Source organism: Nocardia sp. NPDC004123 (assembly GCF_053603795.1).
In genome coordinates, this window is the sequence record NZ_JBSGGG010000006.1 from 170,336 (window position 1) to 227,169 (window position 56,834).

Here is a 56,834-nt window from a genome sequence, read left to right on the forward strand (position 1 = left end):
GGTCGCAAACCGTATACCGTCCTGTCCGCCGGCGACAGTGTCGTAGAGGTTTTCGACACCGGCACCTTGGACCGGCTGCGAAAGCTCAAGCAGGCCCGCGACCCACACGGCGTATTCCGCGCCAACTTCCCGATTCCCCACTGAACCTTCGGTTTCGAGCCCCTCGGGCACCTCCGCGAAGCACTGCCCCGCCGATCGTGATCGGCGGGGCAGTGCTGTGCCCGCGATCAGCTACCCCAGCCCCTGTTCGCCGATATCGAGGACCGGCTGCCGCTGGATACCTCGCGCGTCGGGATCGAGAACCTCGGGATCGAGCGACCCGACGGCAACAAGATCCCGGTCAGCGTCTACGAGTTCGAGGGCGTGACCGGGAGAGCTCGGAACATCCGATGCCGCGCTGCGGTGCCACGCGACAGGGAACGAGGAGGCACCGAGTAGTGTCCAGAACAGGGTGAAGTCAATGGCATGCCGGTCTAGGAGGTCCGTATGTCGATCGCTTTTCCGAATGAGTCGCGAGAGTATCGCGAGGCGCGTGAGGCGCTGCTTCAGCAGGAGGCCGATCTCCAGCGGCTGATGGATTCCGTTGCGGCGCAACGGAAATCACTACCGCCCGGCGGCGAGGTCCCCGAAGATTACGTGTTCGATCGAATCGGCGACGACGGCGCCGCAACAACAGTGCGTATGTCCGAGCTGTTCGGCGATGACGACACACTGATGCTTTATCACTACATGTTCCCGCGTCACCCGGGAGATGTTCGGCCCAGACCGACCAGCGGGATCTTCTCGGAACTGCCCACCGACGAAGGACCGTGTCCGTCGTGCACCGCGCTGATCGACATGTGGGACAGCACCACGCCCCACTTCGACGATTTGGGTGGCAATTTGGCGATCGTTGCCAAGGCCCCCATCGAGCGAGTAGCGGCGTTCGCGCACGACAGGGGGTGGCGGCACACCCGGGTGCTGTCGGCGGCGAACTCGAATTTCCGGAGTGACTACGGCGGCGACAGCCCTGCCGGCCACCCTGTACCGCTGCTGACCGTTTTCAAGCGCTCGCCCGACGGCACGATACGGCTGCACTGGGCAAGCGAGCTCATGTTCGTACCACCGGATGATCCGTGGCAGAACCCAGAGCATCCCGACACGGTGGAGCCGCTCTGGACACTGTTCGATCTGGGCACATCGCCCCGGTTCCGCCAATGGCGAGTTCGACACCTACCCGCGAACTGGTGACGTCGCGGTTCCTCACCCGGCGATTGTCGGCGAGCCAATCGCCCGGCTAGGTGAAGTGGGCGTCGGAGTGGAAGAGGAGTTGCCAGTATTCGCTGCGGATCGCGTCCCAGAGGTCGGCGAATTTGGTGAAACGTTCACGGGCCCAGCACAGGTCGTGACAGGTGTTGTCGTCGAAGGCGGCGGGGTCGGGGGGTCGGGCGGCATTGGTGACGGTGAGGGCCAGGATTTCGATGCTGCTGCCGATCATGCGCCATGCGGCCTGTTTTCCGCCGACGGACGTGTACCGGGTCCGTTGTGTGCGATGTGCGGGTGTTGCTGACATGTATCGCGATCCGGGTGGGGTGAACGGTGCTGTCGACTGTCCTCCTCCGGCACCGGTGCGATCAATCGGAGAGGAGTCCAACAGAACGTCCGGGGTTGCCGCATCGGATTGGAGATTCCTACGGGGGTTCAGACGAACCACGGAGAACATCGAGATTCCAGGACCACTCGTCCACCTGCGAGGAATTTATAGGACTAGACTCAGAGAAAAGTTGTTCACTTCTTGGAGCTCGACATGGGCATGCGCGAATGCGTTGGCTCGGTTCTGGCCACCACCGCGATTGCCTTGGTACCGAACATCGTTGCGCCCGGCACGGCCACAGCCGCCGATCCGCTACCGGAGGCGACTTTCGAGGAGATGGTTGCCCGGGAAGCCTGGTTCGTGGTGTCCGGGCAGGATCCCGCACAATCAGCGCCCGGCGTGAATGTGCCGTGCACACCGTCGGCGGCCCATCCGCGGCCGGTGGTGCTCGTGCACGGCTTTCCTGCCAATCAGTACAACGGTTTCGCGCATCTCGGGCCGAAGCTGGCGAATGCCGGATACTGCGTGTACTCCCTGAATTACGGCGGGACCAACGCGTTCGACGGCGGCATCGACGGGGTGTCGGTGTCCGTGCCGCAGGTATCCGCCTTCATCGACCGCGTGCGGGCCGAGACCGGCGCCGCCAAGGTCGACCTGGTCGGGCATTCCGGTGGCGCGTTCGTTGCGCTCTACCTCGCGAAGACCGACCCGGCAGCGGCTGACCGGATCGGCACGGTCGCCGTCCTGGCACCACCCACGAACGGAATCACCAGCGGACTTATCGGCGGCGCAACACAACTCGGACTACGCGGGCTGGTCGCGGGGGTATGCGGGATCTGTGAGGACGTCTCCCCCGGCTCGGCGGCGCTGACCCGGCTGCACGACGGCCCGATCGCCCGGACCGGCATTCGCTACACCACCATCGTGTCGGCGCACGACGCCATGGTGTCCCCGCCCGCCGCCGCGGCCATCGCCGAGGGTGGCGTCAGCGACCTCGTCGTCCAGGACCAGTGCCCGGACGACCCGGTCGGGCACAGCGGCTTGGCGTACGACCCGAGCGTGGACGCGATGATTCTGAACGCGCTGGATCCGGGGCGGCCGGTGCCGGTGCAGTGCGGGAGCGGGCCGCAGTTCTGACCTGCCGATCGCGGACCTGGAGGTCACCGCAATACGGCGGTGAGGAACTCGAGCTGGTCGGTCACCGCCTGCTGCTGCCACGGGCCCTGATAGATGTCGAAATGGTCGACGGGGTACTCGCGAATCCGCGCCCGCGGACCGGCTTTCGCAGCGACGCGCCGGGCCGCGCTCGGTGGCGCGACACTGTCGTTCGTGCCGACCTGCACCAGGATCGGACAGGGCACGCGCCCGGCGAACGTGGTGGGCCGGTTCAGGCCGACTTCCAGGGCGGCCCGAGCGCACACCTCGTTACGCCAGGTCGGTCCCGCGACCGGAACGACGGCCTCCACCGCGCCCGGGCTGGTCATGATGGCCGGCGATCCGGGCGGGCCGACGATCGGCACGTAGTGCGGCGGCCGCTCGGCGATGCTCCGGGCGAGGTCACGCAGCCCGTGCCCGGCCGCACGTGCGAGGTAGCCGATGCCGGCGCGGCGCATGACGTGCGCCAGCGTGGCGAGTCCGTCCATCGCGGGGGTGATCGCCACGATCGCCGTGATCCGCCGGTCCTGGGCGGCGACCGCGACGGCATGGCCGCCGGAGTAGGAGGTTCCCCAGAGCACAATGCGTTCGGGGTCGACGCCGGGCAACTGCCGAGCGACGGCGATGGCCGCGTGGTAGTCCTCGCGCTGCTGTCGGTACGAAACGTGCTGTCGTGGAGTGCCTTCGGAGTCTCCGAAGCCACGGTAGTCGAAGATCAGGACGTCGTACCCGGCCGCGGCGAATGGTTCGGCATACCCGAGCAGTCCGGTGTCGCGGGTGCCGCCGAAGCCGTGCGCCATGACCACACACGGACGCCCGGGCTCGGTGCCCGCCCCGGGAAAATGCCATGCGGCGCAACGGGTTCCGTGGCTGGTGAAGGTGATGTTCCGCATCGCGCTCACCTCGCCGCGACCACGGTCGCCGGGGCGGCGAAGGTGAACCGCAATGCGGTGTCGTGCACCGGACTCTCGCGCAGGCGCTCGGCGTCCTTCTCGTAGGCCATCTCCACTGTCCACGGGCCGCGAGTTCCCGCCTGTGGGAACCCCGCGATCCCGCGCTGGACATAGCCGGAGTGCAGGTCGTCCACGAGCGGTACCCGCTCCATGGCCGGGTCGGCCGCCGCCGGCGTGACGGTGTGAAAACCGTTGGCGTCCATATGATCGAGCAGACGGCAGAAGTGCTCGCAGACCAGATCGGCCTTGAGCGTCCAGGAGATATTGGTGTAGCCGACCACGAAGGCCAGGTTCGGCACCTCGGAGAGCATCATCGACTTGTAGACCGTTGTCCGTGGCAGGTCCACCGGTCGCCCGTCGACCTCGAACCGGATCCGGCCGAAGGGCGACAGGTTGAAACCCGTTGCCGTCACGATGATGTCGGCGCTGAGCTGCTGACCCGATTCCAGCAGGATGCCGGTCTGCGTGAAGCGCGCGATGCGGTCGGTGACGACCGAGGCGCGGCCGCTCGACAGCGCCTTGAACAGGTCACCGTCCGGCACCACACACAGCCGCTGCTCCCACGGGTTGTAGCGGGGCGTGAAATGCGTGTCGACGTCGAAATGGGCGGGCAGTTGCCGGCGGACCATGGCGATCAGCAGCCGGCGCGCCGAGCGCGGGGCGCGCTTGCAGGCCTTGTAGATTCCGCGGGTGATCATGATGTTCTTCCGCCGGATCAGGGTGGCGGCGCGTTCCGCGCCCAGCACCCGGTTGAGGGCGCCGGCGATCACGTCCACGCCGGGCAGCGACATGACGTAGCTCGGCGACCGTTGCAGCATGGTGACGTGGGCGGCGCTGCCCGCCATCGCGGGAATCAGCGTCACCGCCGTCGCGCCGCTGCCGATGACGACCACGCGTTTCCCGGCGTGGTCCAGATCCGCCGGCCAATGCTGCGGGTGCACGACGCGGCCCTCGAATTCGTCGAGGCCGGCGAAATCAGGGGTGTATCCGGCACGGTGGTCGTACATTCCGGTGCCCAGGAACAGGAATCGCGCGGTGAATCGCACCTGCTCCGCCCTGCCGGTGTGTTCGACCAGGACCGTCCAGCGCCCGGTCGCGGAGGAGAACTGGGCGTCGAGCACCCGGTGACCGAATCGAATGTGTTCGGACAGACCGTTTTCCGTGATGGTTTCACGCAGGTAATCCAGGATGAGATGCCCGTCGGCGATCGACTTGCGATGCGTCCACGGCTTGAAGCCGTAGCCGTAGGTGGGCATGTCCGAGTCCGAACGCAGACCCGGATATCGGAACAGGCTCCAGGTACCGCCGATCGAGTCGCTGGCTTCGAGCACCGCGAAGGACGTGCCGGGGCGGCGGGTCGCGAGGTGGTAGGCGGCATCGATACCGGATATTCCGGCGCCGATGACCAGAACGTCGAAATCGGTGGTGCCGTGGTGGCTGGACGGGATGGTCACGAAAGGTCTCCTGGGCCGCAGAGAGGCGGGGCTGTGATTCGGTTCACGTTAGGAGTGGGGTCGCCGTCGGGGTATGTCCGCACGGCCAGCATTTGCCCCTGAAAATGTGCGGCTGCACACTGGGTGCATGAATGGTCCCGATCCGGCACCCGAACTCGTCGACCTCGTGGGCCGAGTGGCGGAGTTGATGCTGGCCGATCTCGACCAGCTGGTCGCCGAGATGGATGCCGCCGAGATCGAGCTGACCCCCATGGTGGGCGCCGACGCGGCACTGATCGCGGACATGACGGCCAGCAATCGCGCGAATGCCGCACGGCTGCTGACCGTTCTCGCCCGCCGGGAGGCCCGCGTATCCCCGATCGATGTGCCGCCCGAAGCGCTCGATGTGGCCCGCACGGTCGCGCGGCGCGGTATGGATCTGGACGTGATCTTCCAGTCCTATCGGAGCGGGCAGAACACCGCGTGGCGGCACTACCTGGCGCACGCCACGCGGATCGCGGGGTCGGGTCCGCTGCTCGTGCCGCTGCTCGAGATCTCCGCTCAGCGCATGTTCGAGTATGTCGATCAGGTTGTCGGCCGGGTCATCTCGGTCGCTCAGCGCGAACGCGAGGAGATCCTCGGGGGCGCGCTGGCCCGGCGCGCCGAGACGATCCGGCTGATCCTCGACGGCGCGCCCATCGACAACCGCCGGGCGAGCGAGCGGCTCGGATACGACCTCGCCGGCACGCACACGGCGCTCGTGCTGTGGTCTTCGCCGACCGGTGAGGTCCAGGGCGCGCTGGAGTCCGCGGCGGCGATGCTGGCGCGGGCCGGTGGGGCACGGCCCCCGCTCACGCTGTCCGCGGGCAGCTCCACACTGTGGGCGTGGGTGGGCACCCGTTCCGCCTTCGCGGTCGAGGGCCTGCGCGGCGCGCTGGGCGCGGCCCACCCGGGCGTCCGGGTCGCGGTCGGCCCGGCGCGCTCCGGCATCGCCGGCTTCCGCCGCTCGCACGAGGCGGCGCTGGGGATGCACAACCTGCTCGCCGGGCTGCCGGACGCCGCGCGGGTCACGCTCTTCCACGACCTGGAGGTCACCGCGCTGACGGCGGAAAATCCCTCCCGCGCAGCCGAATTCGTCGCCGACACGCTGGGTCCGCTGGCGTCGGACACTCCCGCCGCCGCCCGGTTGCGTGAGACCCTGCGCGTCTTCCTGGAGGAAGCCGAGAACGCCCCGCGTACCGCGGCCCGCCTGCACACGCATCGAAACACGGTGCTGCAACGCGTTTCTCGCGCCACCGACCTACTCGGGCATCGGCCGGGCGAACGCCGGTTGGCTGTCGAGCTCGCACTCGAACTCGCCCATCGAATCGGAGCCCGCGTCCTGACTCGCACCGATGCGTAGCCGGACACGGGTGGCCCGGTTTCCGGAGAACTGACACAAGGGCATTTCGACCGCGAGCTCGCCATTCGTGTCCTTTACATGGCTGTTGACAGCGTCATGGCTGTTGACAGCGTCGCACGGCCCTCTTAAAGTCGAATTCAATTCGAGATCGGACTACCGCCCGGCCCCTCGGCCGATTGCGGTTTCAGCGCCCGTTTGTGGCGACAGGAACAGAACAACAGAAGCGGAGTGGGCCCATGCCCGAGAACCAACGCGCGAGGTCGGCCGAATGACCAGCGCACATCCTTCGTGCACCGCCGGCTCGACCGGTGGGCCCGATAGTGGGAGCTGCGGCGGGCGTTGGACGGACCTCGGAACGGAGCCGCAACGGGCACCCCGACCACCGCACGAATCCCAGCTCCGGTCCGCACAGCCCACGAGATCGCCGAGACCGCCGGGATCCAGCCATGTTCCGGCCCTGAGTGACCCGCAGCGAAAGGCGGTGCCGATGACTCCCATCGAGAGCGAGATGCTCGAATTCGCGACCGCCTGGGCGCCGTACGGCGGGAATGACGCCGAGGCGTTCGTACGTTTCGGCTTGAGCCCGAAGGAGTTTCACGCCCGTCTCATGCGGCTGCTGGCGTCCTCGGCGTCACAGGTGCTCACCGGAGCGACCGCGTCCACGCTTCGCAAACAGTGCATGGAGCGGTTGCGTCCCCTGCGGGCGGAAAGTCCCGCCCGGTAACGGACCCGGTACGACGTGCAGGCTTTCCGCCTGCACGTCGTCGTTTCCGGTGTCGACCTCATGAGCAGCGCGTAGGGCCTGCTCACCCAGTCGTGTCCCCACAGTGGGGAGTCCGCCGCGCGTCACCTGATCTGCGCGCCGGAGCCGCGAGTCTCGCTTATCGCGCAATCCCGGCGTCGGCGGCGATCAGGTCGGCGGCCTTCTCGGCGATCATGATGGTGGCCGCGTTGGTGTTGCCGCGCACGACCGTCGGCATGACCGAGGCGTCGGCCACGCGCAGGCCTTCCAGGCCCAGGACGCGCAACTGCGGGTCCACGACGGCACCGATGGCGCAGGTGGAAGTCGGATGATAGAGCGTCTGCCCGGTGCGGCGGGCGAAGTCGAGCAGGTCCGCGTCCGAATCCGAAGCCGGAACGGAGAATTCGCCGGTCGTGACCTCGCGCAGGGCGGTCTGCCCGGCGATGTCGAGCGCGATGCGCAGCCCGGCGATCACAGTCTGCTGGTCGTCCTCGGTGGCCAGGTAGTTGTGCCGGATGCGGGGCGCGGTGCCCGGTGCGGCCGACCGCAGGGTGAGCTCACCGCGGCTGCTGGGATTGACCAGGCAGGGTCCGAATCCGAAGCCGTGCTCGAGCAGCGGGCCCATGCCCTCGTCGTAGAACAGGGCGGGCGCCTGATGGAACTGCACATCGGGCCCGGCCAATCCGGGCCGGGTCGCGAAGAATCCGCCCGCCTCACCGACATTCGAGGTCAGCGGTCCGCGCGCCTCGATCTGCAGCAGCGCGAGGTGGTCCGGTGTCAACGCGGTCATCAGCGATTCCCGATCGGTGCGATAGTTCAGGAAGACCGCGAGATGGTCCTGCAGGTGCTGCCCGACCGGGAGTTCGTGCACGGTGTCGATGCCGAAGGGCTCGATGCCCGCCGCGGGGCCGACGCCCGAGAGCAGCAGCAGCTGCGGCGAGCCGTACGCGCCGGCCGCCAGCACCACCTCGCGGCGAGCGGTGATCAGTTCCGTCTCCGCGCCGCGGCCCACCAGCACGCCAATGGCCCGGTTGCCGTCGAAAAGAACCTTGTGCGTAAGGGTTTCGGTGTACACGGACAGATTCGGCCGATTCAGGGCCGGGTGCAGATACGCGACCGCCGCACTGCAGCGCATGCCGTTGCGCTGGGTCAGCTGGTAGCGGCCGACACCCAGCTGAGTGGCGCCGTTGAAATCGCCATTGCGGCGGTAGCCCGCCTGCTCAGCGGCGGCGAGGAAGGCGTTGCCGAGCGGATTGACCGAGCGACCGTCGCTGACCGAGAGCGGACCGCCGGTGCCGTGGTAGGCGTCCTTACCGCGCTCGTTGTCCTCGGCCCGCAGGAAGTAGGGCAGGACCTCGTCGTAGCTCCAGCCGGTCGCGCCCGCCGCCGCCCACCCGTCGAAGTCGGCGCGTGCGCCGCGAATGTAGATCATGGCGTTCATCGAGCTGGACCCGCCCAGCACGCGGCCGCGCGGCAGGTAGGCGCGCCGGCCGAGCAGCCCCGCCTCGGGTTCGGTGTCGAAGTCCCAGTCGAGCGGGCTCTTGAACAGGGCGGGGAAAGCGACGGGGAGATGGATTTCCTCGGCGGTGTCGCGCGGACCCGCTTCGATCAGCGCCACCTGCACATCGGGGTTCTCGGACAGCCGGGCGGCCAGCACGGATCCCGCGGAACCCGCGCCCACGACGACATAGTCGTACACGATCGGCACCTCTCTTCGCTTTCGCATCGAACTCGGGCCGATATGGCCCAGATCACTATCGATCTCGATACTGCAAGCGAAGCCCCGGTCCACACCATGTGCCCGAGTCGGCGGATCCGGGTTGCCGGCTGTGTTCCAGCACACAACACGATCTCGTCATTTTCGTACTATCGAACGCATGACAGCCCTGATCGGACCGCCCGCCAACGGGTCCGAGGCGGTTGCCCGCACCCTGCTCGCGGACGTCGACGACCTCACGAGTGAACTGGTCGGGCGCATCCGTACCGGAGACCACGCCTACGCGGAAACCGCCGCCCTGCCGGAAGCCGTGCTGCGCACCGCCGTCCACGACAATCTGGAGGCCGTGCTCGGCCAGCTCGCGGGTATCGGCGGCCGACGGCTACAGGCGGCCACCGAGGTCGGCAGGGCCAAGGCCGAACTGGGTATTCCACTCGCCGCGCTGCTGCACGCCTACCGGCTGGCGGGCCGGCTGATCTGGGAGCGGTCCCTGGCCACCGCGGACCGGTCCGGCGAAAACATCCTGCCCGCGCTGGGTTCGGAGGTCTGGCGGCTCATCGACGACTACTCGAGCGCGGCGGCCGACGCCTACTCCGGCTTCCTGACCGAGCGTGTCACCAGGGCCGACGCCGAACGGCAGGCCATGCTGCGCACCCTGTTCTACAGCGACAGCGACACCGACGCCGCGTCGCTGGCCGATATCGGCCGCATGCTGCACCTGCCGCGAGCCGGTGTGTTCGTCGTCGTGCGCGCCGAGTCCGGTGTGCCCTCCACCAATCCGGTGCCGGGCGCGGAGGGCGGGCTGCGCGCGGCCTACGTGCACTCGGTGTGGCTCACCGAATCGGATGCTCGCATCGGGCTGCTCAGCCTCGGAAATCAACGCGCACTGGATCATTCGCTGACCCGGCTCCGGCAGATCGTGAGCGGCCGGGTCGGCGTCAGCCGCATCTTCAGCACACTGTCGATGACCGGCGCGGCCGTGCGCGAGGCCGAACTCGCCGCCCGCTGCACCCACCCCGGCTCGAACGCCGTCACCGTCTACGGGCATACCCCGCTCCCGCTGGTGCTGGTCAGCGCGCCCGAGGCCGCCCGCAGCCTCGCCGACGAAATCCTCGGCCCGATCCTCGAACTCGACGACGAGGACCGCGACACCCTGCTCGACACCCTCGATCTATGGTTCGACTGCGGCGGATCGAACACCGAGGTCGCGCAGCGGCTGAACTACCACCGCAACACCATTCACTACCGTCTCCGCAGAATCGAGACCCTCACCGGGCGTCGCTGCTCGGATCCCAGATCGGCTGCCGAGCTCTACGTCGCGCTCCGCGCGGTCCGGCTCGGCTCCTGACCCTAGTCCGTGCCCGGTAGCTGCGGCGTTCCGTACAGCACGGACATCCAGATGTTGTAGAGCACGTCGACAACCCGCTTCGGATCCGCTTGCGGGGCACGACCCAACACCCGGTTCAGATAGCGTTCATCCATCCAGACCAGGGCACGGGCGGTTTCGGCCGCATCGAGATAGGCGCTGATGCGGCCGGCGGCCTGATCATCGGTGATGCGTCTGGCGGTGGCGTCGGCGAATCGTTCCATCAACCCGCTGTATGCGGCGTCGACCTTCTCATCGCCGGCGGCCGCATCCGCCAGCGCGCTCAATACCGCTCCATGCTTCAGGTAGACCTCGGCAAGTCCCTCGAACGCCGCCCGTGCGTCATTGAGCAGGTCGGTCCCCACCAGCCAACGGTCGAGCATCTCGGACACGTCCTGCCCGAGTTCGTCGGCAACCCGCAACGCGAGATCGTGACGGTCGCGGAAGTGGACGTAGAACGCCGGACGCTTGAGCCCGGTAAGGCTCATCACCGCGTCGACGGTCATCTCACGAAACGGCCGCTCGCGCAGAAACTCCTTTGCGGCGTCGATGATCTCGCGTTCCGACTCTTTGGGATCATGCTTCGGGCGTCTGCTCATCGTGTCCTCACTACTTCACGATAGAGGTGACCCCGTGCAGCCGCCGCCGGGCATGTCCGCCTATCGGCCAGGTTCCACCGTCATCTGGGCTGCCCCGGGCCGACCACGAGCTGAGGGGATTCCGTTCGCTCGTTGTGGCGGTGCAATGCGCGGTAGGCGTAGTAGTACATCATCATCTGGAATCCCCAGGTCGCGAGCGCACCGATATAGAAGAACGTGTGGTTCTCGTCATCGCCGGGAATGTGATAGAAGTCGTACGTCGCGGCGATGACGAATGCCGCCGCGGTGGCAAGAACCACCCCGATCGCCTGTCCTCGCTGATCGATATTCCAGAGCCGTCGCACGAAGTAGAGCAGGAACACGGACGTGATGACGTTCACCACGACATAGAAGGTCGCCCCGGCGACGCCTATCCGGTCGGCGAATATCGACAGGTACAGGCCCGCGACGGTGGCGAGCGCGAAGACGGCGATATCGGTTGGCAGCGAAGGCTTGTAGCGGTGGGTCACCTTCATCAAACCCAGGATGAGAATCAACGTGATTCCGACCGCCCTGGAGAACGCATCGAAGAAGAGCGCGATGTGGTACATCGGACTGGTCCGATGAGCCCCCAGCAATGCGAAGAAGAAGAAGTTGGTGCCCGAGGTCGCAACGATGATCCATTCGAGGCCGAGTAGGTAATTACGGAAATTCCTGATGAATTTCGAGCCATAGGTGAACCCGACGAAGATCATCCAGAGATCGGCGAGCAACAGCAATAAGTTCTTGATTTCCATGGTTATCTCTTGCGTTCGTAGGCCTGACGGCCGTGTTCGAGGGGCCCGACTGCTGCCGGACCCGCCGTTGATCAGTGGCGTGCCAACCGGTCGGACAGACGGTCACCCAACCAGCCGAGCTCCAGTGCCGGTCCGCTGACGAAGCTGGGCCAGAAGCCGCCGCGGCCGTGCCAGATGGTTGTCAGGTCCTCGGGCATGGGTTCGCCACAGAGCCGACCGGCCAGCATGTGGCCGACATACTGGGCTTGCGCGAAGCCGTGCCCGTTGCACGCCAGCGAATACAGCACGTTGGGCGAGGCCTCCCCCGCCACCGGCAGCCAGGAGGAGCTCATGCCGATCCAGCCGCCCCATGCCCGTTGCGGCGCGACATCATGCAGCCCGGGGAAGCGGTCGCGGAAGCCACGGACGAGGTCGTCGACGACACGCGTCGACGGGGTCCGGGCGAGCAGCGGACCGCTGGTCGTCTCCAGGCGTCGGGTACCGAACACGATCGAGTTTCGCGGGGTGACACGATAGCTCTCCAGGATCATGTGCGCGGTCACCATGGGCGCCCGACTGGTCCAGCCGATTTCGTCCAGGCGTTCCGGGGCGATCGGCTCGGTTTCCACCAGGGACGTCCATACCGGCGAGACCAGCCGGCGCGGCGCGATCGAGAGGTTCTTGCTGTAGGCGTTGGTGGTGAGCAGCGCCTGCCTGGCACGCACTTGGCCATTGGCCGTCTCGATGGTCACCGCGCTGTCGCTGTCGGTGACGTCCTGCACGCGCGTGTGCTCGAAAACCCTTGCCCCCGAAGCGAGGACGGCGTCGCGCAATCCGAGGACGTACTTGGCCGGATTCAAGGTTCCGCCGATGCCCTCCCGCATACCTCCGAGGAAGCCGTCCGGGAGACCCGCCGCTCGCCCCTCGACGAACTCGGCCGACGACCCCGCCTCGGCCATGATCTTCGCGTTTCGGCGCGCCTTGCGGAGCTGTCCCTTCGACACCGCGGCCTGCACGATTCCCACCTTCTCGAAATCGCAGTCGATGGCACGATGCTCGATGGTTTCCTGGGTGAATTCCACTGCGGCTTCGGCGAACTGGAACAGCGCCCGGACCTTGCTGCGGCTGAACAGCAATGCCAGCAACGCCGGGTCGGCCGCGATCGAGTTGGTCATGTAGCCGGCGTTGCGTGAGCTGGGGCCCCACCCGCAGGTCTCGGCTTCGAGAAGCACGACGTCGGCCCCGGACTCGGCGAGCCGCAGCGCCGCGGTCATGCCGCCGACGCCACCCCCGATGACGGCGACGTCGCAGGTGATGTCGCCGGCGAGTGCGGTCTCGCCGGTGATCGGCGGTGCGGCCCAACCGGTTTCAGTCAAGAGATCCATGCGCCGTCACCGCCCGCCCTGATCGGCCGAGGCACTCACCTTGCGCGACGTCACCGCCGAACTCGGTGCCACCAGCGCCTCGACGACCTCATGGGCCGGCGCCCCGCCGGTCTTGGCGAACGTCGAGTAGAAGAGCTCCGGCTCGGCCCAGTCCTCGGGCGCCAGGACGCCGGACAGATCGCGCAGTTCTTGGATGGCCAGCACCATGAATGCCGCGGTCGCCGAACCGGTAGCGGAGGCCATGTCGGTCCAAGCGGTGCCAGGCCCGCTGACCGGCACTCGACGCACCGAAACCACCCGTTCCCCATCACGTGTGCCGATCAGGCGCACATAGTTCGTCCCGCGGAACGCGGGATGCTTACCGGCTGCTGCCGTCGCCAGGTACTTCAGCACCTCGCGCGCACCGATCTCGCCGCGCCGAACCGTGCCCCACAGCCCCGACAACGCGTGCTTCCACACCCGGAGCGAGCCGGTCTTGTCGGTCATCACGTCGTTGACGAAATCGATCGCCTGATCCATCGAGATCTTGTTCTCCTGCACCGCCACGGCGATACCGCGCATGATGCCGTTGACCGGCGGCGGATCGAGCGCACCGAGCACCCGAATCCGGTCAGCTCCCGGCCAGCGCCGCGGCATCGTCACCGACTCGGGATGCGCACATTCGTAGAACCGGTAGCCATCGCCGAAGCTGTTGCCCAGCGCGAACACATCGGTCTCGAGGAAGGTCTGATGAGTCACCGAGCGTCCGTGCTCCCAGGTGTGACAGGGGCCGGCATAGCCGCGAATCGCGTGATCGAGCACCGCACGCCCGTACGGCACCGGCCCTTCGTCGCCGGTCACCCAGCACACATCGATGCGCTCGACCGTGTCCATATCGCGAGCCGCGTCGGCCGCCATCACATTGGTCAGTCCGGGTGACGCGCCACATCCGACGAAGATCGGCACGCCGGCCTGCCGCGCCCGGGCATCGAGTTCCATGGCGGCGAGGGTGCTTTCCTCATCGTCGTCGAGGTCGAGATAGGGCACCCGCTGCTCGAGGCACGCCTGCATCACCGGCTCCGCGGTCCGGTTGTACGGCCCCGCGCCGAGCACGACGAGTGCGGCGCCCTCGATCGCGTTGCGAAGCGCGACCCCGTCGAACAGATCGAACGAGCCGACCGTCACTTCCTTGGTCGGCAATGTCGCGACGAACGCCTCGAGCGCCTCGGGCCGGATGTCGTACAACTCCAATTTCCAGCCGCCCCCGGCCGTTTTGGCGAAGCGATCGATCGCCACGCGGCACATGTCACCTGCCGCGCCGATGAAGACAATTCTCTTTGCTGTGGTCATGGTCACAGGCTAGAGCCACACTTACGTCGTGTCAATGACGCTCTGTAAGTTTAATTTGGCCGATACATGATCGGCATTTCACCTGGTCGACACCGGTGGGGTGTGGAAGCGGTCCGGAGTTCCGACCGCGGATTCCGGCGAACCGTGCAGCGACGGCATGAGACCGTCTCGGGCCGTCGAACTTCCGCCGACGACCCGAGACGGTGGTGAAACACTGTGTGGCACAGTGCGATCAGTACCTGGTCAGAATCCGCTCACGCCCTTGGCGAAGGCCGTGCTGCCCATCACCATGAACACCACGGCGATCACCGTGTGGTTGTTCGCCTGTAGCCAGTTCTTCAAGTGGGCGAGTGCGCCGCGCAGCTGATTCGCCGCGACGGCGTAGCCACCCACGGGGACGACCACCGATGCCGCGCCCAGGAAAACGAAGACAGCGATTGCCGCGGCGGTGCCGGCCGGGTTCAGCCCCGAGGTGCCGATTGTGACGCCCGCCGTGATGCACAGGAGCAGGTTTTTCGGATTCAGTACGGAGAGCAGCATGCCGAGGCCGGCCGCCTTGGCGACTCCGAGTTCGTCGATGGCTTTCATCCAGCCCGGTATCGAATCGTCCTTGCGGCTGCCCCACTGACGGAAGGCGATGAACACCAGCAGGAGGCCCATGGCGATCTTGATCGCAGCGGCCGCAGCGGAGCGCTGGCCCGCCGAACTCATCAGCCCGGATGCGGCCGCGGCTGTCACGACCCCCGTGACCGTCACGATGCCCGTCACCCAGCCGAGCGCGAAGCCCGCACTGGCCCGGCCGGCGTTGGTGGAGAGCAGCATGAGGATGGCCGCCACCACTGGAATAGGTGACAGCGCAACGCCTATGGCCAGTGGCAGCAGGTCTCCGATCACAGGTCCCACCCCTGCGGCATCGGGCCGCCGTTTGCAGCCGGGGTCATTTCATCGCCGCGAGGTTGCGCCAGAAGCTGGCGAGGCTGTCGGTGCCGCCGAAGAGGGTGGTGAAGTTGGTGGAGTCGGCCATCACGATGTCGCCGGCGCGTTCGACGGTGGGGGGCAGCCACAGCAACGTGTTGAATTCGGTGTTGCCCGCCTCGATGAACGGGTGGGGACGGGACAGTTCGATGGGCTGACGCGCGAGCAGGCGCACCGAATCGCTTTCAGGCTCGGTCAATTCGTAGTGGGGCAGGTGCGGGTGGAAATTGAAAGTGGTGACGTCGTCGAGCAGGCGTGGGCTGTCGAGGTCGCGGAAGGAAGTGAGCGGCGCGATCGAGCGAGTGCCTTCGACGACGGCGGGCCGCAGGCCGTAGACATTGTGTACCGGGACGTTCAGGGCGGTCATCAGCGAGCGGGTGTAGGCGCCGAATCGCTGCTGGCGCGGCACCAGCGGATCACCGTGATGTTCGAACTCGATCTGGCGCTGCTTCAGGTCATCGGTGAAGCCGACGTCGTGGTGCGGGGCGAGGAGCAGGCAGGTGCCCTCGCGCTGCAGCCACTGCTGGATCGCGGCGATCTCCTCAGGAGCCGCTTCCTCCTGCGCGAGCAGGTGATCGAGGCCGAACACCATGAGGGTGTCGGTGTCGGCGAGGATGCGTTCGTCGATGGGCTGTTTGAATCCGGCCTGGTCGATGCGCTGGAACACGGCCACCGGATGCCCCGTCACTTCCCCGGCCACCCGCTGGAAGTCGAGGGTGGAGCGGTGGAACAGTTCGAGGGTGCCCGCGATGCCCTGCAGGAAGTGCGCGGCATCGTATTCGGGCGTCTCGTAGGCGGGCCAGGTGGCCTGGCGCACCTCGGTCATGGTGGAGAAGCGGTTGTCCAGTTCGGCCGTATCCCGTTGCGTTTCCCAGGGATAGCTCCACGACCAGTAGATGCTGATGCGCCGCTTGCCGGGGGTGTAGGGGCGGGCCAGGTGGGCCTGGTTGTAGGTGCGGGCCGGGGTGAACGATGTCATGCTGCTGCCTCGATATCGGTGAGAGTGGCCAGGTAGCGCAGGGCGCGCAGTCCTGGCAGGAAGAAGTACGCGCCGCCTCGGACGCTGGTGAACGCCGGAATTCCGGTGATGGTCTTGCGAATCGGACGCTTCGGAATCGTGAACTCCAGGGTGCCGTCCTGGTTGCCGATGATCGGATCCCGCTCGTTGCCCAGTTCGTGGAACGACGTGTCGTTGACCCACACGTTCTGCGCGAACTCGAACTGGCGCACCAGGCTCGCGCACAGCACGAAGGCCGCGATGCCGCGATCGGCGCCGTCGTCGGGGGTTCCCTCCGGCAGGTGCGGCCCATAGGTTGCGCCGCGGCGAATCATGCGGCGGCGCTGCATGTTCACGCCCGTATCACGTGGATTCATGCGCCGGATGTGCGACCCGAGCGGCACCGCGTAGCCGTGCGGATCCATCTGTTTGTAGTTGAAATCGTTGTTGCGGCTCATATCCGCACCCAGTTCCGGATCGTCGGCCTCCGGAGCGAGGACCAGCGGCGCGCCACTGCGCCAGCGACCCATCAGCTTCGCCGCCACCAGCTCCTGTTCGTCGGCGGTGTCGCCGTGCTCGGCCATGAAGTCACGGAATAGACCCACGTGTTCGCGCAGGCGGCGATAGGCCATGAAGGTGCCGTTGCGCGAAAGCACCTCGGGCTGTGGCAGATCCAGCGGCGGCCCACTCTCGTCGTCGTAACCGAGGATGAACTCCCCGGCCTTCAGCGGTGCGCCGCTGCCCGGCGTGGGCTCCTCCCCGGTACCTTCGATCACCGGCTGCGACAAGCGATCCCGATAACCGAAGTGGTCGTGCGCGTAGCCGAACGGCGGTACGGCCTCCAGATCCAGCGATGACAGCACCGTGACACCCGGGCAGGCGGCAAGGAGTGCATCGTGTTCGGCCACCCGTCGGTCGCGTTCGGCGGCGTCACGGGCGAAGAGGATGACGATCGCGTGCAGATCGTCACCGGCGGTGCCGTCGATCCAATGGTCGGGATGGTTGGCCCCGGCATCACCCAGGACTTCGGCCCGGGCGGCCATGCCCTGGCGGAATTCCTCCGGGAAACTCGCGAGCGCGTCGGCCGGGACGCCCAGGGCGCGCAGTCCGGTCCAGGTGAAAGCCACGGACACCCACTGCTTGTCGGTGTCCACCGAGTCCTGCAACTCGGCGACCGAGGGCACCCGGTCGGCCATGGCGGCGAGCCACGCGCGCGCGCCGGCGGCGTCGGTGAAGGACAGGAACTCGTAGCGCCCGGTCAGCGCCGGCACCCGGGTCAGCAGGATGTGCTGGATATCGTCGAATTCGAGCATCGCGACCCCCGCTACTGCATCTCGTCGAGCATGTCGGAGAACGCCGCTTTGAGCCGCAGGGCCTTCTTGACCTCATCGGAGGTCACATACGGGTATTCACCATATTCGAGGAAGCTCGGGAACTGGTGCTTGCGGAAGAATTCGATGGCTGCGGCCCGATTGGTGCGCCAATCCTCGGGAAAGCCTTCGAGATTCACGAAGGCGGTGGTGATGCCCGTGGACAGGAACAGGTCGAGCGCGTCCTCGAGGTACTTGTCGAAGTCGGTGTCGAAGATGCCCTGATACTGGAAGGTCAGGCCGTCGCCGATATCGAACAGCACCCACCGCAGATAGTGCAGCCGCAGCGGCGCAAGCACATTCGGATCCTGTTCGACCGCGGCCTGGATGACCTTGCCGTGCTCCCGGATCGCCGCCTCATGACCCGGCTTGACCTTGGCGACGATGGAAAACCCATAGTTAGCTGGAGTTCGAGGATAGATCGGACCGTAGCGTCCCTGTTCGTACTCGAAGTACCCCGCCTCGGGGATTGCCATCGCTGCTGGCCTGGACCAATCCTCGTTGCTTGTGGCCACGTCGTCGTCCCTTCCTTCGGTCTGGCTTCGGTTGCTGGAATGAAACCCACTGTAGGTAGCGCAGGGACCGACTGCTTATCATTACGGGACAGGATGCTGATCATTTCGGGACGGGAGAATCGGTGAAACCACTGGCCCGCTACGCAGCGCTGAACGAATACGTGGAGCTGTGCCGATCGCTGGGCATCGGCCCGGTGGAGCTGTTGCGCGCGTCCGGCCTGGACCCGGCCGGTCTGAGCCTGCAGGACCGCTGGGTGCCCGCCGCCGCGATCGCCGAGCTGCTCGAGCACTCGTCCGTCGCGACGAACTGCGCAGATTTCGGGCTGCGCCTGGCCGAGCGCCGCCGCTTCGCCAATCTGGGTCCGCTGAGCCTGGTGGTCCGCGAGGAGCCCGACGTACGCAGCGCTCTGACCGTGATGTCGCGGCACGAGGACACGTACAACGAGGCGCTGCACACCCGCCTCACCGAACAGAACGGCCTCGCCACCATTCGGCTGACCCTCGATATCGGGCAGCCCGGCGATACCCGCCAATCCGTCGAACTCGCGGTCGGCGTCCTGCACGGCCTACTCGCCGGTTTCATCGGTGCCCCATGGCAGCCGGTCGAGGTCCGCTTCACCCACCCCGCCCCGCCCGATCTGCGCGCCCATCACCGGGTCTTCGGACCGCAGGTGACCTTCGAGCAGGACTTCAATGGAATTCTCACCTACACAAGCGATCTCGATGCGCCCAATGCGATGGCGGATCCACAGCTGCGCGCCTATACCCAGCGGCTGCTGGACCCCGTCGACCCGGTCCGTCCCGCGACCACCGCCGACCGCGTCCGCGAGCTCATCGAACTGCTCCTCCCCACCGGCCGCTGTTCGGTGGAGCAGGTGGCCCGCAGCCTGGGCGTCGACCGCCGCACCGTCCACCGCCGCCTCGCCGCCGAGGGCGAGACCTTCAGCTCACTACTGGATTCGACCCGCGCCGAACTGGCCCGCCACATGGTCGCCAACCCACGCCGTTCCCTGACCGAGACCGCTGAACTCCTCGGCTTCTCCGCCCCCGGAAACTTCTCCCGATGGTTCCGCAAACAGCACGGCTGCAGCCCCGCACAGTGGCGCCGCACCCGGGCATCGGCCGAGGCGACCTGACCTCAGCGCCGCGGCTCGGGCGTCACCGGGCTTCCCGGAGCATTGTGGCCTTTGCCGTCGATGACGATGGGGTCGTCGGGGCCGAAGGCCATGCCGAATTGCGGGCGGCCGTCCTTGCCGAAGTACATGGGCTGGACGCGGATGCTGCGGCCGGGCCAGCCGGTGCCGGGTTCGAGGCGGGCGTGGTAGGTGATCCAGGGGCGGCCGTCGATGGTGAGGAATCCGTTGTGGCCGGGGGCGATGGCGCCGGGACCGCCGGGGAGCACGGGTCCGCCGGATTTGGTCCAGGCTCCGGGGTCCATGGGGTCGCCGCCGCGCGCCAGTTCGAGGAGGCCCAGGCAGTAGGTGTCGTCGAAACTGGCATTGGCGGAGAAGGTTGCGAAGAGGCGGCCGTCGGGTGCGATCAGGGGTTGCGGGGCCTCGTTGATCAGGAGGTCCGCGTCGTTGGGGACGGTTTCCCAGGCGGCGGTGGGTGTTGCGATGCTGACGCGGTCGCCGCTCGGCGTCATGGGATCGGACATGCGGACCACGCAAATGTCTTGTACGCGTGTGTCATCGGGGTTGCGCAGGCAGGACCAGAAGAAGTAGCCGACGCCCGCGTACTGCTGGTAGGTGCCGTCGATGGCCCAGCCGCCGGGCAGGTTCAGCGGCCCGAGGTATTCGTAGGGGCCGGTCGGGTCGTTTCCGGTGGAACGCAGCGCGTACATCCGATGGGTCTCGTTGCGGTCGTCCTCCTGCCCCGCGAAGTAGATCCACCACCGGTCGCCGATGTGCACGAGTTCCGGAGCCCAGATCTTGGTGCAGGCGGGGGCAGGGCAGTCGGGGTGCTCCCACACCACCTTCGGCTCGCTCTCCTCCAGTCCCCCGAGTGTGTCCGAACTGCGGATCACGATGTTGTCGTCGTTGTAGAAGTCCCCCTGCACCAGGTGGAATCGGCCCTGGTAGTAGGTCATGCTCGGGTCGGCCCCGGCGGCCAGCACCGGATTGGTGAATTCCTCGCTATGCGCCCCGGTTGCCGAGGCCTTCGGTGTATTGCCCCCTGCGACCATCGTTCCGACGCCCACTGTCAGAACACCGACCAGTCCCATGGCTCTTCGCCAACCCACCAGCGCCACCTCCAGCAAACGTCGAGAACTCAGTCTCGACGCCGTCGTGGGCTGGTTCAATCACCAACGGAAAGCCGCAGGACTGCACAGCGATTCGCTGGGACTCCACAAACGATCGGCTGCGCGGTTCACCGGCTCCCGGCGCACAGGGCATGGTCGATCAGGGCGCCGGCCACGTTCTCCTGGTCGCGGATGTGTTCCGGAGTGTCGCCGCGCGCCTCGGACATGGACACCACGGCGCTTCGCGTGCCGTCCTCGGTGACGCCGTTGAGGGTGATGTAGCCGCCGTCCCCGCCCTCGTGACTCCAGTAGGTCCCTCCGCAGCTGAGGGGCCGTTCGGCCAGGCCGAGCCCGTATCGGCCACCGGGCCACAGCTGTTGGAGTTCCGCACTCACCGGGACGGTCTGCTTCATCTCCGTGAGCTGCTGCGCGGGGAGCAGCCGGCCGCCGAGCAGCGCGCGGAAGAAGCTGTTCTCGTCTCGGGTGGTGGTGACCCACGAAAGGGTCTCGTGCTCAACGGGTATCTGATCGGTGACGTCCACCTCGGCGCCGGGACCGAAGAATTGATAGGCCCGGGCGTGCGGCTCGGGCAGGGTGGGCGAGGCGCCGGTCCAGCGGGTCTGGTCGAGCCCGAGCGGGCCGAGGATGCGGGCTTCGATCTCCTGGTGGGCGGGTCGGCCGGTGGCCTGTTGAATGATCATGCCGAGCAGGACATATCCGGTGTTGGAGTACTGCCAGCCCTGTCCGGGCGGGAAGTCCGGCGCCTGGGCCATGCCACGGGCCACCAGCTGCTCGGGACTGTAGAGGTCGTAGCGCTGCTCGTAGTACTCCGCCGGCGTGGTGTATCCGGGCAGGTCGTCGTGAATACCGCTGGTGTGCTGGAGCAGGTGGCGAATGGTGATCCGGCTGCCGTCGTTCCCGTTGCCCTGCACGACTCCCGGCAGCCAGCGGTCGACTGCGTCATCGAGAGTCAGCGTGTGCTCGGCCTCGAGTTGGAGAACCACGGTGGCGACCAGGGTCTTGGCGGTGCTTGCCATGCGGAAGTAGCCGTCGGAGGGGACCGGGAGGGCGGTGTTCAAGTCGGCGGTGCCGCTGGTGGCGACCGACTGCGCACCGTCGGGTGTGACGACGCGGGCCTGCACGCCGCTGATGCCGAGGGCGTGGATCGCTTCGGTGTCCTGACGCAACTGCTCCGCGAGCGAGGGACCGGCGGGCTGGGCGACCGCGGTGGCCATCTCGGCGACGAGTAACGCGGCGGCACCGAGGGCAACCGAAAGGCGCTTGCGCAGAGTCGAAGTCATGGCTGAACGCTAGTTTCGCCACCGCCCCGGCGTAATCCGGCACATCCCCAGAATCGGAATGGGGGAAATCCCCGAGCCCGACCCGAGGAGCTGGTCAATCCAGTTCGGCGAGTTTGGCTTCGAGCAGGGTACGTTCCTGGTCGTTGCCGGACAGGGCGATGGCGAGGTCGAATTCGGTTCGGGCTTCGGCTGTCCGGCCCAGTCTGGCGAGCAGTTCCCCGCGGACGCTAGGGAGAAGATGGGAATTCGGAAGGGCCGCAGCCGATCTGAGATCGTCGACGATGGCGAGGGCAGGGACGGGACCCTCCGCCATGGAGACCGCGACCGCCCGGTTGAGGTCGATGATCGGGGACGGCGAGAGCCGGGCCAGGGCTTCGTAGAGCAGGACGATGCGGGGCCAGTCGGTGGCCTCGACGGAGTCGGCGACGGCGTGACATTCGGCTATCGCGGCCTGCAGACCGTAAGCGCCGAGGCCGCGGCCGAGGCGGGCTGCCTGGTCGAGGGCCGCGCGGCCGCGGCGGATGGCCGCCCGGTCCCAGCGCATTCGGTTCTGGTGTTCGAGCAGGATCGGCCGGCCGGTGGCGTCGGTGCGGGCGGGGAAGCGGGCGGCGGTCAGTTCCAGCAGGGCCAGCAATCCGTGGACCTCGGGTTCCTCGGGGACGAGGCGGGCCAGCACCCGGGCGAGGCGCTGGGCTTCGGCGGCGAGGTCGAGGCGGATCAGGTGTGCGCCGGAGGTGGCCGAGGAGCCTTCGGTGAAGATCACGTAGACGACATTCAGGACCGAGCCGAGCCGGGCGGCGCGTTCGTCGGCCGGGGGGATGGCGAACGGAACCTGGGCCGCCGCAAGGGTTTTCTTGGCGCGGGTGATGCGGGCCTGCACCGTCGCGGTGGGCACCAGGAAGGCCTTGGCGATCTCGTCGCTGGTCAGGCCGCCGACCACGCGCAGGGTCAGCGCCACCTGCGCCTCGCGGGACAACACCGGATGGCACGACACGAACATGAGCGCGAGCACGTCGTCGTCGATCTGATCCGGATCCCAGAGCGGTTCCGCCCCCGGCGTTTCCGGGGGTGTCCCGCCGGTGGCGACCCCGCCCTCGCCCAGGTCGCGGGCGAGAGCGCGGTACCGGTCGTCGCGGGTGGCGCGGCGGCGGAAGGCGTCGATGGCGCGACGCCGGCCGACGGTGAGCAGCCAGCCCGCGGGATTGCGTGGCACGCCGTCGCGCGGCCAGGTCACCAGCGCCTCGGCCAGCGCCTCCTGGGCGAGGTCTTCGGCGAGGGTGAAGTCGCCGGTGTAGCGGGCCAGGGCGCCGACGATGCGCGCGGATTCGATGCGCCACACCGCGGCGACGGCGTCACGACCGGTGGGGTCGGCCATGGCTCAGCGGCTCACAGCTGCCCGGTGGCCTCGCGCCAGGCGCGTTCCTTCTGGATCCACTCGTTGTCCTGCGGGAATTCGTCGATGGTGGTGACGCGCCGGATCTCGGTCTTGAATCCGGGACCGAACGACGGCGCCCGCCTGGCCCATTCGACGGCCTCCTCCTTGGAGGCCACGTTCAGGATGTAGAAGCCGCCGAACAGCTCCTTGGTCTCGCCGTAGGGTCCGTCGGTGACCAGCGGCGGCTCCGACGAGAAGTCCACCACCACGCCCTCTTCCGCACTGTCGAGACCCTCGGCGGCCAGCAGGACCCCGGCCCGGATCAGCTCGTCGTTGAAGCGTCCGACGGATTCGAGCACCTTCTCGAAGTCGGCCTCGGCCATGGCCGCATTGCCCTCGTCGCTCGCGCGCCAGATCAGCATGTACTTCACGGGATTGTCCTCCTTGTCGCGGGTCGCTGTCCGACCCTCTCACACCAAGGTCGAACGACTTCCCCGGCAGATCGACACGGCCGCGGAAAAAGATCGACAGCGCCCGATCGCCACGAGTGATCAGCGACAGCCGCCGAGCTGTTGAAGTACCGCCCGGTAGAGGGTGTGCCATTCCGTGTTGCCCTGGCCGGCGAAATCCCCGTCGACAGTGAACTGCACGGTATGCGCGAGGCGCACGCCCGTCAGGCAGCCCGCGGGGCTGACAGTGATGTACTGCCCTTGGAAACCATTGGCCTGGAAACCGTCCGGGGTCGCCCCACTCCACCACTGGTAGCCGTAGCCGCCCGGTTCGGTGTCACCGGCGTCCGTGGCGGGCAGCAGAGTGGTGGTGGCGGCGGTGACCCACTCCCCCGATACGATCCGGCGGCCGTCGGGAGTGCTGCCCCCGTTCCGCATGAGTTCCCCGAAACGCGCGAAATCCCTTGGCCGGGCGAACAGTTCCTCCGAGGCGACGGCCGCCCCGGTGCGGTCGGTCATGATGTCCGCGGACGCTTCCATCCCGGCGGGCTGCCACAGCTGCTGGGCGAGAATCTCATTGAACGGCTGGTCGTAGACCTTCTCCAGCAGCCAGGCGAGCACCTGGGTGTTCGCGCTGTTGTAATTGAAGTGGACGCCCTGGGGTTCGACCCCGGACAGTGATTTCAGGAATTCGTTGCGGGTCTTGCCCTGCTGCCCGTTCGTGTAATAGTCCATCGCCAGGTCTATCCACTCGGCGACCTGGGTGTTCTGCGCGAGGTCGGTGGTGTGCTCGTCCCACTGGACGCCGGATCGCATGGTGAGCAGGTTCTCGATCGTGACGCCCTGCCACGCGGTGCCGCTCAGTTCGGGCACGTACGTTTCGATGGGGTCGTCTATCGAGCGGATCCGCTGCTGATCGACCGCAATGCCGACCAGGGTCGAGACGAAGGATTTGGTCATCGACCACGCCTGGTGCGCGTCCTCGGGGGACCAGCCATTGGCGAAGTAGCCGGCGACGAGCGCCCCTCGATGCACGAATTCGATTGCGTCCGTTTCGGTGTCGTTCAGGAAGTCACCGACCGTCTTGGTCCGTCCGGCCCACTGATACGTGACCCCGCGCAGGTCGATCGGTGCGGCGGGCAGCACTGAGACAGCGGTTCCGGCGGCGATGTGCGCATGGGGCAGCACGACATCCGGTTTGACGACGTCGGCCGGCACGGGGAGCAGGATCGTGTTGTTGTCCACCGCCTCGTGCACATAGTTCCACCAGTACTCCGGGCTCGACAGTTTGGCCGCCGCGCCCGCGGCCAGCGACGGCAGCGGCGGTACACCGAGCAGTCGCCCGCCCTGCGCGGCCGCCAGCAGGGACGTCGCGTCGGAAGGCAGGTCGGCCGGTGCGTCGGCGGACGCGGTGGCCGCGGCACTCTGCACACCGATCAGGGCAACCACAGCCACTGCGACCTTGAATTGCATGGGACGGCTTTGCCTGCCACGCCCACGGGAGGAGATGACCATGCGGGCACGCTAACGGCGCCGCGACCAGCGGGCCGTCCAGTGTGCCGATCCGGTCACCGGTTGTCCGGTTTCCCCACTCTTCTGGCCGGATCGGCCCTCCTGGATGCGCGGCTCCGGCGGGTTGAATCCTCTCATTCTTCGGCACGCGAATGGAGAGTCCATGGCAGACAAGGGAACTCAACGGGCACAGCGGCGAGTGTGCATCGTCGGCGCCGGTCCGGCCGGGCTGTCCGCGGCGCGGGCCCTGAAGCGCCTGAGCATCGCCTATGACCAGTTCGAACGGCATTCCGATGTGGGCGGTATCTGGGATCTCGACAATCCGGGTTCACCGATGTACGAATCCGCGCACTTCATTTCGTCGCGGAAGACCTCGGGATTCTTCGACTTCCCGATGCCCGATACCTATCCGGACTACCCGGGTAATCGGCAGATCCTCGACTACACACGGGCTTTCGCGGATGCCTACGGGTTGCGCGAGACCGTCCGGTTCAACACCGAGGTCATCGATGTCGAGCAGGACGGCGGCGACTGGCTGGTGACCCTCGCGGACGGCGCGCAACATCGCTACCGGGCCGTCATCTGCGCCACCGGCGTCACCTGGGCGCCCCGCCGGCCCCGGCATCCGGGCGAATTCGCCGGCGAGATCCGGCACTCGTCGGAGTACCGGAGCCCGCTGGAGTTCCGCGGCAAGCGGGTGCTCATCGTCGGGCTGGGCAACTCGGGGGCCGATATCGCCTGCGATGCCGCGGCCAATGCGGCCGCCGCGTTCGTCAGCGTCCGGCGCGGCTATCACGTGATTCCCAAACATGTCCTCGGGATCCCGAGCGATGAGCTCGCCGATACCGGGCCGCAGCTGCCGCTCTGGCTGGAGCGGCCGTTCTTCCGCGCGTTACTCCGGCTCGTTCAGGGCGATCTCACCAAATACGGTCTGCCCGAGCCGGATCACAAACTGTTCGAATCGCATCCGCTGCTCAACAGTCAGCTCGTCCACCACCTCCAGCACGGCGATGTGGCGATCCGGCCGGATATCGCGAGCCTGGACGGCACCCGGGTCCGGTTCGCCGACGGCAGCAGCGAAGCGGTCGACCTGGTTCTCTACGCCACGGGCTACGACTGGGCGATCCCCTATGCCGAGCGGCACTTCACCTGGAGCGAAGGACGACCGGATCTGTATCTGTCCGCGTTCAACCGGCAGCATCGAAATCTGTTCGGACTGGGCTATCTCGAGGTCAATTCGAGCGCCTACACCCTGTTCGATCACATCAGCAATGTGCTGGCGCAGTACCTGCACGATCAGGACCATGCCCCGGCGCGGGCGGCGGCGTTCGACCGCTTGATCGCCACCGAGCATCCGAAGCTCAACGGCGGCATCAACTTCCTGCCCACCGCACGCCACCGCGCCTACGTCGACGCCCGCGCGTATCACCGCTACCTGGGCGCGCTGCGCAAGCGCCTGGGCTGGCAGACCCTCACCCCGGGCATGTTCGACGCGATCGGGTCCGCCCGCGATGTCCGGCAGGTGCGGGCCTGAGCGCCCGGCACGGCACCGGGCTCACTCCGGTTCTCGCCGTACGGAACTCGGCGGATGCCCGGTCCAGCGGATGTACGCGCGTCGGAATTCCCGGATATCGCTGTAGCCGACTTCACGGGCGACCGCACCGATGGACAGACCGGATCGGCGGAGCAGGAAGATCGCGCGCCGCTCCCGGACCCGGTCCCGGACCGTGCTGAAACTCGCACCGGCGGCGGCGAGCCGGCGGCGCAGGGTGCGCTCGGTGACATGCAGGTGGGCGGCGACCTCGGCCATGGTCGCCGGATGGCGGAGGTCACGCTCGAGCACCGCCTCGACTGCCACCACGATGTCCGGGGCCGGACGGCCGACATCCAGCAGCCGCCGGCAGGCCTCGATGGCGATGGTCCGGGTCGGCGCACTGTGGGTGGGCAACGGAAGCTCCAGTGCGGCAACCGGAATGACCGCGCGGTTGGCTCCGGCGGAGAAGTCCACCGGGCAGCGCAGGAAGCGGTGGTACTCGGCGGCGTACGGCGGGGGCGGATAGCCGAGTTCCACCCGGGTCGGCGACCAGCCCGGGCCGAGCACCGAGCGCATCAGAATCAGCACGCTGCACAGCACTTCCTCGCACAGGAAGGCGAGCAGCCGGGGTTCGGGCCGGCGCTCGTGCAGCCGCAGCGCGACCTCCTGGCCGGAGCGCTCGACCTCCACATCCATCAGGGTCCCCGAGGCCTGATGCAGATCGATCCCGACCGAGAGCGCCTCGCCGACGGTGGCGCACGAGCGCATGGCCACCCCCAGCATCCCCATCGACAGCAGGCTGTCGCGCATGCCCACCCGCATGCCGAGCGGCCGGCCGGGCAGCGCCTCCACCGCGCGGCGCAGGACAACCACGGCTTCCTGGAACGACACCTTCACCGAGTCCACCGCGACCAGGCCGTCCGGATCCAAACCTGTTCCCGCGAACCAGGATTCGACGTCACAGCCGTCACGCCGCCCGATCTCGGCGACCCCGGTCAGCACGGCGGGCGGAATGATCGGCAGGTCCAGCCGGGCGTCCACCTGGTCCCGGTGCCGCACGGCGGGGTCGGTCACGGCGCTACTCCTGCGGCGCCGGCTGCCGCCTGAGTTGCAGGGCCGGCTCGATATGCCCGCTGTCGAGCAGGAATCCAAGGAACATCGCACGGAAGGCCGCGTGCACGGTGTCGGGCGGCAGCGCACCCGGCGAGGCCAGCTCGTGCAGCGCGAGCCCGTGCGCCAGCGCGGTGAAGGCGGGCGCCATGGCATCCGGATCCGGGGCCCCGGCCGCCCGCGCGCCCGCGGCGGCGGCCCGGCGCGCGGCGGACAGTGCACGGGTGACCGCGTCACGGGATTCCGGCCGGCGCGCCGCGTGCAGGTAGGCCTCGAACAGCGCGAGGGTTTCCGGTGTGCGCGGCGTAGCGGCCGCGGTGAAGGCGGCCGCGATCTCGTCGGGTGAACCGTGCGCCTCGGCGAGCGACTCCGCGATCGCGATCTGGGTATCGGCGTCCTCTTCGGTGTAGACGCGCAGCGCCTCCTCGGTCAGCGCGTCGATCGAGTCGAAGAAGTAGCCGACGGTGGTCAGCGGCAGCCCGGCCTTCTCGGTGACCGCGCGATGGGTCACCCCGGCCACGCCGACCTCGGCCGCCACCTCGACTGCGGCTTTGAGCAGGGCTGCTCGCCGAGCCAGGGCGCTCGGGCGATGGCGGCGTTCGGTCACGCCACCCACCCTAGTCGCTCTCTGTAATTCCTTACAGATTTACCTGGGCAAAGTCTGTAAGTTCTTCTAGGCTTGCTCGGCATGACGCCCCTCCACGCCTTTCGCGACGATGCCCTCGGCGAACACGACGCGGTTGCCCTCGCCGACCTGGTCCGCGCCGGCGAGGTGAGCCCGCGGGAGCTCGCCGCCGCCGCCATCGACCGGGCCCGCGCGGTCGACCCCGAGCTGCACGCGGTCGCCTGCCCGCTCTACGACTCCCCGCGCTACGCCACCCGGCCCGGCAGCGCGCTGTACGGAGTCCCGACATTCGTGAAGGACAACACCGATGTCGCGGGCCTGCCGACGAACCATGGCAGCGAAGCCTTCCGGGCCCGGCCCGCCGCGAAGGACGGGGCCTACACCCGCCAGTTCCTCGGCACCGGACTGACGCTGATCGGCAAGTCGCGCCTGCCGGAGTTCGGCTTCAACGCCTCCACCGAGTACATGACCGAGCCGGCCGCGCGGAACCCGTGGAGCCTGGCCCATTCGATCGGCGCGTCGTCCGGCGGGTCGGCCGCGCTCGTCGCCGCGGGCGTCGTCCCGATCGCGCACGCGAACGATGGCGGCGGATCCATTCGCATTCCGGCCGCGTGCGGCGGACTGGTCGGGCTCAAGCCGAGCCGCGGCCGGCACGTGGACGGTGAACAGGTGAAACACCTTCCCGTTCACATGATTTCCGAGGGCGTGGTCACCCGCACGGTCCGCGATACCGCGGCGTTCGTGGCCGCCGCCGAGGATGTGTGGCGCAATCCGAGGCTCGCACCGGTCGGGGCGGTACACGGCCCGGCCCGGCGCCGGCTGCGGGTGGGGCTGATCATGCACAGTGTGACCGGCGCCGAGGTCGACGTGCCCACCCGGGCGGCGGTCGAGCACACCGCGCGCCTGCTGGAGCGGGCCGGTCACCTCGTGGAACCGATCACGCTACCGGTCACTGCGCAGTTCGCCGCCGACTTCGTGCAGTACTGGGCATTGCTCGCCGATCTCGCGGTCAGCACCGGGAAGATCATCCTGAACCGATCCTTCGACGCCGCCAAGGCCGACGGCCTCACCCGCGGCCTGCGCGACCATCACCGCCGCACCTTGCACCGCACCCCGGGTGCGCTGCGGCGACTACGCCGGGTGCCGGCCGCCTACGCCCGGATGTTCGCGCGGCACGAAGTGGTCGTCTCGCCGGTCCTCTCGCACACCACACCGGAGCTCGGATTCGTCTCGCCGACGGTTCCGTTCCCCGAATTGATCGAGCGGCTCACCGGTTACGTGGGCTATACACCGCTGAACAATATCGCCGGAACCCCCGCCATATCGCTGCCCATGGGCTGCACCAGCGCGGGACTGCCGGTCGGCGTGCAGCTCTCCGGTGCGCACAGCGACGAACGGACCCTTATCGAACTGGCGTATCTCCTCGAATCCGAACAGCCTTTCCCGCGTATCCACCTCCCGACGGAGGGCCAATTGCTGGGATGATTCCCGAAATGACGCCTGAGAATCGGGCATTCTCTCCGAAATTTCAGGACATTACTCGCACGTAGCCGCAACACCGGGTGCATTCTGGACTAGAGGTAAGGAGTCTTCTCGGTTCGAGGGAGGTAGGGACATGGTCAGGGTGACGGCGGTCAAGCAGAACGGAGAGCACTGGCATCCGCATCCCGGTGACGCCATCGAGGATCCGGGCGAAGGCCCAGCTCTGGTGCTGTGCCTGCTCGGCATCGCATGCCTCGGCATGACACTCACTGCCGCCGCGTCCGGCTACCAGGGCTGGGCGATACTGGGCGCGATCGCGACCGCGGTGCTCATCGTCTCGGGTTTGCTGATGATCCGCTTCGAATATTTCCGCGAATTCAAGCGGGAGCAGCGTGCCGGGCGGCAGGGGCACAACCCTCTGGTCCGCGGGGAATGGCGTCCACGGCAGGTCAGTTCATGGCAGAAGCGGCGTGGAATCGAGTCGTGACCGGTCACCCGGCCACGACCCGGAACTGAACTACTGAATTACTGAACCGAAAAAGATCGGCTAGTCGGAGGTGACGGAAAGCAGGCCGAATCGGTTGACGGCGGCGTGATTGTGGCCGTCGGCGCTCGTGATGACCACCTCGGCGGGATTGGTCAGGGCAATGCAGCAGAAGAGCCCGTCATCCTGCTGGATGCCGAGCGACAGGAACCGGTGATTGTTGGCCCGCTGCCACTCGTCGAGAGCGGCGTAGAGCCCTCGCATGGTGGCATTTTCGAAGTAGACGACATTGTGCTTGTTGAGTTCGGACACCGACCGATCATGCACCGGCCGCCATCAGGGCGGCCCGCAGATCGATGCGATCGTCGAGGCGGGACAGGTCGCGCCCGGTCAGGCGTTCGATCCGTTCGATCCGATAGTGGACCGTATTGACGTGCAGATACAGGGCTTCGGCGGTGCGGGTCCAGGAGCCGTTGTGGTCTAGGAATGCGATCAGGGTGGCGCGCAGGGCCGCGTGCGAGTCGTCCGCTTCGAGCAGGGGACCCAGAACGCGGGTGCGATAGGCGTCGCGGATCGGCTCGGGAACACCGGCCAGGAGTTCGTGCAGGGTGGCCAGATCCTCGGCGGCGGTGACGCCTGAGCGCAGGGTGTGCGCGGCGCGGCGGGCATGGGTGGCGCGGATGCGGGCATCGGGGACGTCGGCGAGCCCGGCTGCGGTCGAGATACCCACGGCGAGAGTCGCATTCGGGTCGCAGGCGGTGACCGTGGGGTGGGCCGCGCGCAGGCGGTGGATCAGATCGGGACGGTCGGGGACGAGGGCGAGCGCCTGGTCGCCGTCGGTCGCGATCGGGGTCGGCGCGTCGCTCAGCCGGCCAACCAGCTCGCGCAGGGCGTCGGCGGCGGCCATGGGATCGCGGTGCGCGACGGTCGCGCACAGCATCCGGTACGGGCCGGGCTCGGCAGCGCCGAGCGAATCCACCTCCTTCACAACGGAACCCGCCTGCGGCGCGCTCATCCGGAGCACGAACTCCGTTGCGGCACGGTCGCGTTCGTCCCGCTCCGCCAGCGCCCGTTCGCGGTACCGGCCCAGCACATCGGCGATCTCGTGCACCAGTCGCGGCGGGGCGTGCGATCCGGCCGGTAGGTGCAGATACCACCGGTCGTAGGCGGAATCCGATTCCCCGACAGGATGATTCGACTCCGGCGCCCCGCGCAGTTCGCGCCGCACGGTCGCGGCGGTCGCCACCCGGGCCCCGTCCGATGCGGCCAGTACCCGCCCGGTCGCGGTGACCAGTGCGCAGGGCAGCCCACCGAGCTGTACGGCGATCGCGTCCAGCAGTGCCGCGGGCGCGGCCCCCTCGCGAACGAGCCGGTCCAGCTCGGCCCGGTCGGACAGCGAATGCTGTTCGGACGCACTGAGATCGCTCCAGCGGCGCAGATAGATGGCGTCGGTGATGGTCCGGAAGGTGATGTCGGCGGGCACGGCCAGCAGCGGTAGGCCCTGCTCCCGGCAGGCCGCCACGATATCGCCGGGCACGCCGCCGTGCCGCGCGGTCCCGGCGACCAGTGCGGCCGCCCCGGCCGCCCGCAGGGCCGCCACGAACCGGTCGGCCTTGCCGCGGCCGCCGCGCGCGGTCCACCACACCAGCCCGCTGAGCACGACCTCATCCGATTCCAGGTAGGAGGTCGGGTCCTGCAGATCGGTGGCGGTGACACCGCTGACCTCCCGCCGCAGCAGCGCGGGCTCGCCGCACACCAGCTGCAGACCCAGCGCTTCCAACCTAAGCAGGTCATCCACCCGCATGAGCTGCTCCTAACGCATGTCCGCCCCGACTGCCGATCTCGCATCGTAGAGGCGTTCGCAATCCGCACGGTCCTGGTCGATCAACCGAGAACTCGCGCGACGCTACCGGATTTTCCGTATGCCGCGGCCGATGGCAGGTCCCGGCCCGCGGATTTGAATCGGACGGCATGGACTTGAACACGGTGCTCGAGGTGTGCGATGCCCGCCACCACCGGAATTGGCAGGTGGGGGATGCGTGGCTCGGCGGTGGCACCTACCTGTTCTCGGAGCCGCAGCCGCAGCTGCGCCGCCTGGTCGACCTGAGCCGGACCGGCTGGACTCCCCTGCGCCGCCTGCCGGACGGCGGGCTGGAGATCGCCGCGACCTGCACGGTCGCCCAGCTCTTCCGGGGCACCGACCGTCCCCTGTTCCGCGAGTGCTGCCATGCCTTCCTCGCCTCGTTCAAGATCTGGAACATGGCAACCGTCGGCGGGAACCTGTGCAATTCGCTCCCGGCCGGTCCGCTCATCTCCCTCACCGCGGCCCTGGACGGCGTGTGCCTGCTGCGCTCGGGCACCGGCGCCGAGCGGCGACTGCCGGTCGCGGACTTCGTGACCGGCGCCGGAGCCAATGCGCTGCGGCCGGGCGAGCTACTGCGTTCGGTGACCCTGCCCGCCGCGGCGCTGGCCCGGCGCGCTGCGCCTGACCATCACGGCGTCGACCACGCGCCCGTTCCGGGTCTACTTCCCGCAGCCGCCCACCCGCAACGGGCTGGCCGCGGCCATCGAGCGCACCGTGCCCGGCGACGCCTGGTTCGACGACATTCACGGGCTGCCGGAGTGGCGCAGGCACATGACTTTCCGCCTGGCGGAGGAAATTCGCGAGGAACTGGCATGAGTTTCGAAATCCAGGTCAACGGTGAGACTTTCGACGCGCAGCCGCGCCCGGGTCAATGCCTGCGCACCTATCTGCGCGAGCAGGGCTGGTTCGGGGTGAAGAAGGGCTGCGACGCGGGCGACTGCGGCGCGTGCACGGTGCACGTCGACGGCGCGCCGGTGCACAGCTGCCTCTACCCGGCGTTCCGCGCCGAGGGCCGGGCGGTCACCACGGTGGAGGGACTGGCCCGTGACGGCGAGCTGCATCCGGTGCAGCAGCGCTTTCTGGCTGCCCAGGGCTTCCAATGTGGTTTCTGCACAGCGGGCTTCCTCATGACGACCGCCGCCCTCGACGACGAGCAGCGCGCCGATCTGCCGCGCGCGCTCAAGGGCAACCTGTGCCGCTGCACCGGATACCGCGCGATCGAGGACGCCGTGCGCGGTGTCCGCCACATCGAGGATGCGGCGGCGGGCGCGGCCGTGGGCAGCAATCTCGGCGCGCCCGCGGGCCCGCAGGTGGTCACCGGGACCGCGCGCTACACCTTCGACATCGAGGTGCCCGGGCTGCTGCACATGAAGCTGCTGCGGTCGCCGCACGCGCATGCCCGGATCATGGATATCGATGTGTCCGAGGCACTTTCGGTGCCGGGCGTCGCGGCGGTCCTCACGCATCGCGACGCGCCCGACCGCCACTATTCGAGCGCCCGCCACGAGCATCCCGAGGAGGATCCGGACGACACCCGGGTGCTCGACAATGTGGTCCGCTATGTCGGCCAGCGGGTGGCGGCGGTCGTCGCCGACAGCGAGGCCGCCGCGGAGGAGGGCTGCCGTCGCATCCGCGTCGACTATCGGGTGCTGCCGTCGGTGCTCGATCCCGAGGCGGCCATGCGCCCGGGTGCGCCGATCGTGCACGACAAGGACGCCGCGACGGCCCGTATCGCCCGGCCCGAGAGCAATGTGGTCGGCGAGGTGCACGGCGAGATCGGTGATGTCGCAGCCGGCTTCGCCGCGGCGGCGGTGGTCTACGAACAGACCTTCCGGACCCAGCGCGTCCAGCACGCCAGCCTGGAGACGCACGGTGCGGTGGCGTGGTTCGACGACGACGGCCGCCTCACCGTCCGCTCCAGCACCCAGACGCCGTTCCTGACCCGCCGCGCCCTGTGCGCGCTCTACGATCTGCCGCTCGACCGGGTCCGGGTGGTGGCGGGCCGGGTCGGCGGCGGTTTCGGCGGCAAGCAGGAGATGCTGGTCGAGGACATCGTGGTGCTGGCGGCCCTGCGATTGCGGCGGCCGGTGAAGCTGGAATACACACGCGCGGAACAGTTCTACGGTGCGACCACCCGGCATCCGTTCACGGTGCACATCAAGGCGGGCGCCCGCGCGGACGGCCGGTTGTCGGCCCTGCAGGCGCGGGTGGTCTCCAATACCGGCGCGTACGGAAACCACGGTCCGGCAGTGCTGTTCCATGCCGTCGGTGAGTCGATGGCGGTGTACCGCTGCCCGAACAAGAAGGTCGACGGATATTCGGTCTACACCAATACCGTTCCGGCCGGGGCCTTCCGGGGCTACGGGCTCGGGCAGGTGGTGTTCGCCATGGAGTCGGTGATGGACGAGCTGGCCCGCCGGGTCCACCTCGACCCGCTGGTGTTCCGCGAGCGCAATATGATCGGCCCCGGCGAGCCCATGGTGACCCCCGGCGGCCACGAGGAGGATCTGCACATCGCCAGCTACGGCCTGGACCAGTGCTTCGGCATCATCCGCCGGGCCCTGACCGAACCGTTCCCACCGGCCCCGCCGGGCTGGCTGACCGGCAGCGGCACCGCCCTGTCCATGATCGCTACCGGACCACCCGGCGGCCACTACGCCGACGCCCGGATCACATTGCTGCCCAATGGTTGCTACGACCTGGCGGTGGGCACCGCGGAATTCGGCAACGGCACCACGACCGTGCACCGGCAGATCGCGGCGCAGGAGTTGGCCACCGTCCCCGACCGCATCGCCATCCGCCAGTCCGATACCGATGTGGTCCGCCACGACACGGGCGCGTTCGGGTCCACCGGCACCGTGGTGGCGGGCAAGGCGGTGCTGGACGCGGCGCGCAAGCTCGCCGCCGCGTTGTGTGCCACCGCCGCAACACATCTCGGCGTTGCCGCCGAGGACTGCGAGCTCGGCGCGGACTCGGTGCGCTGCGGCAATCGCGACATCTCCCTGCAGGCGCTGCACACGTTGTCGGCCGAGTCCGGGGAATCCCTTGCCGCAGACGGTCATTGGGGCGGCACGCCCCGCTCGGTCGCCTTCAATGCGCAGCTGTTCCAGGTGGCGGTCGACCCCGATACCGGCGAACTGCGCATCCTGCGCAGCGTGCACGCCGCCGACGCCGGCCGGGTGATCAACCCGATGCAGTGCCGCGGCCAGGTGGAAGGCGGTGTCGCCCAGGCGCTCGGCGCGACCCTGTTCGAGAATGTCCGCCTCGACGAGCACGGCGCGGTCGCCACCGTGGCCTTCCGCCGCTACCGTCTGCCCGCCTTCGCCGATGTGCCCCGCACCGAGGTCACCTTCATGCGTACCTCGGACGAGATCGGCCCGCTGGGCGCGAAGTCCATGAGCGAGAGCCCCTTCAGCCCGGTGGCCCCCGCCCTGGCCAATGCCCTCCGCGACGCCACCGGCATCCGCTTCACGGACCTGCCGCTCACCCGGGACCGCATCTGGCAGGCCCTGCACCATCGGCGGACCCGCCTCCCGGTCCGCGCGGCCACGCCCAGCCGCGCCGAATTGGCCCTGCTCACCGACTATCGAAAGCCGTAGGGCCCGTCAGTCGATGGTGTAGGCCTGGCGGGAGAGGCGGAAGCCGTGGCCCGCCCCGGCGCATTCGACGTAGTCGGTGGTGCTCAGGCAGGTGAGGCCGCCGACGGTGACGTTCGTGCCGTAGTCGAGGACCGCCGCGGTGGATTCGACCAGACGGTCGCCGTGGCAGTGGAAGTCGACGACGCCGGTGCTCTCCAGGACCAAGCGGTCGCCGTACTGGAGGTGGCAGTTCTCCGGCCGGGGCGGGGTGGCGTAGTCGTGCTGGGAGATCTCGCAGGCCGCGGTGGTCGCGGAGACGAGGCAGCCGATGTTTCCCGACGGCGTGCGGAACTGCACGAAGTCGGGCGGTGCCGCCTGGGCGATCGCCGGGCCCAGCGTGGACACGGCGATCAGGGCGGCGGCCGCGGTCAGGACACGGATCGGAAATTGCATGTCGACTCCCCGGTTCGGCAGGTTTACCGGTTGATCGTCGCCACCGCCGGATGCGATAACGGACCGGGTGGCCAGGAAGGTTTGCCACGGAGTTGCCCTGGCCGGATCGGGTGGGGCACAAGGGATTATGAGGAACCGACCGGCCCGGATTTGACAAGCGGAACGACCGGGCTCACCATTGCCCAGTCAGCACCTCGCTAGGCGAGGCTCCTGTACGAACACAGGCCACTGATCCGACGACGTCGAGAGACGCCCAGGGTTAGGACAGATCACCCCGGATTAAGGGGTGATCCGAAGTGGCTTCCCGGGTCGCGAGCCCCCGGATACGTCGTGCAGTGCCGAAGCTCTGACGAGAGGGGTGCAGGGTCCGCGCCCTCGCGCGAAGCCCAGATCCCTCCTGCTGTGCGCGATGCGACACCCGATGTAGTGACGTCCACGTACGTCCCGGCGGCAAGGAGGTGAGGGACGAACAATGAGTTCCGGCGATAGTCCGTATCCGAGTACGGATTTCACTCTTCAGACGTCCCCGGCTTGCCGCATTCCGGTCACCGGCTGACCCGTTTCCCGCACAGGCGTGCCCGGCGTTCCACCGCCGGTCGGTAGCCCGCGCGTGCCCCGGGCCGGTCGATCCGTGCCCGAACTCGCTCGGCGGCCGGGCGTATTCCGCACGCCCGCACACCTGATGATCGAAAGCGAGGGACAGGCCATGGCCTTCTTCGCGAACGGCTCCAGCCGCCGCACCTCCACCGTCGCCGTGCCCGCCGCAGCCGGCCGGCCCGCCGCCGACGTCCACCCCACCGGCGCCGTCATGGACAGCGCGCATGTCGGCGATATCGTCGGCGCGCTCGGCTCCATCGGCCGGCACGACACCCTCGAAGGCCGTTCCCGCCGCCAGCGTTTCCGCATGCTGCTGGCCATCATCGGGCCCGGCCTGATCGTCATGGTCGGCGACAACGATGCCGGTGGCGTGGCCACCTACGCGCAGGCCGGACAGAACTACGGCATGGCGCTGGTCTGGACCCTGGTGCTGCTGATCCCGGTGCTCTACGTGAACCAGGAGATGGTGGTCCGTCTCGGCGCGGTCGCCGGAGTCGGCCACGCGCGCTTGATCTTCGACCGCTTCGGCAAGTTCTGGGGCGCGTTCAGCGTCGGCGACCTGTTCATCGTGAACGCGCTCACCATCGTCACCGAGTTCATCGGTGTCTCCATGGCGCTCAACTACTTCGGGCTGCCCAAGGGCGTCGCCGTGCCGCTGGCCGCGGTCGCGCTGTTCGCCATGGTGGCCGGCGGTTCGTTCCGGCGCTGGGAGCGGTTCCTGTTCGGGCTGATCGCGCTGAACATCGTCATGTTCCCGCTGGCATTCCTGGTGCACCCCAAGGCATCCCAGGTCGCGCACGGATTCCTGCCGTCCTTCCCGGGCGGGCTGAACTCGACGCTGCTACTGCTCATCGTGTCCATCGTGGGCACCACGGTCGCGCCGTGGCAGCTGTTCTTCCAGCAGTCCAATATCGTCGACAAGCGCATCACTCCCCGCTGGATCCGCTACGAGCGCATCGACCTGTGGGTCGGCATCGTCGTGGTCATGGTCGGCGCGGTCGCCATCATGGCGGCGACCACCTTCGGCCTCGCGGGCACGGCCGCGGCCGGCAGCTTCACCGATGCCGGGGCCGTCGCCCACGCGCTGCACGACCACGTGGGCACCACCGCCGGCGCGCTCTTCGCCATCCTGCTGCTGGACGCCTCGCTCATCGGCGCCAATGCCGTCGGCCTGGCCACCACCTACGCCCTCGGCGACACCCTGGGCCGGCGGCACTCGCTGCACTGGAAGGTCTCCGAGGCGCCGGCCTTCTATCTCGGATACGCGGCGCTGCTCGGCGTCGCCGCCGCGGTGTCGTTCAGCCCCGATCACGTGCTGGGCCTGCTGACCCAGGGGGTGCAGGCGCTGGCCGGGGTGCTGCTGCCCTCGGCGACGGTGTTCCTGGTCCTGCTCTGCAATGACAAGGCCGTGCTCGGCCCGTGGGTGAACACGGTCAGGCAGAACATTGTCGCCGGGGTCATCGTCTGGTCGCTGGTGCTGCTGTCGCTCGCGCTGACCGCGGCCACCTTCTTCCCGGACCTGACCACCACGACCCTCGAAATCGGCTTCGGCGCGGGCGCGCTGGTCGGCGTCCTGGGCGGGGCGGGCATGCTCATCGCCTGGCAGCGCGGCCGGCGTCGCCGGGCCGAGCGGACCGCGGCCGAGCTCGGCGGACTGGATCCGGATCAGGTGGAGGAGCTGGACTCCACTCGCCTCACCAAGGCCGAACGCAAGGCCATTCTGGAGGCGGACCGCGACACCTGGCGCACCCCTGCGCTCGACACCCTGGCGCGACCGGCGTTCTCCACGGCGCGCACGGTGGGCATGGTCGCCCTGCGCGGCTACCTGCTGCTCGCGGTGATCCTGGTGGGCGTCAAGATCTTCCAGTCCATCGGCGGCTGATCAACCACGGCGCGGCCGCAGTTCCTGGACATCGTCACCGATGCGCTTGGGCTGCGGCCGTTTTCGATGAAGCTCACGTTTTCGATGAGGCTCAGCAGTGTGCGGGATGAAATCGGAAGGCACCACACAGGTTTGGACGAATCCGGTTCGGGGAATACCCGGGGTGCACGACCGTCAGAGATCGTCGAGATCGGGAATGGGGGGCAGAACCGGCTCTGGCCACTCCTCCAGGGTTGCCACCTGCAGGTGGATGAAGGCTGCGATGCGGTGCCGGGCCGAGGACGGGAGTCGCGCGATATCGGCCGGGCTCAGGACGTGTGCGCCGAAGGAGTGGGGCTGTGACGCTTCGGGGTCAGGCGATTCGGGAACAACCTCTAGCTTTGGCCGCGAAGCAGTGGCCGGAATGTGTGGCTCATCCGGGTCTGCGGTAGCGGCGGCGGTTCGCACCATGCCGTGACCATAACCCTTTGATAACGCCCACGGGGAGGCGTTGGCGCACTTGTGTCTTCGGGCTGCGAATTCAGCGAAGACATTGTAATGGCGAGAGAAATGTGCAGGCAGCGACGGCCCTTCGGAAATTCGGTGGGCCTGCGCCGGAACACTATGGTGATGGGCGTCACTCTGTCAACACTTCGGACAAAACCCCCCGGAATGGCGCGCAACTCCCCCGAAGACTCCCGCGGGCGATTCAGAGTGGGCGGCGCGCAATGGCATACAAATCGCGCGCCGGACCGGTCGGCTTCTGTCCGATCGGCCATACCGCACGCAGCTGTCTTTCCAGATCCAGACCGGTCACCGTGGGCGACATCAGGATCCCCTCGGCCAGTTCGGTGGCCACCGCCAGGGAACTCAGCACGGCCGGCGCGATGCCGTCGGCGACGGCGGTCTTGATCGCAGTGGTCGAGGACAGCTCCAGCGCGACATTCGGCTCCCAGCCCGGCATTCCGGCGGTCATGGCACGCTCGAAGGAGTTCCGGGTGCCCGATCCGGGTTCGCGATAGATGAGCGGGCTGCGCGCCAGTTCGGCCGCGTCGATCTCGGCCCGGCGGGCCCAGGGGTGACCGGGCGCGACCACCACGACCAGCCGATCCCGGCCCACCACATGGCTTTCCAGTTCGGTCGGCAGGCGGGGGCTCTCCACGAACCCGATTCCGGCCCGGCCCTCGAGCACCGCCTTGGCAACCTCTGCCGAATTGCCCGATTCCAGGGCGATGGAGGTGTCCGGCATCCGGGCGCGCAGGCCCACCAGCCACTTCGGGAACAGGTACTCCGCGATGGTCTGGCTGGCCGCCACCCGCAGCCGCGAATCCCGCTGCGCGCGCAGGCTGTCGATCCCGGCGTCCAGCCGGGCGGCCGCATCCACGACAGTGCGCGCCCATTCGGCGATGAGCGAGCCCGCCGCCGTCGGCCGCGAGCCGAGCGTCGTCCGCTCCAGCACCGGCACGCCCACCAGCTGCTCGAGGTAGCGGATGCGCGAGCTGGCGGAGGGCTGACTGATGCCGTGCGCCTTGGCCGCCCGGCCGAGACTGCCCAGCTCGATCACCGACAACAGCAGATCGAGGGCGGCCAGATCGGGGACGCGCGGGGACAACGGCACAGAGCGAGTCTATGCAGGCCGCCCGGCCGGGCCCGGCGACCCGCGGTCAGCGGGCGGCGGCCACCCGCTCGACCACCGGCCGCCAGGTCTCGAGGGGATGGACGGTCAGGCCGACCACCTTGCCCGCGTCGTCGGCGCGCCGCAGCGTTACGGCCGCGGCGAAATCGGGATCGCGCTCGAAGGCCGTGATCTCCCCGGGCGCCATGGGACCGCCCTGCGCGATCAGGGTGCGCCGGCTCGACAGCGAAAGCGCCTCGGCGTGTACCGAATCCGTGGCCGCCAGATACCGCTTGGCCACCACGTGCAGTTCGACCAGCCGCGCGACCCGTGCGCCGAGCAGGGCCCGGACCGCGTCGCCGCCGTGGACTCCGTGTCCCGCGTCGTCACCGGGCACCAGCACGTGCCCGATGTCGTGCACCAGCCCGGCCACCTGAAGTTCCTCATCGCCGGGAAAGTCCCGGCGCAGGAGCTCGGCGCACTGCCGGTCGTGGTCGAGGATGTCGACCGGATCGCCGCTGCGGTCGGGCATGTCCCAGGCGTCGGCGCAGCCGGCCAGCAGGGTCATGAGTTCGTCGACGGTGCCGAGGGGCGCGCGGTTCACGCCCGCACCCTACGGGAATACCCGCACCGACACCCGGGTTGAATTAGTTGATATATCAACTATATGGATTCGGGTGTGCCGCCGAGCCGATTCGGAACGCATCGGACACTATTCAGCGAACCAACTGTGTGGCCGGCGAACGGGTCACCACGCCTGTGCGCCGGTTCCTCTGGAAGGAGCCTCCCATGCACGATCTGAGCGGCAAGACGATTCTCATCACCGGCGCGGCGCGGGGCATCGGCGCCGCGGCCGCCCGGCAGGCGGTCGGGGCCGGGGCGAATGTCGTGATCGCCGACGTGCTCGACGAGGAGGGCAAGGCGCTCGCGGCCGAATTGGGCTCGCGGGCCGCCTATCAGCACCTCGACGTCACCTCCGAGCTCGACTGGACCACCGCGCTGGCCGCGGCCTGCGACGCCTTCGGCGGCAGCGTGCACGGCCTGGTGAACAATGCCGGCATCTCGACCGGGGAGCTGCTGGCCGATGAATCGGTAGAGCACTTCCGCAAGGTCATCGACATCAATCTGGTCGGCGTCTTCCTGGGCATGCGGACCTTCATGCCCGCGCTCAAGCAGGCGGGCGGTGGCTCGATCGTCAATATCTCCTCCGCCGCCGGGCTCATGGGCCTGGCCCTGACCGGCAGCTACGGCGCCTCCAAGTGGGCGGTGCGCGGCATGACCAAGGTGGCCGCCATCGAGAACGGCATCGACCGGATTCGAGTGAACTCCGTGCACCCGGGCATGACCTACACCCCGATGACCGCACAGGTCGGCATCCAGCAGGGTGAGGGCGGCTATCCCAATACCCCGATGGGCCGGGTCGGCGAGGCCGATGAGATCGCCTCGGCCATCGTCTTCCTGCTCTCGGACGCGTCTTCCTACGTCACCGGCGCGGAACTCGCGGTGGACGGCGGCTGGACCGCCGGGCCGACGGTGAAATACGTGATGGGCCAGTAGCACTCCAAGGCTCCCGGTCGAGGAGTTCCGGCGCTAGTGCTTCTCGATGCGGCTCGCGGGCGGGGTGACCGCCCCGCGGCCGCGCAGGTAGGTCTCCAGGGCGTCGAGATCGATGGGGCCGACCAGGGTTTCGCGGCTCTGCTGGAACACGGTGAAGCCGTCGCCCCCGGCGGCCAGGAAGTTGTTGGTCGAAACCCGGTAGACCGCCACGGGATTCAGCGGCTGTCCGGCCACCCGGACGCTGCCGTCGACCACCTTGTGTCCCTTGGGCGCGCTGCCGGAGTAGGTGTAGGTGATGCCCGCGACCGACAGCACGCCGGGCTTGCTGACATTGTCCCATTGCTGCTCCAGCAGATTCAGGATCTGCTGTCCGGTCAGCGCCACCGCCACCACCTGATTGCCGAAGGGCTGCACGGTGTATGCCTGCTCATAGGTGATGTTGCCGCCGGTCAGCCCCGCACGCACCCCGCCCGGATTCATGAAGGCCGCCACGGCCTGCACGGTGGTCATGGCGTCGAGCATGGCGTCGGCGATGACATCGCCGAGCGGGGAATCCCCGGCCGGAGCGGGCTCGGCGGGCACCGGCGCGGTGGCCTGGCCGATCACCCGATCGGCCAGCGGTTTCGCTTGTCCGGCAAAGTAATCCACCAGCTGGGCGGCGGCGGGCGCGGGCGTGACATCACGGGTGACGACCCGGTTGACGGCCTTCGCCTCGACCTTGCCGTCGTGGAAGCGCAGGGTGACGTCGGTGACGAGGCGGCCGAAGGAGGCGGCCTGGGTGACCACCTTGCCGTCCAGTGTGCAGTTGTAGGCCTGGTGGCTGTGCGCGGTGAGCAGCACCGACACCGCGGCATCGGTGCGGTGGGCGAGTGCCTGGACGTCGGGTGAGATGCCGGCGCAGCCGTTGTAATCGACCGGGCCGCCGTGGGTTTGCTGGGCGCCGCCGTCGTGCAGCAGCGCCACCACGGTTTCCGCACCTGCGGATTTCATCTCGGGCACGTACTTGCCGATGGCGTCGGCCTCGTCGCCGAAGCGGTAGCCGCGAATGCCCTCGGGCGTGACGATGTGCTCGGTGTCGGTGGTGACGACGCCGATGACGCCGATCTTGTGGCCGCCCAGTTCGAGCATGGTCCACGCCTTCAGCCCGGGCGGCAGCTGGCCGTTGCCGTCGGTGACATTGGCGGCCAGGTACGGGAACTTCGCCCCGGTGAACGGCTCGCCCGGCGTGCAGCCGTCGGCGGCGCATCCGCCCTGCTGGAGTCGGCGCAATTCGGCGACGCCGTGGTCGAATTCGTGATTGCCGACCGCCGAGGCCGCGACACCCACCGAGTTCAGGAAGTCGATGGTCGGCTCGTCGTGGAACAGCGAGGAAACGAGCGGGCTGGCCCCGATATTGTCGCCGGCCGACAGAATGGCGCTGTCCGGGTAGGCCGCCTTCAGCCGCGCCAGGTGCGCGGCCAGGTACGCCGCGCCCCCGGCGGTGTACGTCCCCACTTTGCCGTTGGAGCCGTCCGGCGGTTGCAGATTCCCGTGCAGGTCGTTGATCCCGAACAGGTGTACTTCACCCGGTTGCGCCTTGGGCAGGTCGCCGGTCGACACCAGCGGCACCGCGGTCGAGGTGGCGGGGGCCGGGTTGTCCGCACCGCCGCAGCCCGCCACCAGGCCCAGACTCAGTACCGCTGCGCACAGTCCCAGAACACGCCGCCGACCGTTCATACCTGTCGACTGTGTCAGACGCGGTCGACGGTCGCACTACGACAGGGTGAATTCCGGCGCCTCCGAGCCCTGTTCATCGAGGCCGCGGTCCAGCCTGTGCGCCCGGGCCACGGTCGGCGTGAGTCACCCAGGCCACGATCTGCGCGCGATTGGTGAAGCCGAGTTTGGTGAGGATGTGCTGCACATGGTTCTGCGCGGTGCGCTCGGACAGCACCAGGGCGGTGGCGATCTCGCGATTGCTCAGCCCCGCGGCGACCAGCTGGGCCACCTCCCGCTCACGTGGGGACAGCACCGCCCGCGCGGACGCCTCGGCGGCCAGGCTCCGCAGACGGTCCGTCCACGGCGGCATGCCGATCGACTCGGCCTGCGGCAGTGCGGCTTTCGCCAGTGCCAGCGCCTCCTCGGTCGCCCCGCGCGCCAGCAGCACCGCGGCCAGATCAGTGCTCGCCTCGACCACGAAACCCTGGGCGCCGATGCCCCGGCAGATCTCCAGCGCGGTCCGCAGCTCGTGTTCCGCGGCTGCCGAATCACCCAGTGCGGCGGCGAATTTACCGAGCCAGAGCGGCACCGGGCCGAAGCAGAGCCGGCCCCACAGCTCGGTGCCGGGCCGCCGCGACCGCACTCCGAGGTCGATCATCCGCGTCGCCAGCCGCACCCGTTCGGCCAGATCCTCCGGCCCGGTACAGGCAGCGATCGGCCAATGCCAGTGCCCGCGAGCTGGTCTCGCCGATCTCGTCCCACCGGCCCAGATACGACGCGGCCTCGGTCGCGCGGGCGAGCAGCCGAGCCCGCAGCGATTCCGGCAACCGTCCGGAAGGGCAGTCCGCCACGGATCGCGCGTCGAAATCCACAGCGCCGAACAGACTCCCCGCACCACCGGCCAGTGCCGGATCGCTGCCGCCCCGCTCGGCCGTGGTCTCGTCCGCCTGGTAGCCGTCTCCGAGTGAGGCTTCCGCCGTCAGCGCCTCGAGACACCACTCGTGAATTTCTCTGTCCCACAGATGGTTTCCCACCGGCTCCAGGATCAGGGCGCGCTCGGCGAGTAGGTGCCCGTCGCCGGTGCGGCGGGCCAGTTCACCGGCGGCCAGGCAGTCGGCGCGGGCGGGCTCGAGGTTCCCGGCACGGAAGTGGGCGGTGGCGCGGGTCAGCAGGAGGCGGCCGCGATCGGCGGGCGGGCCGCCGGTCGTGTGGTCGAGGGCGACGGTGTACAGCCGGGCGGCTTCCTCGAAAGCCAGGTCGCGCAGGGCATTGTCGCCCGCGCGGCGGGCCCACCGCAGGGCGGGCGCGCGGTCGCCGGCCAGCGCGGATTCGGCGTAGTGGCGGGCCAGGGCGGCGGCGTGCTGGTCGAGGGCGTCGGGATACAGCTCCTCGATGGCGCGGGCGGCGCGCGCGTGCAGCAGCACCCGCTGCTGCAGGGGCAGCCCGTCGTGCAGGGCCGCGCGCACCAGGGCGTGCGTGAATCGCACTGTCCCGCCCGGTGATTCGAGCACGAGCAGGCCGGAGGCGACGGCGGCGTCCAGCGCGGGGAGGCATTCCAGCGCCGGGCGGCCGATCAGCCGCGCGGCGATCGCGACGGGGAAGGCGTCATCCAGGATGGCGGCCGCCCGCAACAGTTCCCGGGCGCGGGGTGGCACGGTGGCGAGGCGGCCGCGCACCACTTCCCGCAGTGTGGCGGGCAGGCGCAGCTCGTCGCCGCGGCGCCGCGCAGGCCCCGCGCACGCCACGCCTCTCCGCCCGGAATGCGGATCACCGGCCGTTACCCGCGGCGGTCGGTGATCTCGCCCTCGAAGGCCTCGAAGGTGGCGTCCGGGCCGGGTGCGATGCCGGTGCGCTCGAAGGCCGGGAAGAGCCGTTCGGCGGCGAATCTGTCGGCCGCGGCGGCGGTTTCCCAGACGTCCACGATGTGCAGGGTGCCGTCCAGTTCGCCGACGATGTGCAACAGGTTGCCCGCCGGGGGCTCGGGGCCGAGCGCCTCGTGCACCTCCCGGTACCGCTGCAAGCCGACGCCGGGCGTGTGGCTGATGTGGATATAGGACATGGTCTCCTCCTCTCGGAGTCACCCGCGGTGGGTGCTGCCCGAAGCGTAGGAAGGACTGTCCCGCTGCCGCTTCCGCCGAATTACTCACGGCATGTACTCACCGGCCGCCGCGCCCTCGGGGTGCGGCGGCCGGGCCCGGCTACTTCGGGTCTAGCTGCTGGACGCGCTGGCGAACGGGGTCGAGATGGGAAGGGACGGGCGGCGGATCGGGTGCTGCCACAGGCCCTTTCGCTCCAGGATCGGCAGCACGCCTTCGCCGAACCAGTAGGCCTCCTCCAGATGCGGGTAGCCGGAGAGCACGAAGTGGGAGATGCCGGCCTTCGAGTATTCGACGAGGCGTTCGGCCACCTCCGCGTGCGAGCCGACCAGCGCGGTGCCCGCGCCACCGCGCACCAGGCCCACCCCCGCCCACAGGTTCGGGGCGACCTCGAGCCGGTCGGTGCTGCCGTTGTGCAGCTCCGACATCCGGCGCTGCCCCTCGGATTCGCTCTTGGCCAGGGCGTTCTGGACACGCTCGATATCGGCCGGGTCGATCCCGGCCAGCAGCTTGTCGGCCACCGCCCACGCCTCCTCGGAGGTGTCGCGGGTGATGACGTGGATACGCAGGCCGTAGTCCAGCTTGCGGCCGTGGTCCACGGCCAGCCCGCGGATCCAGTCGAGCTTGCGGCTGACCGCCAGCACCGGTTCACCCCAGGTGAGATAGGTGTCGGCGTACCGGGCCGCGACGGGTCCCGCCGGGGCCGAGGAGCCGCCGAAGAACACCGGCGGCACCGGATCGGGCCGATTGCTCAACAGCGCGTTCTCGACGTGAATGTGCTCGCCGCGGAACGTGACCGGCTCGTGCGAGTTCCACAACGACCGCACCACATCCAGGAACTCTCCCGTCCGGGCGTACCTGGCCTCCTTGTCGGCGAAGTCGCCGTAGGCCGCCTGCTCCAGCGGTTCGCCGCCGGTCACCACATTGAGGAAGAGCCGTCCCGCGGAATGCCGCTGGAAGGTGCCCGCCATCTGCGCGGCCAGGGTGGGGCTCATCAGGCCCGGGCGCAGGGCCACCAGGAATTTCAGCGTCTCGGTGGTCTCGACCAGCATGGCGGTGGTGAGCCAGGCGTCCTCGCACCAGGAGCCGGTGGGGGTGAGCACGGCCTCGAAGCCGTTGGTCTCGGCGGCCGCGGCGATCTGGTTCAGGTAGTGCAGCGAGGCCGGGCGGTCACCTGACATCGGGGTGCCGTGCCCGCCGGCCACCAGGCCGCGGGAGTCGCCGGAGGTGGGCAGGAACCAGTGGAACGACAAGCTCATGCGGGGACTCCTAGGAGGTGAATCGGTCGTTGTAACGGGTGTCGATGAAGTCGGCGATCCGGACCTTGCCCGGAATCAGCTTGGCGTCGGAGAAACCGTCGGCCACTTGCTGTTCCGCGGCGATCGTCGCGTCATCGAGCGGGTGATCCTGGTAGTTGGCGCGGTTCACGGCCAGGAGCGTGACGTCATAGGGCACCCCGGTGATGGCGGCCGACTGTTTGGCCCAGTCCTCGCGGTGGCCGGTGATCCACCCGTGCGCACGCTGGATACGCGCCAGCAGGTCCCGGACCGCGGCCGCATTCGCCTTGTTCTGCAACGTCTTCGAACCCGTGACGAAGAAGCTGTCCGGCTTCACGTAGCCGGTGCCGTCCACCAGCACCCGATTACCGCTCAGTTCGGACTGGGCCACATAGGGATCCCAGACCGTCCAGGCGTCCACCCGCCCGGTGGACAGCGCGGCGAGCGCGTCGGCGGGTTGCAGGTACTGCGGCTCGATATCGGAGAAGGTGAGCCCGGCCTTGGTCAGCACCGACAGCAGGTGGTAGTGCGCGGAGCTGCCCTTGGTGACCGCGATCTTCTTGCCGCGCAGGTCCTTCGGATCCTTGATCGACGAGTCCTTGGGCACCACCAGACCGTTCCCGGCCGCCCCGGAGTCGTAGGACCCGATGATTTTGATCTGGGACTTGGCCGCCGCCGCGAACACCGGCGGGGCGTCGCCGACGCCGCCGAAGTCGATGGATCCGGCATTGATGGCCTCGAGCAGGGGCGGTCCGGCGGTGAAGGTGGACCATTCGACCTTGTACGGAAGTCCCTTGCCCTCGCCGGAGACCTCCAGCAGGGCTTGCAGCGCAAGACCTTTCTGATCGCCGATGTGCAGGGTCACCTGTGACAGGTCCACCGATCCGTCCGCGTTCACGCCCTTGGTGTCGTCATTGCCGGACGAGCACGCCGCGCTGACGAGGGCCGTGGCGACCGCCAGGGCGGCGAACAGGCGCTTGGATCTCATTCGGTGGTTCCTTCCGGGGTGACACCCAGCTCGGCGAGCAATGCCGTACGCAGAGCCAGGAATTCGGGATGCTCGCGCCGGCGCGGGCGCGGCAGGTCGATGGGGATCTCGCGGGCGATGCGGCCGCCGTCGAGCACCAGGGCACGATCGGCCAGCAGCACCGCCTCGTCCACGTCGTGGGTGACCAGCAGCACGCCGGGCCGGTGCCGCGCCCACAGGTCCAGCACCAGGCCGTGAATCGTGATGCGGGTCAGGGCATCCAGGGCGCTGAAAGGTTCGTCGAGCAGCAGCAGATCCGGCTCCCGGACCAGGGCGCGGGCCAGTGAGGCGCGCTGCGCCTCACCGCCGGAGAGGGTCAGCGGCCAGGCCTCGCCGCGCGCTGCCAGGCCCACCTCGGCCAGCGCGGCTGCGGCGGCGGCCCTGGGGTTTTCGTGGCGCAGTCCGAGAGTCACGTTGTCGCGCACGCGTTTCCACGGCACCAGGCGCGGTTCCTGGAAGGCGACCGCGACCTCGCCGGACACGGCGAGCTCGCCGCCCGTCTCGTCGTCCAGGCCCGCCAGCGCCCGCAGCAGGGTGGATTTGCCGGAGCCGCTGCGCCCGAGCAGGGCCACGAACTCGCCGGGGCGGATGTCGAGATCCAGTCCGTGCAGGACCCGGCGTTCGCCGAAGTCCTTGACGAGACCGCGAATTCGCACCACCGGGGAATCGGCCGCGGCCGGGGCCGCCGCCGGCTCCTCCAGTTCGGCCAGCGTCGCCGCGATCACCGAATCGGTCAGGGTGCCAGGAAGCCGCGTCGCCATGACAGCGCTCTCCTCTCGATGGAACGAACGAGCGCGTCGGTGAGCAGCCCGAGCACGCTGTAGACGAGCAGGCCGACCACGATCACGTCGGTACGCAGGAACTCGCGGGCGTCGTTGATCATGAAACCCAGACCCGCGTCGGCATTGACCTGCTCGGCGACAATGAGCGCCAGCCAGGCCACGCCCAGCGACTGACGCAGGCCGACCAGTGTCTGCGGCAGCGCGCCCGGCAGCACGATGTGCCGGATCAGGCCCGCCCGGCTCAGCCGCTGCACGCGGGCCAGCTCGGCCAGCTTGCCGTCCACGCCGCGGATACCCGCGAAGGTGTTGAGGTACAGGGGAATCGCCACCCCGAAGGCGACCAGCACGATCTTGGGCAGCTCCCCGATCCCGAACCACAAGATGAACAGCGGGATCAGGCCGTAGAACGGCAGCGTCCGCAGCATCTGCATCAGCGGGTCGACCAGGTACTCCCCGGCCCGGCTCAGCCCGGCCAGCAGGGCCAGCCCGATGCCGGCCGCCGCGCCGATGACGAAGCCCAGCGCGGCTCGCTGCAGCGACACCGACACGGCCTTGGTGAGCGTGCCGTCCTTGATCAGGTCGACGGCCGTCTGCACGACGGTCACCGGGGAGGCGAGCAGCCGCTCGGGCAGCACACCGGTCGAGCTGGCGAGCTGCCAGACCACCACCAGCAGCACCGGCGCGACGAAGCGCGCCAGCACGGAGACGCTCGGCAGGCGTGGCCGGCCGGTAATGGGCCTGGCCTGCACGGCAATTGCGGACACGACAGCACCTCGGGCGAACGGGGACGGGGACGGTGGCGGCCGCGGGCCTTCGTCCGCCACACCCCGACCCTGCCGGTCCGGCCCCGCCCGGTCACCGGTTGTAATCCGCGTGATTCTGGGCTTGCTCCCGCCCCAGCTGCCACAATGAATCCTCGACGAGGAGCCGAGGACGAAAATGAGCGGTCCTGATCATCCGCTCACCGTTGGATCCCGATTCGGGCCGTACCGGCTCGACCGGCTGATCGGGCGCCGGAACGGCCGAAGCCGCGGCGATCCGCGTCCGGCCGAGCCGTGTGCGGTCCGGACCATGCACCGGGCGAGATGGCGGCGGAATCGGGCGCAACGGATCTCGGCTCCGAGGCCGCAGCGCACACCGGTGGGCGGAGCCCGCGCCGGATGGCGGCCGACAACAGCCGAGTATCCCGGCAAACTCACCCAAGAACGACGCGGCCCTGCTCGCCCGGTTCCAGCAGCACTTCACGACATAGAAATAGGTGGTGCCGGGTTCCCTCCGCAGCTGGGAACCCGGCACCGGGTCGGCACCGGTGTGGGCGGTGGCCGACGTCTAGTGGCCGTCGCGGACGATCTCCACGGCGCGGGTGAGAATGCCCAGGCCGTGGGTGATCTCGTCATCGCTGACGGTCAGGGGTGGGAGCAGCTTCACGACTTCGTCGTTGGCGCCGGAGGTTTCGACCAGCAGGCCGTGTTCGAAGGCGACCTGGCAGACCTTCTCGGCCTGCGAGGCGTCCTCGAAGACCAGACCGTGCACCAGGCCGCGGCCGCGGGTGGAGATGCCGGTGAAGGATTCGGTCAGCGCGACCAGGTGCTCGTGCACGCGCGCACCCTTGGCCAGGGTGGCGAGCTGCAGGCGGTCGTCGGACCAGTAGTGGCGCAGCGCGACCTCGGCGGTGACGAAGGCGGCGTTGTTGCCGCGGAAGGTGCCGTTGTGCTCACCGGGCGCCCACTGGTCCAGGTCCCGGCGCATGAGCACCAGCGCCATGGGCAGGCCGTAGCCGCCGATCGACTTCGAGAGCGCGACGATATCGGGGGTGATGCCCGCGACCTCGAAGGAGAAGAACGGGCCGGTGCGGCCGCAACCCATCTGCACGTCGTCGACGATGAGCAGAATGCCACGGGCCGAGCACAATTCGGACAGCTGCCGCAGCCATTCGGCGCGAGCCACATTGATCCCGCCCTCGCCCTGCACGGTCTCGACGATGACCGCGGCGGGCTTGTCCAGCCCCGACGAGCTGTCGTCGAGGGCGCGGCGCATCCACGAGAAGTCCTCGGGCTCATCCAGATAGCCGTCGTAAGGCATCGGGGCGGTGTGCACCAGCGGGACGCCCGCGCCGGCGCGCTTGGCGGCATTGCCGGTGACCGACAGCGCGCCCAGCGTCATGCCGTGGAAGGCGTTGGTGAAGTTCAGGACGGTGGTGCGGCCGGTGACCTTGCGCGCCAGCTTGAGTGCGGCCTCGACGGCATTGGCTCCGGTCGGGCCGGGGAACTGGACCTTGTAGTCCAGCCCGCGCGGGACGAGTACCAGATCGCGCATGGCCTCGAGCAGCCGGCGCTTGGCGACGGTGGACATGTCCAGGGCGTGGGTGATGCCGTCGCCGAGCAGGTAGTCGATCAGCGCCTGCTTGAGCAGCGGGTTGTTGTGGCCGTAGTTGAGCGCGCCCGCACCGGCGAAGAAGTCGAGGTACTCCTTGCCGTTCTCGTCGGTGATCCAGGCGCCGCTGGCGGTGTCGAACACCGTCGGCCAGGAACGGCAGTAACCACGCACATTGGATTCGAGAGCCTCGAAAACGTCCGTGTCGGCAATGGTCATCAGCGGTCCTAGCGTCGCAACTAAGTGAAACGCTGATGTTTCTATCACAGGAACCGAGCCGTGAAGCCATTTTTCCGCGAATCGGACGCGGATGCTCCGCGCGTGACGCACACCGCAACAAACCGGCATCGAGCATAACTCTGTCCTGCGCGAGGGGGCCACGCAACTCCATTGCAGGACAACGACCGCACCCGTAGTGTCAACCTCTTGTGCGCAGCGACGTGGGGGTCTACTGGCAGCTGGTCAAGGCAGGGTTTCGCAGGCAATCGCACTACCGGCTCGCCATGCTGGCGGGCCTGCTCACCAATCTCGTGTTCGGCTTCGTGCGGGCGGCCGTGCTCATGACGGCCGTGCGCGTGAACAGCGGATTCGGCGGCTACGACCGCGGGACCATCGGCGCCTACATCTGGCTGTCACAGGGATTGCTGGGCGCCATCGCCTTCTGGACGCTGCCCGACATCGTGGAGCGCATCCGCACCGGGGACGTCGCCATCGACTTCCTGCGGCCGATCGACATCCAATTCGCGCACCTGGCCGAATATCTGGGCCGGGCGGCCTTCTCTCTGCTACCGCGCGGCATACCCAGCATTCTCGTCGGCCTGCTCACCTTCGGGCTCGCGTTCCCGGATACACCGGGACCGTACGTGCTGGGCGCTCTCAGCCTGCTGCTGGCCATGACGCTGTCGTTCCTGTCCATGTTCGCGGTCAGCCTGGCCGGGTTCTGGCTCATCGAGACCCGCGGGCTGCGCGCTCTGCACATGATCCTGGGCACCTTCCTGGCCGGGCTGTTCGCGCCGGTGCACCTGTTTCCGGGCTGGTTGCGCGAGATTGCCTACGCCACACCCTTCCCGTCCATGCTGCAGTGGCCCATCGATGTGCTGTCCGGTCGCACGGCGGGCAGGGATGCGGTGGAAATCGTTGTCGTGCAATGCTTCTGGTTGGCCGTACTGGTGAGCGCCGGGCAGCTGCTACTGCGGGCCGGGCGCCGCAAACTGGAGGTGCAGGGTGGGTGAGGCACGTCCCTCCCGGCTGACGCCCTACCGTGCGGTGCTGGGTTCGCGGGTGCGCGCGCAACGCGCCTATCCGCTGTCCTTCGCCGCGGATGTGGTGAGCGCCTTCCTGATCGGGCTGGTGGAGTTCGCCGAAATGTGGGTGATCTTCCACAATGTGCCCCGGCTGGGCGGGCTGGACCTGAACGCCATGCTGCTGCTGTTCGGCATGAGCAATACCTGTTTCGCCGTCGCCGACATGGTGGTCGGGCACGCCGACACGCTCCCCACCTACATCCGGATGGGCAAGCTGGACGCCTTCTACCTGCGGCCACAACCCCTGCTGCTGCAGCTCATGACCAGCGATATCCAGCTGCGCCGGGTGGCACGCATCGCGGTGGCCGCCACCGTGCTGTCATTCGGCCTGGCACGCAACGACATCCAGTGGACCCCCGCGCACCTGGTGCTGTTCGCCGTCACGGTGCTGTCCGGAATCGCCATCTTCGCCGGGCTCTTCGTGTGCGCGGCCGGGGCGCAGTTCTTCCTCATCGACGGCGCGGAGCTGACCAATGCTTTCACCTATGGCGGGTCGTACGCGTCCATGCAACCCACCTCGGTGTTCCCGGCACCGATGAAACTGGTGTTCGGATTTCTGGTTCCGGTCGCCTTCACCTCGTATCTGCCCGCCATCGCGCTGCTCGGGCTGCCCGGGCCCGCCCTGCTGCCGAGCTGGCTGGCCTGGGCGGCGCCGGTGGCGGCGGCGTGGGTGTGGGCGGCCGCGCTGTTCCTGTGGCGACTCGGGACCAGGCACTATCAAGGAGGCGGCGGGTGAACGGTGCCATCATCGATATCGAGGGCCTGACAAGGACTTTCGTGCTGAGTAAGAAGGAGGGCCGCTGGCGGCGCCGGCGCGAGGTGCTCACCGCGGTGGACGGCATGAGCTTCCGGGTCGAGCCGGGCGCGGCGGTCGGCTACATCGGTGCGAACGGGGCGGGCAAGTCCACCACCATCAAGATGATCACCGGCATCCTGGTGCCCTCGGCCGGGCGGCTGCGCACCTGCGGGCTGGACCCGGTGCGGCAGCGCCGCGAGCTGGCCGGTCGGATCGGTGTGGTGTTCGGGCAGCGCTCGCAGCTGTGGTGGGATCTGCCACTGCGCGAATCGTTCTCGATCCTGGCCGCCATCCACCGGCTCACCCCGGCGGCGGCGCGCACCCGCACCACCGAGCTCGTCGAACAGCTGGAGATGGGCGGCACCCTCGACACCCCGGTCCGGCAGCTGTCGCTGGGCCAGCGCATGCGCGCGGAAGTCGCGGCGGCCCTGCTGCATTCACCCGAGCTGGTCATTCTCGACGAACCGACCATCGGCCTGGATGTGCTGTCCAAGCAGCGATTACGCGAATTCCTGCGCTACGAGCGCACTCAGCGCGGCACCACCCTGCTGCTCACCACCCACGATATGGGCGATATCGAGCGGCTGTGCGAGCGGGTGCTGGTGGTGGACCACGGCCGGCTGGTCTACGACGGCTCGCTGACCGGCCTCGGCGCGACCGTCGGTGCGCAACGAGTGCTCACCGTCGATCTCGCCGAGCCCACCCCCGACCTGGCCGACCTGCCCGGCGCCAAACTGCTCGACAGTCAGGGCGCGGGCATGCGGCAGCGGCTGGCCTTCGACACCGAGATCATCACTGCCGCACAGCTGCTCACGGCCGTCTCGGCCCGCGCCGAGGTCCGCGACCTGTCCATCGAGGAACCCGATATCGAGGACGTGGTGCGGCGTCTCTACGAGTCCGCGGCGTCGGGCTCCCTCGCGCCCTGATCGAGCCGGAACGGTGGGTAGGCGTCGGTCATCAGGGACGCGTAGGCGCGCACCCGCAACGTCCAGCGATTGACGCCCATGGCGAAGTCGTACAGACCCCGCGGATACGCGCCGGTGAACAGCAGGCCGATGACGGCGACGATCAACAGGATCGGCAGCAGTGACAGCTGATTGCGGCCGCCGCCCATGAACGCGGCGACGATCAGATACTGCGGAATCGCCAGCAGCCACCACTTGATCAAGACCATCCAGCGATTCAGTTGCTCGGGATAGTCGACTTCCAGATCAGCCGGGTAGTCCGGATCGGGTTGCAGGCTGAACGGCGGGTAGCGGTCGGTTCCCAGTTGCGAGAGCGCATAGAAACGCACTCGCCAGCTCCAACGCAACACGCCGACATTGAAATCGAAGAGCCCTCTCGGATACGAGCCGGTTATGAGGATCGCGAAGAAAGCGATGATGCTCACCACCAGATACGCGATGCTCAGGAAGATCAGCACAACATAGTGTGGAATGGCGAGTATCCACTTGACTATCCACATCCAGCGGGACAACCCCGGGTCGAGGTCTCCCCGCACACGCACCGGATAAGCGGGACTGGGCTGCATGTCCGTCACTCCTCTCGAGCGCGGCGGCCTCCTTCCGACAGCCGCCGGAACAGCGGTGAGCCGTTGTTCACCCCAATGTTTCCCCGGCGACGCGAAGATCACATCTGCTTCTCACACATTGTGACCAGATTTGTAATAGCGCGCGCGACGGCGAGTTCCGCACACCACATCGACTTGTTTCGAATTGCGGGCCGGGGTCGGGTGTGCGACGTTGCTGACTATTCTCCATGTGCCCGGCCCGGGTCGGCACGACAGCTGATTTACGGGAGACCGAGTGAGAGTGCGTCCGGCGAAACTGTTGCCATCGGGTAACGTGAAGCTCACGCCGCCAATGGAATTGATCCGGCCACGCACCATCCGGGCTCGTCTGCGGCGCATTCTGATCGTGTCGGTGGCGCTGGTGCTGGCGCTGCTGACGATCGTCATCACCCGCGAGGTGAACGACTACCGCGACACCGGAGACACCGCCCAGTCGGTCCAGCTCGCGCTGGCGGTACAGGACCTGGTCCACGAGGTGCAGCGCGAACGCGGTCTCACCAATGGACTGCTCGGCGGCGACGCCGCGTCCCGCAGTGCGCTCGGCAATCAGCGCCTGGCCACCGACAGCGCGTTGCAGGAGCTCAACTCCACGCTGAACCAGCAGCCGCCGGGCGCCGATCTGGTGCGCACCGCGCTCCAGCAGTTCTCCGGAGTGACCGCCACGCGCGCCGATGTGGACGCCGGTCGCGCCGACCGGTCGGCCTCGTTCGCCTTCTATACCAATGCGATCGGCACGCTGAACCAGGCGCGGCCCGGCCTCGATCACGCTCTCGACAGCCGGCTGTGGCGGGGGCTGCAGAGCCTCTACGCGCTCGGCGACGTCAAGGAGTTCACCGGTCAGGAACGCGGCTTCCTCAACGGTGTCTTCGCCGCGGGCGCGTTCGCACCGGGCGAGTACGTGAAGTTCCTCGATATCCGAGCCGCCAAACAGGCCGCGGTGACGGCCTTCGAACGCGATGCCACACCCGCGCAGCGTTCGCAGCTCTACACCGCGATGCGAACCGACGAGTCGGCGCGGGCGGGCGACGCGGAGGCCATCGCCCTCGCCTCCGAGCGCGGTCCGATCACCGAATCGGTCAACCCCGCCGACTGGTGGCGCCAGATGAGCTCCATCATCGACGGCGAACGCACCGTCCAGCGCAATATCGGCGGCGAGATCACCTCCCGGGCAAGCGAACTGCGCCGCGACGCCGCCCTGCGCCTGTCCCTCTACGTGCTGGCCGCCCTGCTGGCCATCGCCGCCGAGGTGGCGCTGGTCGTCGCCACCGTGCGGGCGATCGTGCGGCCGCTGGCCGAGCTGGCCGAGGAGGCCGACCAGGTAGCCGGTAAACGACTGCCGCAGCTCATCGAAGCCTGGCAGACCTCCGAGGGCACGGACCCGGACCCGCCCGAACAGGTGCGCGCCGACGAGAGCGCGGGCGCCGAGATCGTATCCGTGGCACGGGCTTTGGACCGGGTGCAGACCACCGCCTACGAGCTCGCCTCCGCGCAGGCGCGGCTGCGCCGCAACAGCACCGAATCCATGGCCAACCTGGCGCGGCGCAATCAGAACCTGGTGCGCCGCCAGCTCGGGCTGATCAGCGAGTTCGAGCGGGAGGAGCTCGACCCCAGCACGCTGGCCAACCTCTTCGAACTCGACCATCTGGCCACCCGCATGCGGCGCAATGCCGAGAGCCTGCTGGTGCTGGTCGGCGAGTCCAGCCCGCGCCGCTGGTCGAAACCCATTCCGCTGACCGACGTCATCCGCGCCGGCCTGTCCGAGGTCGACGACTACCGGCGGGTGGTGCTGCGCCGGGTGGACGAGATCTCCATCGCGGGCGCGCATGTCAGCGAGGTCGCGCACATGCTGGCCGAACTCATCGAGAACGGGCTGTCCTTCTCCCCGCCCGATCTGGAGGTGGAGATCTACGGCCGCCGGCTCGGCTCGCGCTACATGCTCGCCATTGTCGACCACGGCGTCGGCATGCCGCCCGACCAGCTCGCCACCGCCAATGCCCGCCTGTGCGGCG

Annotated in this window: 51 protein-coding genes, 2 pseudogenes and 1 riboswitch (2 of these 54 running past the window's edge); of the genes and pseudogenes, 18 read left to right on the forward strand and 35 right to left on the reverse strand. The window is 68.4% G+C overall.

Annotated elements, in window-relative coordinates; genetic code table 11:
- Positions 1-144: the 3' portion of an FAD-binding oxidoreductase gene (locus ACWEQQ_RS10695; protein WP_452348030.1), read on the forward strand. The gene continues 1,164 nt to the left of window position 1, outside the view; the window shows 144 of its 1,308 coding nt (coding positions 1,165-1,308); the start codon falls outside the window, past its left edge; it ends in the stop codon at positions 142-144.
- 342 nt (positions 145-486) lie between these two features.
- Positions 487-1,230, forward strand: a complete 744-nt coding sequence (locus ACWEQQ_RS10700) for a DUF899 family protein (RefSeq protein WP_452341875.1) — start codon at positions 487-489, stop codon at positions 1,228-1,230.
- Positions 1,231-1,276: 46 nt separating this feature from the next.
- On the opposite strand, the gene ACWEQQ_RS10705 is transcribed toward ACWEQQ_RS10700, so the two are convergent.
- Positions 1,277-1,552 carry a hypothetical protein gene (locus tag ACWEQQ_RS10705; protein ID WP_379445928.1) on the reverse strand — a complete coding sequence of 92 codons (276 nt, stop codon included), beginning with the start codon at positions 1,550-1,552 and terminating at the stop codon, positions 1,277-1,279.
- Positions 1,553-1,786: 234 nt separating this feature from the next.
- On the opposite strand from ACWEQQ_RS10705, the gene ACWEQQ_RS10710 reads away from it, so the two are divergent.
- The gene (locus tag ACWEQQ_RS10710) at positions 1,787-2,710 is read left to right on the forward strand and encodes an esterase/lipase family protein (protein ID WP_452348031.1); all 924 of its coding nucleotides are present in this window, start codon (positions 1,787-1,789) and stop codon (positions 2,708-2,710) included.
- Positions 2,711-2,733: 23 nt separating this feature from the next.
- On the opposite strand, the gene ACWEQQ_RS10715 is transcribed toward ACWEQQ_RS10710, so the two are convergent.
- Both ACWEQQ_RS10715 and ACWEQQ_RS10720 read right to left on the reverse strand, forming a co-directional pair.
- Entirely contained in the window at positions 2,734-3,621 is an 888-nt protein-coding gene (locus tag ACWEQQ_RS10715) for an alpha/beta hydrolase (protein WP_452348032.1), read from the reverse strand.
- A 5-nt stretch (positions 3,622-3,626) separates the two neighbouring features.
- The gene (locus ACWEQQ_RS10720; RefSeq protein ID WP_452348033.1) at positions 3,627-5,135 is read right to left on the reverse strand and encodes a flavin-containing monooxygenase; all 1,509 of its coding nucleotides are present in this window, start codon (positions 5,133-5,135) and stop codon (positions 3,627-3,629) included.
- A gap of 127 nt (positions 5,136-5,262) precedes the next feature.
- On the opposite strand from ACWEQQ_RS10720, the gene ACWEQQ_RS10725 reads away from it, so the two are divergent.
- The gene (locus ACWEQQ_RS10725) at positions 5,263-6,516 is read left to right on the forward strand and encodes a PucR family transcriptional regulator (RefSeq protein ID WP_452348034.1); all 1,254 of its coding nucleotides are present in this window, start codon (positions 5,263-5,265) and stop codon (positions 6,514-6,516) included.
- A 487-nt stretch (positions 6,517-7,003) separates the two neighbouring features.
- Positions 7,004-7,240 carry a hypothetical protein gene (locus tag ACWEQQ_RS10730; RefSeq protein ID WP_452348035.1) on the forward strand — a complete coding sequence of 79 codons (237 nt, stop codon included), beginning with the start codon at positions 7,004-7,006 and terminating at the stop codon, positions 7,238-7,240.
- A 157-nt stretch (positions 7,241-7,397) separates the two neighbouring features.
- On the opposite strand, the gene ACWEQQ_RS10735 is transcribed toward ACWEQQ_RS10730, so the two are convergent.
- A complete protein-coding gene (locus ACWEQQ_RS10735) occupies positions 7,398-8,957 on the reverse strand; it encodes a GMC family oxidoreductase (protein ID WP_452348036.1) in 1,560 nt (519 codons plus the stop codon).
- 178 nt (positions 8,958-9,135) lie between these two features.
- On the opposite strand from ACWEQQ_RS10735, the gene ACWEQQ_RS10740 reads away from it, so the two are divergent.
- The gene (locus tag ACWEQQ_RS10740; RefSeq protein ID WP_452348037.1) at positions 9,136-10,323 is read left to right on the forward strand and encodes a PucR family transcriptional regulator; all 1,188 of its coding nucleotides are present in this window, start codon (positions 9,136-9,138) and stop codon (positions 10,321-10,323) included.
- A 2-nt stretch (positions 10,324-10,325) separates the two neighbouring features.
- Here the strand turns inward: ACWEQQ_RS10740 and ACWEQQ_RS10745 are convergent, their stop codons facing one another.
- The 8 genes from ACWEQQ_RS10745 to ACWEQQ_RS10780 all read right to left on the reverse strand — a co-directional run bounded on the left by ACWEQQ_RS10745 (position 10,326) and on the right by ACWEQQ_RS10780 (position 18,227).
- Complete coding sequence (locus ACWEQQ_RS10745) at positions 10,326-10,940, reverse strand: TetR/AcrR family transcriptional regulator (RefSeq protein ID WP_452348038.1); 615 nt, start codon at positions 10,938-10,940, stop codon at positions 10,326-10,328.
- An 80-nt stretch (positions 10,941-11,020) separates the two neighbouring features.
- Positions 11,021-11,716, reverse strand: coding sequence for a transporter (locus tag ACWEQQ_RS10750; protein ID WP_452348039.1), 696 nt, complete (start codon positions 11,714-11,716; stop codon positions 11,021-11,023).
- A gap of 71 nt (positions 11,717-11,787) precedes the next feature.
- Complete coding sequence (locus tag ACWEQQ_RS10755) at positions 11,788-13,080, reverse strand: NAD(P)/FAD-dependent oxidoreductase (protein WP_452348040.1); 1,293 nt, start codon at positions 13,078-13,080, stop codon at positions 11,788-11,790.
- A gap of 6 nt (positions 13,081-13,086) precedes the next feature.
- Positions 13,087-14,409, reverse strand: coding sequence for a saccharopine dehydrogenase family protein (locus ACWEQQ_RS10760; RefSeq protein WP_452348041.1), 1,323 nt, complete (start codon positions 14,407-14,409; stop codon positions 13,087-13,089).
- Between the two features lie 243 nt (positions 14,410-14,652).
- Entirely contained in the window at positions 14,653-15,303 is a 651-nt protein-coding gene (locus ACWEQQ_RS10765; RefSeq protein WP_452348042.1) for a GAP family protein, read from the reverse strand.
- 43 nt (positions 15,304-15,346) lie between these two features.
- A complete protein-coding gene (locus ACWEQQ_RS10770) occupies positions 15,347-16,363 on the reverse strand; it encodes a hypothetical protein (RefSeq protein ID WP_452348043.1) in 1,017 nt (338 codons plus the stop codon).
- Positions 16,360-17,694, reverse strand: coding sequence for a Dyp-type peroxidase (locus tag ACWEQQ_RS10775; RefSeq protein ID WP_452348044.1), 1,335 nt, complete (start codon positions 17,692-17,694; stop codon positions 16,360-16,362). Before ACWEQQ_RS10775 ends, ACWEQQ_RS10770 begins: the two co-directional genes overlap by 4 nt.
- An 11-nt stretch (positions 17,695-17,705) precedes the next feature.
- On the reverse strand, positions 17,706-18,227 hold the full coding sequence (locus tag ACWEQQ_RS10780; RefSeq protein ID WP_452341943.1) for a hypothetical protein: 522 nt from the start codon (positions 18,225-18,227) through the stop codon (positions 17,706-17,708).
- Positions 18,228-18,388: 161 nt separating this feature from the next.
- Here ACWEQQ_RS10780 and ACWEQQ_RS10785 point away from each other — a divergent pair, with 161 nt between their 5' ends.
- Positions 18,389-19,402: an AraC family transcriptional regulator gene (locus tag ACWEQQ_RS10785; RefSeq protein ID WP_452348045.1), complete on the forward strand. Its 1,014-nt coding sequence runs from the start codon at positions 18,389-18,391 to the stop codon at positions 19,400-19,402.
- Positions 19,403-19,404: 2 nt separating this feature from the next.
- On the opposite strand, the gene ACWEQQ_RS10790 is transcribed toward ACWEQQ_RS10785, so the two are convergent.
- The 5 genes from ACWEQQ_RS10790 to ACWEQQ_RS10810 form a co-directional block, all read right to left on the reverse strand.
- Positions 19,405-20,508 (reverse strand): glycoside hydrolase family 43 protein, encoded by a 1,104-nt coding sequence (locus ACWEQQ_RS10790; RefSeq protein ID WP_452348046.1) that lies wholly within the window; start codon positions 20,506-20,508, stop codon positions 19,405-19,407.
- A 128-nt stretch (positions 20,509-20,636) separates the two neighbouring features.
- On the reverse strand, positions 20,637-21,809 hold the full coding sequence (locus ACWEQQ_RS10795) for a serine hydrolase domain-containing protein (RefSeq protein WP_452348047.1): 1,173 nt from the start codon (positions 21,807-21,809) through the stop codon (positions 20,637-20,639).
- A 94-nt stretch (positions 21,810-21,903) separates the two neighbouring features.
- The gene (locus ACWEQQ_RS10800; protein WP_452348048.1) at positions 21,904-23,184 is read right to left on the reverse strand and encodes an RNA polymerase sigma factor; all 1,281 of its coding nucleotides are present in this window, start codon (positions 23,182-23,184) and stop codon (positions 21,904-21,906) included.
- Between the two features lie 11 nt (positions 23,185-23,195).
- Positions 23,196-23,615 (reverse strand): YciI family protein, encoded by a 420-nt coding sequence (locus tag ACWEQQ_RS10805; protein WP_357011886.1) that lies wholly within the window; start codon positions 23,613-23,615, stop codon positions 23,196-23,198.
- A 120-nt stretch (positions 23,616-23,735) separates the two neighbouring features.
- Positions 23,736-25,088, reverse strand: a complete 1,353-nt coding sequence (locus tag ACWEQQ_RS10810) for a serine hydrolase domain-containing protein (protein ID WP_452348049.1) — start codon at positions 25,086-25,088, stop codon at positions 23,736-23,738.
- Positions 25,089-25,308: 220 nt separating this feature from the next.
- Between ACWEQQ_RS10810 and ACWEQQ_RS10815 the strand changes: the two genes are divergently transcribed.
- Positions 25,309-26,679 (forward strand): flavin-containing monooxygenase, encoded by a 1,371-nt coding sequence (locus ACWEQQ_RS10815; RefSeq protein WP_452348050.1) that lies wholly within the window; start codon positions 25,309-25,311, stop codon positions 26,677-26,679.
- 21 nt (positions 26,680-26,700) lie between these two features.
- Here the strand turns inward: ACWEQQ_RS10815 and ACWEQQ_RS10820 are convergent, their stop codons facing one another.
- Complete coding sequence (locus tag ACWEQQ_RS10820) at positions 26,701-27,753, reverse strand: AraC family transcriptional regulator (protein WP_452348051.1); 1,053 nt, start codon at positions 27,751-27,753, stop codon at positions 26,701-26,703.
- 4 nt (positions 27,754-27,757) lie between these two features.
- A complete protein-coding gene (locus ACWEQQ_RS10825) occupies positions 27,758-28,396 on the reverse strand; it encodes a TetR/AcrR family transcriptional regulator (RefSeq protein WP_452348052.1) in 639 nt (212 codons plus the stop codon).
- A gap of 81 nt (positions 28,397-28,477) precedes the next feature.
- On the opposite strand from ACWEQQ_RS10825, the gene ACWEQQ_RS10830 reads away from it, so the two are divergent.
- Together ACWEQQ_RS10830 and ACWEQQ_RS10835 are read left to right on the forward strand one after the other, a co-directional pair.
- Entirely contained in the window at positions 28,478-29,899 is a 1,422-nt protein-coding gene (locus ACWEQQ_RS10830; RefSeq protein WP_452348053.1) for an amidase, read from the forward strand.
- A gap of 130 nt (positions 29,900-30,029) precedes the next feature.
- Positions 30,030-30,383: a hypothetical protein gene (locus tag ACWEQQ_RS10835; protein ID WP_452348054.1), complete on the forward strand. Its 354-nt coding sequence runs from the start codon at positions 30,030-30,032 to the stop codon at positions 30,381-30,383.
- A gap of 60 nt (positions 30,384-30,443) precedes the next feature.
- Here the strand turns inward: ACWEQQ_RS10835 and ACWEQQ_RS10840 are convergent, their stop codons facing one another.
- Positions 30,444-30,692 carry a hypothetical protein gene (locus ACWEQQ_RS10840; protein ID WP_452341850.1) on the reverse strand — a complete coding sequence of 83 codons (249 nt, stop codon included), beginning with the start codon at positions 30,690-30,692 and terminating at the stop codon, positions 30,444-30,446.
- Positions 30,693-30,699: 7 nt separating this feature from the next.
- Positions 30,700-32,184 carry a helix-turn-helix domain-containing protein gene (locus tag ACWEQQ_RS10845; protein WP_452348055.1) on the reverse strand — a complete coding sequence of 495 codons (1,485 nt, stop codon included), beginning with the start codon at positions 32,182-32,184 and terminating at the stop codon, positions 30,700-30,702.
- Between the two features lie 167 nt (positions 32,185-32,351).
- On the opposite strand from ACWEQQ_RS10845, the pseudogene ACWEQQ_RS10850 reads away from it, so the two are divergent.
- Both ACWEQQ_RS10850 and ACWEQQ_RS10855 read left to right on the forward strand, forming a co-directional pair.
- A pseudogene (locus tag ACWEQQ_RS10850) lies at positions 32,352-32,780 on the forward strand (FAD binding domain-containing protein); the annotation flags it as partial.
- Positions 32,781-33,056: 276 nt separating this feature from the next.
- Positions 33,057-35,756 (forward strand): annotated as a pseudogene (locus ACWEQQ_RS10855) (molybdopterin-dependent oxidoreductase); the annotation flags it as partial.
- A 93-nt stretch (positions 35,757-35,849) separates the two neighbouring features.
- Here the strand turns inward: ACWEQQ_RS10855 and ACWEQQ_RS10860 are convergent.
- The gene (locus tag ACWEQQ_RS10860; protein ID WP_452341846.1) at positions 35,850-36,275 is read right to left on the reverse strand and encodes a DUF6636 domain-containing protein; all 426 of its coding nucleotides are present in this window, start codon (positions 36,273-36,275) and stop codon (positions 35,850-35,852) included.
- A 186-nt stretch (positions 36,276-36,461) separates the two neighbouring features.
- A riboswitch (M-box (ykoK) riboswitch) is annotated at positions 36,462-36,640 on the forward strand.
- A gap of 341 nt (positions 36,641-36,981) precedes the next feature.
- Here ACWEQQ_RS10860 and ACWEQQ_RS10865 point away from each other — a divergent pair.
- Positions 36,982-38,754 (forward strand): NRAMP family divalent metal transporter, encoded by a 1,773-nt coding sequence (locus tag ACWEQQ_RS10865; protein WP_452348134.1) that lies wholly within the window; start codon positions 36,982-36,984, stop codon positions 38,752-38,754.
- 174 nt (positions 38,755-38,928) lie between these two features.
- Here ACWEQQ_RS10865 and ACWEQQ_RS10870 read toward each other — a convergent pair whose 3' ends face one another.
- The 3 genes from ACWEQQ_RS10870 to ACWEQQ_RS10880 form a co-directional block, all read right to left on the reverse strand.
- On the reverse strand, positions 38,929-39,204 hold the full coding sequence (locus ACWEQQ_RS10870; RefSeq protein WP_452348056.1) for a hypothetical protein: 276 nt from the start codon (positions 39,202-39,204) through the stop codon (positions 38,929-38,931).
- 238 nt (positions 39,205-39,442) lie between these two features.
- Positions 39,443-40,351, reverse strand: coding sequence for a LysR family transcriptional regulator (locus ACWEQQ_RS10875; RefSeq protein WP_452348057.1), 909 nt, complete (start codon positions 40,349-40,351; stop codon positions 39,443-39,445).
- A gap of 46 nt (positions 40,352-40,397) precedes the next feature.
- Positions 40,398-40,952 carry an HD domain-containing protein gene (locus ACWEQQ_RS10880; protein WP_452348058.1) on the reverse strand — a complete coding sequence of 185 codons (555 nt, stop codon included), beginning with the start codon at positions 40,950-40,952 and terminating at the stop codon, positions 40,398-40,400.
- A 185-nt stretch (positions 40,953-41,137) separates the two neighbouring features.
- On the opposite strand from ACWEQQ_RS10880, the gene ACWEQQ_RS10885 reads away from it, so the two are divergent.
- On the forward strand, positions 41,138-41,905 hold the full coding sequence (locus tag ACWEQQ_RS10885; protein ID WP_452348059.1) for a glucose 1-dehydrogenase: 768 nt from the start codon (positions 41,138-41,140) through the stop codon (positions 41,903-41,905).
- A 33-nt stretch (positions 41,906-41,938) separates the two neighbouring features.
- Here ACWEQQ_RS10885 and ACWEQQ_RS10890 read toward each other — a convergent pair whose 3' ends face one another.
- The 9 genes from ACWEQQ_RS10890 to ectB form a co-directional block, all read right to left on the reverse strand.
- Positions 41,939-43,621, reverse strand: a complete 1,683-nt coding sequence (locus tag ACWEQQ_RS10890) for a bifunctional metallophosphatase/5'-nucleotidase (RefSeq protein WP_452348060.1) — start codon at positions 43,619-43,621, stop codon at positions 41,939-41,941.
- Positions 43,622-43,694: 73 nt separating this feature from the next.
- Positions 43,695-44,189, reverse strand: coding sequence for a response regulator transcription factor (locus ACWEQQ_RS10895; RefSeq protein ID WP_452348061.1), 495 nt, complete (start codon positions 44,187-44,189; stop codon positions 43,695-43,697).
- Positions 44,170-45,345 carry a hypothetical protein gene (locus ACWEQQ_RS10900; RefSeq protein ID WP_452348062.1) on the reverse strand — a complete coding sequence of 392 codons (1,176 nt, stop codon included), beginning with the start codon at positions 45,343-45,345 and terminating at the stop codon, positions 44,170-44,172. The genes ACWEQQ_RS10895 and ACWEQQ_RS10900 overlap by 20 nt, the downstream gene beginning before the upstream one ends.
- A 32-nt stretch (positions 45,346-45,377) precedes the next feature.
- Positions 45,378-45,659, reverse strand: coding sequence for a hypothetical protein (locus ACWEQQ_RS10905; RefSeq protein WP_452348063.1), 282 nt, complete (start codon positions 45,657-45,659; stop codon positions 45,378-45,380).
- 150 nt (positions 45,660-45,809) lie between these two features.
- The gene (locus tag ACWEQQ_RS10910) at positions 45,810-46,955 is read right to left on the reverse strand and encodes an LLM class flavin-dependent oxidoreductase (protein ID WP_452348064.1); all 1,146 of its coding nucleotides are present in this window, start codon (positions 46,953-46,955) and stop codon (positions 45,810-45,812) included.
- A 10-nt stretch (positions 46,956-46,965) separates the two neighbouring features.
- On the reverse strand, positions 46,966-47,961 hold the full coding sequence (locus ACWEQQ_RS10915; protein WP_452348065.1) for an ABC transporter substrate-binding protein: 996 nt from the start codon (positions 47,959-47,961) through the stop codon (positions 46,966-46,968).
- On the reverse strand, positions 47,958-48,761 hold the full coding sequence (locus ACWEQQ_RS10920) for an ABC transporter ATP-binding protein (protein WP_452348066.1): 804 nt from the start codon (positions 48,759-48,761) through the stop codon (positions 47,958-47,960). Before ACWEQQ_RS10920 ends, ACWEQQ_RS10915 begins: the two co-directional genes overlap by 4 nt.
- A complete protein-coding gene (locus ACWEQQ_RS10925) occupies positions 48,734-49,546 on the reverse strand; it encodes an ABC transporter permease (protein WP_452348067.1) in 813 nt (270 codons plus the stop codon). The genes ACWEQQ_RS10920 and ACWEQQ_RS10925 overlap by 28 nt, the downstream gene beginning before the upstream one ends.
- A 565-nt stretch (positions 49,547-50,111) precedes the next feature.
- Entirely contained in the window at positions 50,112-51,374 is a 1,263-nt protein-coding gene (ectB, locus tag ACWEQQ_RS10930) for a diaminobutyrate--2-oxoglutarate transaminase (protein ID WP_452341834.1), read from the reverse strand.
- Between the two features lie 209 nt (positions 51,375-51,583).
- Between ectB and ACWEQQ_RS10935 the strand changes: the two genes are divergently transcribed.
- The 3 genes from ACWEQQ_RS10935 (at position 51,584) to ACWEQQ_RS10945 (ending at position 54,181) form a co-directional block, all read left to right on the forward strand.
- On the forward strand, positions 51,584-52,387 hold the full coding sequence (locus tag ACWEQQ_RS10935) for an ABC transporter permease (protein WP_452348068.1): 804 nt from the start codon (positions 51,584-51,586) through the stop codon (positions 52,385-52,387).
- Positions 52,380-53,195, forward strand: coding sequence for an ABC transporter permease (locus ACWEQQ_RS10940; protein WP_452348069.1), 816 nt, complete (start codon positions 52,380-52,382; stop codon positions 53,193-53,195). Before ACWEQQ_RS10935 ends, ACWEQQ_RS10940 begins: the two co-directional genes overlap by 8 nt.
- A gap of 104 nt (positions 53,196-53,299) precedes the next feature.
- Positions 53,300-54,181, forward strand: a complete 882-nt coding sequence (locus ACWEQQ_RS10945; RefSeq protein ID WP_452341941.1) for an ABC transporter ATP-binding protein — start codon at positions 53,300-53,302, stop codon at positions 54,179-54,181.
- Here ACWEQQ_RS10945 and ACWEQQ_RS10950 read toward each other — a convergent pair.
- Positions 54,145-54,786, reverse strand: a complete 642-nt coding sequence (locus ACWEQQ_RS10950) for a DUF4389 domain-containing protein (protein ID WP_452341831.1) — start codon at positions 54,784-54,786, stop codon at positions 54,145-54,147. The two genes, ACWEQQ_RS10945 and ACWEQQ_RS10950, sit on opposite strands and share 37 nt — an antisense overlap.
- Before the next feature lie 313 nt (positions 54,787-55,099).
- Between ACWEQQ_RS10950 and ACWEQQ_RS10955 the strand changes: the two genes are divergently transcribed.
- Positions 55,100-56,834, forward strand: the 5' portion of a protein-coding gene (locus ACWEQQ_RS10955; protein ID WP_452348070.1) for a nitrate- and nitrite sensing domain-containing protein. 788 nt of this gene lie beyond the right edge of the window; the window shows 1,735 of its 2,523 coding nt (coding positions 1-1,735); the start codon lies at positions 55,100-55,102; its stop codon lies off the right edge, out of view.

Bases quoted from the DNA above. Each gene is read 5' to 3' on its own strand.
- ACWEQQ_RS10715 (WP_452348032.1), bottom strand. From the start codon at position 3,621: ATGCGGAACATCACCTTCACCAGCCACGGAACCCGTTGCGCCGCATGG.
- ACWEQQ_RS10730 (WP_452348035.1), top strand. From the start codon at position 7,004: ATGACTCCCATCGAGAGCGAGATGCTCGAATTCGCGACCGCCTGGGCG.
- ACWEQQ_RS10750 (WP_452348039.1), bottom strand. From the start codon at position 11,716: ATGGAAATCAAGAACTTATTGCTGTTGCTCGCCGATCTCTGGATGATC.
- ACWEQQ_RS10945 (WP_452341941.1), top strand. From the start codon at position 53,300: ATGAGCTTCCGGGTCGAGCCGGGCGCGGCGGTCGGCTACATCGGTGCG.
- ACWEQQ_RS10710 (WP_452348031.1), top strand. From the start codon at position 1,787: ATGGGCATGCGCGAATGCGTTGGCTCGGTTCTGGCCACCACCGCGATT.
- ectB (WP_452341834.1), bottom strand. From the start codon at position 51,374: ATGACCATTGCCGACACGGACGTTTTCGAGGCTCTCGAATCCAATGTG.
- ACWEQQ_RS10800 (WP_452348048.1), bottom strand. From the start codon at position 23,184: ATGGCCGACCCCACCGGTCGTGACGCCGTCGCCGCGGTGTGGCGCATC.
- ACWEQQ_RS10740 (WP_452348037.1), top strand. From the start codon at position 9,136: ATGACAGCCCTGATCGGACCGCCCGCCAACGGGTCCGAGGCGGTTGCC.
- ACWEQQ_RS10920 (WP_452348066.1), bottom strand. From the start codon at position 48,761: ATGGCGACGCGGCTTCCTGGCACCCTGACCGATTCGGTGATCGCGGCG.
- ACWEQQ_RS10865 (WP_452348134.1), top strand. From the start codon at position 36,982: ATGGCCTTCTTCGCGAACGGCTCCAGCCGCCGCACCTCCACCGTCGCC.
- ACWEQQ_RS10915 (WP_452348065.1), bottom strand. From the start codon at position 47,961: ATGAGATCCAAGCGCCTGTTCGCCGCCCTGGCGGTCGCCACGGCCCTC.
- ACWEQQ_RS10835 (WP_452348054.1), top strand. From the start codon at position 30,030: ATGGTCAGGGTGACGGCGGTCAAGCAGAACGGAGAGCACTGGCATCCG.
- ACWEQQ_RS10795 (WP_452348047.1), bottom strand. From the start codon at position 21,809: ATGACTTCGACTCTGCGCAAGCGCCTTTCGGTTGCCCTCGGTGCCGCC.
- ACWEQQ_RS10755 (WP_452348040.1), bottom strand. From the start codon at position 13,080: ATGGATCTCTTGACTGAAACCGGTTGGGCCGCACCGCCGATCACCGGC.
- ACWEQQ_RS10705 (WP_379445928.1), bottom strand. From the start codon at position 1,552: ATGTCAGCAACACCCGCACATCGCACACAACGGACCCGGTACACGTCC.
- ACWEQQ_RS10885 (WP_452348059.1), top strand. From the start codon at position 41,138: ATGCACGATCTGAGCGGCAAGACGATTCTCATCACCGGCGCGGCGCGG.
- ACWEQQ_RS10725 (WP_452348034.1), top strand. From the start codon at position 5,263: ATGAATGGTCCCGATCCGGCACCCGAACTCGTCGACCTCGTGGGCCGA.
- ACWEQQ_RS10860 (WP_452341846.1), bottom strand. From the start codon at position 36,275: ATGCAATTTCCGATCCGTGTCCTGACCGCGGCCGCCGCCCTGATCGCC.
- ACWEQQ_RS10745 (WP_452348038.1), bottom strand. From the start codon at position 10,940: ATGAGCAGACGCCCGAAGCATGATCCCAAAGAGTCGGAACGCGAGATC.
- ACWEQQ_RS10760 (WP_452348041.1), bottom strand. From the start codon at position 14,409: ATGACCACAGCAAAGAGAATTGTCTTCATCGGCGCGGCAGGTGACATG.
- ACWEQQ_RS10780 (WP_452341943.1), bottom strand. From the start codon at position 18,227: ATGGCAATCCCCGAGGCGGGGTACTTCGAGTACGAACAGGGACGCTAC.
- ACWEQQ_RS10830 (WP_452348053.1), top strand. From the start codon at position 28,478: ATGACGCCCCTCCACGCCTTTCGCGACGATGCCCTCGGCGAACACGAC.
- ACWEQQ_RS10815 (WP_452348050.1), top strand. From the start codon at position 25,309: ATGGCAGACAAGGGAACTCAACGGGCACAGCGGCGAGTGTGCATCGTC.
- ACWEQQ_RS10770 (WP_452348043.1), bottom strand. From the start codon at position 16,363: ATGACATCGTTCACCCCGGCCCGCACCTACAACCAGGCCCACCTGGCC.
- ACWEQQ_RS10845 (WP_452348055.1), bottom strand. From the start codon at position 32,184: ATGCGGGTGGATGACCTGCTTAGGTTGGAAGCGCTGGGTCTGCAGCTG.
- ACWEQQ_RS10905 (WP_452348063.1), bottom strand. From the start codon at position 45,659: ATGTCCTATATCCACATCAGCCACACGCCCGGCGTCGGCTTGCAGCGG.
- ACWEQQ_RS10700 (WP_452341875.1), top strand. From the start codon at position 487: ATGTCGATCGCTTTTCCGAATGAGTCGCGAGAGTATCGCGAGGCGCGT.
- ACWEQQ_RS10890 (WP_452348060.1), bottom strand. From the start codon at position 43,621: ATGAACGGTCGGCGGCGTGTTCTGGGACTGTGCGCAGCGGTACTGAGT.
- ACWEQQ_RS10870 (WP_452348056.1), bottom strand. From the start codon at position 39,204: ATGGTGCGAACCGCCGCCGCTACCGCAGACCCGGATGAGCCACACATT.
- ACWEQQ_RS10775 (WP_452348044.1), bottom strand. From the start codon at position 17,694: ATGCTCGAATTCGACGATATCCAGCACATCCTGCTGACCCGGGTGCCG.
- ACWEQQ_RS10950 (WP_452341831.1), bottom strand. From the start codon at position 54,786: ATGCAGCCCAGTCCCGCTTATCCGGTGCGTGTGCGGGGAGACCTCGAC.
- ACWEQQ_RS10910 (WP_452348064.1), bottom strand. From the start codon at position 46,955: ATGAGCTTGTCGTTCCACTGGTTCCTGCCCACCTCCGGCGACTCCCGC.